At 52.9% G+C, this 57,671-nt stretch carries 59 protein-coding genes (2 of these 59 cut by a window edge); 10 read left to right on the forward strand and 49 right to left on the reverse strand.

Features of this window, described 5'->3' with window-relative positions; translation table 11 throughout:
- The 5 genes from Mag101_RS11705 to Mag101_RS11725 form a co-directional block, all read left to right on the forward strand.
- A protein-coding gene (locus Mag101_RS11705; protein WP_077405140.1) for a ribonucleoside-diphosphate reductase subunit alpha crosses the window boundary here: on the forward strand, positions 1-1,364 show its 3' portion. It extends 1,600 nt beyond the left edge of the window; 1,364 of the gene's 2,964 nt are visible here — the last part of the coding sequence; the start codon falls outside the window, past its left edge; the stop codon is at positions 1,362-1,364.
- Positions 1,365-1,565: 201 nt separating this feature from the next.
- Positions 1,566-2,855, forward strand: a complete 1,290-nt coding sequence (locus tag Mag101_RS11710) for a ribonucleotide-diphosphate reductase subunit beta (RefSeq protein WP_077405143.1) — start codon at positions 1,566-1,568, stop codon at positions 2,853-2,855.
- A 161-nt stretch (positions 2,856-3,016) separates the two neighbouring features.
- On the forward strand, positions 3,017-3,502 hold the full coding sequence (locus Mag101_RS11715; RefSeq protein WP_077405146.1) for a YcxB family protein: 486 nt from the start codon (positions 3,017-3,019) through the stop codon (positions 3,500-3,502).
- Positions 3,503-3,646: 144 nt separating this feature from the next.
- Positions 3,647-4,195, forward strand: a complete 549-nt coding sequence (locus Mag101_RS11720) for an NlpC/P60 family protein (protein WP_077405149.1) — start codon at positions 3,647-3,649, stop codon at positions 4,193-4,195.
- Between the two features lie 109 nt (positions 4,196-4,304).
- Complete coding sequence (locus Mag101_RS11725) at positions 4,305-4,985, forward strand: zinc metallopeptidase (RefSeq protein WP_077405152.1); 681 nt, start codon at positions 4,305-4,307, stop codon at positions 4,983-4,985.
- Between the two features lie 642 nt (positions 4,986-5,627).
- On the opposite strand, the gene Mag101_RS11730 is transcribed toward Mag101_RS11725, so the two are convergent.
- The 5 genes from Mag101_RS11730 to Mag101_RS11750 form a co-directional block, all read right to left on the reverse strand.
- A complete protein-coding gene (locus tag Mag101_RS11730; RefSeq protein ID WP_157520327.1) occupies positions 5,628-6,080 on the reverse strand; it encodes a hypothetical protein in 453 nt (150 codons plus the stop codon).
- A gap of 202 nt (positions 6,081-6,282) precedes the next feature.
- Positions 6,283-6,804 (reverse strand): hypothetical protein, encoded by a 522-nt coding sequence (locus Mag101_RS11735; protein WP_157520330.1) that lies wholly within the window; start codon positions 6,802-6,804, stop codon positions 6,283-6,285.
- Between the two features lie 112 nt (positions 6,805-6,916).
- Positions 6,917-7,516: a hypothetical protein gene (locus Mag101_RS11740; RefSeq protein WP_157520333.1), complete on the reverse strand. Its 600-nt coding sequence runs from the start codon at positions 7,514-7,516 to the stop codon at positions 6,917-6,919.
- A 139-nt stretch (positions 7,517-7,655) separates the two neighbouring features.
- Complete coding sequence (locus Mag101_RS11745; RefSeq protein WP_077405163.1) at positions 7,656-9,416, reverse strand: amidohydrolase; 1,761 nt, start codon at positions 9,414-9,416, stop codon at positions 7,656-7,658.
- A 79-nt stretch (positions 9,417-9,495) separates the two neighbouring features.
- Positions 9,496-10,032 (reverse strand): GNAT family N-acetyltransferase, encoded by a 537-nt coding sequence (locus Mag101_RS11750; RefSeq protein ID WP_077405166.1) that lies wholly within the window; start codon positions 10,030-10,032, stop codon positions 9,496-9,498.
- A gap of 111 nt (positions 10,033-10,143) precedes the next feature.
- On the opposite strand from Mag101_RS11750, the gene Mag101_RS11755 reads away from it, so the two are divergent.
- A complete protein-coding gene (locus Mag101_RS11755; RefSeq protein ID WP_077405169.1) occupies positions 10,144-11,631 on the forward strand; it encodes an amino acid permease in 1,488 nt (495 codons plus the stop codon).
- 18 nt (positions 11,632-11,649) lie between these two features.
- The gene (locus Mag101_RS11760) at positions 11,650-13,023 is read left to right on the forward strand and encodes a glutamate decarboxylase (protein ID WP_077405172.1); all 1,374 of its coding nucleotides are present in this window, start codon (positions 11,650-11,652) and stop codon (positions 13,021-13,023) included.
- 49 nt (positions 13,024-13,072) lie between these two features.
- Here Mag101_RS11760 and Mag101_RS11765 read toward each other — a convergent pair whose 3' ends face one another.
- The 24 genes from Mag101_RS11765 to Mag101_RS11870 form a co-directional block, all read right to left on the reverse strand.
- Positions 13,073-13,501 carry an MAPEG family protein gene (locus Mag101_RS11765; protein ID WP_077405175.1) on the reverse strand — a complete coding sequence of 143 codons (429 nt, stop codon included), beginning with the start codon at positions 13,499-13,501 and terminating at the stop codon, positions 13,073-13,075.
- Between the two features lie 34 nt (positions 13,502-13,535).
- Positions 13,536-13,904: a DUF4870 domain-containing protein gene (locus Mag101_RS11770; RefSeq protein ID WP_077405178.1), complete on the reverse strand. Its 369-nt coding sequence runs from the start codon at positions 13,902-13,904 to the stop codon at positions 13,536-13,538.
- Between the two features lie 311 nt (positions 13,905-14,215).
- On the reverse strand, positions 14,216-16,603 hold the full coding sequence (locus tag Mag101_RS11775; protein ID WP_157520336.1) for a cytochrome-c peroxidase: 2,388 nt from the start codon (positions 16,601-16,603) through the stop codon (positions 14,216-14,218).
- A gap of 681 nt (positions 16,604-17,284) precedes the next feature.
- Positions 17,285-17,530, reverse strand: coding sequence for a VF530 family DNA-binding protein (locus tag Mag101_RS11780; protein ID WP_077405184.1), 246 nt, complete (start codon positions 17,528-17,530; stop codon positions 17,285-17,287).
- 172 nt (positions 17,531-17,702) lie between these two features.
- Entirely contained in the window at positions 17,703-18,014 is a 312-nt protein-coding gene (locus tag Mag101_RS11785; RefSeq protein WP_077405187.1) for a hypothetical protein, read from the reverse strand.
- Positions 18,015-18,164: 150 nt separating this feature from the next.
- Positions 18,165-18,542 (reverse strand): hypothetical protein, encoded by a 378-nt coding sequence (locus Mag101_RS11790; protein ID WP_077405189.1) that lies wholly within the window; start codon positions 18,540-18,542, stop codon positions 18,165-18,167.
- Positions 18,543-19,164: 622 nt separating this feature from the next.
- Positions 19,165-19,413 (reverse strand): hypothetical protein, encoded by a 249-nt coding sequence (locus Mag101_RS11800; RefSeq protein ID WP_077399635.1) that lies wholly within the window; start codon positions 19,411-19,413, stop codon positions 19,165-19,167.
- Between the two features lie 557 nt (positions 19,414-19,970).
- Entirely contained in the window at positions 19,971-20,393 is a 423-nt protein-coding gene (locus Mag101_RS11805) for a hypothetical protein (protein ID WP_077405194.1), read from the reverse strand.
- A gap of 922 nt (positions 20,394-21,315) precedes the next feature.
- Positions 21,316-21,852 carry a hypothetical protein gene (locus Mag101_RS11810; protein WP_077399632.1) on the reverse strand — a complete coding sequence of 179 codons (537 nt, stop codon included), beginning with the start codon at positions 21,850-21,852 and terminating at the stop codon, positions 21,316-21,318.
- A gap of 146 nt (positions 21,853-21,998) precedes the next feature.
- Entirely contained in the window at positions 21,999-22,277 is a 279-nt protein-coding gene (locus tag Mag101_RS17850) for a hypothetical protein (protein WP_157520339.1), read from the reverse strand.
- 152 nt (positions 22,278-22,429) lie between these two features.
- Positions 22,430-22,744, reverse strand: coding sequence for a hypothetical protein (locus Mag101_RS11820; protein WP_077405200.1), 315 nt, complete (start codon positions 22,742-22,744; stop codon positions 22,430-22,432).
- A gap of 150 nt (positions 22,745-22,894) precedes the next feature.
- Positions 22,895-23,248 (reverse strand): hypothetical protein, encoded by a 354-nt coding sequence (locus tag Mag101_RS11825; RefSeq protein ID WP_077405203.1) that lies wholly within the window; start codon positions 23,246-23,248, stop codon positions 22,895-22,897.
- Between the two features lie 92 nt (positions 23,249-23,340).
- Positions 23,341-24,207, reverse strand: a complete 867-nt coding sequence (locus Mag101_RS11830) for an LPO_1073/Vpar_1526 family protein (protein WP_077399638.1) — start codon at positions 24,205-24,207, stop codon at positions 23,341-23,343.
- On the reverse strand, positions 24,204-24,461 hold the full coding sequence (locus tag Mag101_RS17855) for a hypothetical protein (protein WP_157520088.1): 258 nt from the start codon (positions 24,459-24,461) through the stop codon (positions 24,204-24,206). The genes Mag101_RS11830 and Mag101_RS17855 overlap by 4 nt, the downstream gene beginning before the upstream one ends.
- Before the next feature lie 169 nt (positions 24,462-24,630).
- Positions 24,631-24,948 carry a DUF6966 domain-containing protein gene (locus Mag101_RS11835; protein WP_077405206.1) on the reverse strand — a complete coding sequence of 106 codons (318 nt, stop codon included), beginning with the start codon at positions 24,946-24,948 and terminating at the stop codon, positions 24,631-24,633.
- Positions 24,949-25,098: 150 nt separating this feature from the next.
- The gene (locus tag Mag101_RS11840; protein ID WP_077405209.1) at positions 25,099-25,476 is read right to left on the reverse strand and encodes a hypothetical protein; all 378 of its coding nucleotides are present in this window, start codon (positions 25,474-25,476) and stop codon (positions 25,099-25,101) included.
- A 153-nt stretch (positions 25,477-25,629) separates the two neighbouring features.
- Positions 25,630-25,929: a hypothetical protein gene (locus tag Mag101_RS18015; RefSeq protein ID WP_198039982.1), complete on the reverse strand. Its 300-nt coding sequence runs from the start codon at positions 25,927-25,929 to the stop codon at positions 25,630-25,632.
- Between the two features lie 151 nt (positions 25,930-26,080).
- Positions 26,081-26,422 carry a hypothetical protein gene (locus tag Mag101_RS11845; RefSeq protein ID WP_077405212.1) on the reverse strand — a complete coding sequence of 114 codons (342 nt, stop codon included), beginning with the start codon at positions 26,420-26,422 and terminating at the stop codon, positions 26,081-26,083.
- Positions 26,423-26,575: 153 nt separating this feature from the next.
- The gene (locus Mag101_RS11850) at positions 26,576-26,824 is read right to left on the reverse strand and encodes a hypothetical protein (RefSeq protein WP_077405215.1); all 249 of its coding nucleotides are present in this window, start codon (positions 26,822-26,824) and stop codon (positions 26,576-26,578) included.
- 154 nt (positions 26,825-26,978) lie between these two features.
- Positions 26,979-27,320 carry a hypothetical protein gene (locus Mag101_RS11855; protein WP_077405218.1) on the reverse strand — a complete coding sequence of 114 codons (342 nt, stop codon included), beginning with the start codon at positions 27,318-27,320 and terminating at the stop codon, positions 26,979-26,981.
- A 143-nt stretch (positions 27,321-27,463) separates the two neighbouring features.
- Positions 27,464-27,781 (reverse strand): hypothetical protein, encoded by a 318-nt coding sequence (locus Mag101_RS17860; RefSeq protein WP_157520086.1) that lies wholly within the window; start codon positions 27,779-27,781, stop codon positions 27,464-27,466.
- Between the two features lie 523 nt (positions 27,782-28,304).
- On the reverse strand, positions 28,305-28,712 hold the full coding sequence (locus tag Mag101_RS17865; protein WP_157520342.1) for a hypothetical protein: 408 nt from the start codon (positions 28,710-28,712) through the stop codon (positions 28,305-28,307).
- A gap of 539 nt (positions 28,713-29,251) precedes the next feature.
- Entirely contained in the window at positions 29,252-29,620 is a 369-nt protein-coding gene (locus Mag101_RS17870; RefSeq protein ID WP_157520345.1) for a hypothetical protein, read from the reverse strand.
- 77 nt (positions 29,621-29,697) lie between these two features.
- The gene (locus Mag101_RS11870; protein WP_077405226.1) at positions 29,698-30,447 is read right to left on the reverse strand and encodes a hypothetical protein; all 750 of its coding nucleotides are present in this window, start codon (positions 30,445-30,447) and stop codon (positions 29,698-29,700) included.
- 297 nt (positions 30,448-30,744) lie between these two features.
- Between Mag101_RS11870 and Mag101_RS11875 the strand changes: the two genes are divergently transcribed.
- Entirely contained in the window at positions 30,745-31,782 is a 1,038-nt protein-coding gene (locus Mag101_RS11875) for an integron integrase (protein ID WP_077405229.1), read from the forward strand.
- An 80-nt stretch (positions 31,783-31,862) separates the two neighbouring features.
- Here the strand turns inward: Mag101_RS11875 and groL are convergent, their stop codons facing one another.
- From groL to Mag101_RS11900, 5 genes are all read right to left on the reverse strand, one after another.
- Positions 31,863-33,509, reverse strand: coding sequence for a chaperonin GroEL (gene groL, locus Mag101_RS11880; RefSeq protein WP_077405231.1), 1,647 nt, complete (start codon positions 33,507-33,509; stop codon positions 31,863-31,865).
- A 77-nt stretch (positions 33,510-33,586) separates the two neighbouring features.
- A complete protein-coding gene (locus Mag101_RS11885) occupies positions 33,587-33,880 on the reverse strand; it encodes a co-chaperone GroES (protein WP_010133468.1) in 294 nt (97 codons plus the stop codon).
- 233 nt (positions 33,881-34,113) lie between these two features.
- Positions 34,114-34,596 (reverse strand): FxsA family protein, encoded by a 483-nt coding sequence (locus Mag101_RS11890; protein WP_077405234.1) that lies wholly within the window; start codon positions 34,594-34,596, stop codon positions 34,114-34,116.
- A gap of 69 nt (positions 34,597-34,665) precedes the next feature.
- The gene (locus tag Mag101_RS11895; RefSeq protein ID WP_077405237.1) at positions 34,666-35,427 is read right to left on the reverse strand and encodes an SDR family oxidoreductase; all 762 of its coding nucleotides are present in this window, start codon (positions 35,425-35,427) and stop codon (positions 34,666-34,668) included.
- A 63-nt stretch (positions 35,428-35,490) separates the two neighbouring features.
- Positions 35,491-36,474, reverse strand: coding sequence for a DUF481 domain-containing protein (locus Mag101_RS11900; protein WP_232325001.1), 984 nt, complete (start codon positions 36,472-36,474; stop codon positions 35,491-35,493).
- A 214-nt stretch (positions 36,475-36,688) separates the two neighbouring features.
- Here Mag101_RS11900 and Mag101_RS11905 point away from each other — a divergent pair, with 214 nt between their 5' ends.
- Positions 36,689-36,997 (forward strand): MGMT family protein, encoded by a 309-nt coding sequence (locus Mag101_RS11905; protein ID WP_077408269.1) that lies wholly within the window; start codon positions 36,689-36,691, stop codon positions 36,995-36,997.
- 10 nt (positions 36,998-37,007) lie between these two features.
- Here the strand turns inward: Mag101_RS11905 and Mag101_RS11910 are convergent, their stop codons facing one another.
- The 7 genes from Mag101_RS11910 to Mag101_RS11940 form a co-directional block, all read right to left on the reverse strand.
- Positions 37,008-38,363 carry an AmpG family muropeptide MFS transporter gene (locus Mag101_RS11910; protein ID WP_077405243.1) on the reverse strand — a complete coding sequence of 452 codons (1,356 nt, stop codon included), beginning with the start codon at positions 38,361-38,363 and terminating at the stop codon, positions 37,008-37,010.
- 70 nt (positions 38,364-38,433) lie between these two features.
- Positions 38,434-38,997 (reverse strand): YbhB/YbcL family Raf kinase inhibitor-like protein, encoded by a 564-nt coding sequence (locus Mag101_RS11915; protein ID WP_232325002.1) that lies wholly within the window; start codon positions 38,995-38,997, stop codon positions 38,434-38,436.
- Positions 38,998-39,118: 121 nt separating this feature from the next.
- Positions 39,119-40,111 carry a threonine ammonia-lyase gene (locus Mag101_RS11920; RefSeq protein WP_232325003.1) on the reverse strand — a complete coding sequence of 331 codons (993 nt, stop codon included), beginning with the start codon at positions 40,109-40,111 and terminating at the stop codon, positions 39,119-39,121.
- A 97-nt stretch (positions 40,112-40,208) separates the two neighbouring features.
- On the reverse strand, positions 40,209-41,165 hold the full coding sequence (gene ampE / locus Mag101_RS11925; RefSeq protein WP_077405249.1) for a regulatory signaling modulator protein AmpE: 957 nt from the start codon (positions 41,163-41,165) through the stop codon (positions 40,209-40,211).
- Positions 41,166-41,203: 38 nt separating this feature from the next.
- Positions 41,204-41,791, reverse strand: coding sequence for a 1,6-anhydro-N-acetylmuramyl-L-alanine amidase AmpD (gene ampD / locus Mag101_RS11930; RefSeq protein ID WP_077405252.1), 588 nt, complete (start codon positions 41,789-41,791; stop codon positions 41,204-41,206).
- A 221-nt stretch (positions 41,792-42,012) separates the two neighbouring features.
- Positions 42,013-44,355: a DUF1631 domain-containing protein gene (locus tag Mag101_RS11935; protein ID WP_232325004.1), complete on the reverse strand. Its 2,343-nt coding sequence runs from the start codon at positions 44,353-44,355 to the stop codon at positions 42,013-42,015.
- A gap of 566 nt (positions 44,356-44,921) precedes the next feature.
- Positions 44,922-47,264 carry a DUF1631 domain-containing protein gene (locus tag Mag101_RS11940; protein WP_077405255.1) on the reverse strand — a complete coding sequence of 781 codons (2,343 nt, stop codon included), beginning with the start codon at positions 47,262-47,264 and terminating at the stop codon, positions 44,922-44,924.
- 409 nt (positions 47,265-47,673) lie between these two features.
- Between Mag101_RS11940 and nadC the strand changes: the two genes are divergently transcribed.
- Positions 47,674-48,531, forward strand: a complete 858-nt coding sequence (gene nadC / locus Mag101_RS11945; protein WP_077405258.1) for a carboxylating nicotinate-nucleotide diphosphorylase — start codon at positions 47,674-47,676, stop codon at positions 48,529-48,531.
- Between the two features lie 35 nt (positions 48,532-48,566).
- On the opposite strand, the gene Mag101_RS11950 is transcribed toward nadC, so the two are convergent.
- The 8 genes from Mag101_RS11950 to ccoG all read right to left on the reverse strand — a co-directional run.
- Entirely contained in the window at positions 48,567-49,022 is a 456-nt protein-coding gene (locus Mag101_RS11950) for a GtrA family protein (protein ID WP_077405261.1), read from the reverse strand.
- A complete protein-coding gene (locus tag Mag101_RS11955; RefSeq protein ID WP_077405264.1) occupies positions 49,009-50,487 on the reverse strand; it encodes a hypothetical protein in 1,479 nt (492 codons plus the stop codon). Before Mag101_RS11955 ends, Mag101_RS11950 begins: the two co-directional genes overlap by 14 nt.
- Before the next feature lie 20 nt (positions 50,488-50,507).
- A complete protein-coding gene (locus Mag101_RS11960) occupies positions 50,508-51,941 on the reverse strand; it encodes an isoprenylcysteine carboxylmethyltransferase family protein (protein WP_232325005.1) in 1,434 nt (477 codons plus the stop codon).
- 204 nt (positions 51,942-52,145) lie between these two features.
- On the reverse strand, positions 52,146-53,039 hold the full coding sequence (locus Mag101_RS11965; protein ID WP_232325006.1) for a sulfite exporter TauE/SafE family protein: 894 nt from the start codon (positions 53,037-53,039) through the stop codon (positions 52,146-52,148).
- A complete protein-coding gene (ccoS, locus tag Mag101_RS11970; RefSeq protein WP_077405267.1) occupies positions 53,039-53,308 on the reverse strand; it encodes a cbb3-type cytochrome oxidase assembly protein CcoS in 270 nt (89 codons plus the stop codon). Before ccoS ends, Mag101_RS11965 begins: the two co-directional genes overlap by 1 nt.
- A 35-nt stretch (positions 53,309-53,343) precedes the next feature.
- Complete coding sequence (locus Mag101_RS11975) at positions 53,344-55,842, reverse strand: heavy metal translocating P-type ATPase (RefSeq protein ID WP_232325007.1); 2,499 nt, start codon at positions 55,840-55,842, stop codon at positions 53,344-53,346.
- Between the two features lie 16 nt (positions 55,843-55,858).
- Complete coding sequence (locus Mag101_RS11980) at positions 55,859-56,395, reverse strand: FixH family protein (protein ID WP_232325008.1); 537 nt, start codon at positions 56,393-56,395, stop codon at positions 55,859-55,861.
- A 76-nt stretch (positions 56,396-56,471) separates the two neighbouring features.
- Positions 56,472-57,671: the 3' portion of a cytochrome c oxidase accessory protein CcoG gene (gene ccoG, locus Mag101_RS11985; RefSeq protein ID WP_077405273.1), read on the reverse strand. Its footprint extends 216 nt past the window's final position; 1,200 of the gene's 1,416 nt are visible here — the last part of the coding sequence; its start codon lies beyond the right edge, outside the window; its stop codon occupies positions 56,472-56,474.

The raw sequence follows: 57,671 nt of genomic DNA on the forward strand, positions 1-57,671 counted from the left end.
AGTTTGAAGAGCGTTACAACCATTACGAGCAACTGGCTGCGGAAGGCAAGCTGAAGCTGCACAAGAAAGTGCGCGCACTCGACCTGTGGCGCAAGATGCTGGGCATGCTGTTTGAAACTGGCCACCCGTGGATCACTTTCAAGGACGCCTGTAACCTGCGTAGCCCGCAGCAGCACGCCGGTGTGGTACACAGCTCCAACCTGTGCACCGAGATCACCCTGAACACCAAAGCGAACGACGAGATCGCCGTATGTAATCTGGGCTCGGTAAACCTGTCCCAGCACATCAATGATGCCGGCGAGCTCGACATCAGCAAGCTGGAAGGCACCGTCAAGACTGCCGTGCGCATGCTCGATAACGTGATCGACATTAACTACTACTCCGTGGAAACCGCGCGTCAGTCCAACATGCGCCACCGCCCTGTGGGCCTGGGCCTGATGGGCTTCCAGGACGCGCTGTACAAAGCCGGCATCTCCTACTCCAGCGATGAAGCCGTCAAGTTCGCCGACACCACCATGGAAGCGATCAGCTACTACGCCATCTCCACCTCCAGTGATCTGGCGGCAGAACGCGGCAGCTACACCAGCTACGAAGGTTCTCTGTGGAGCCAGGGCATTCTGCCAATCGACTCCATCGAAATTCTGGCCAAGAACCGCGGCGAGCAGTTCATCGACCAGGACACCAGCACCACCCTCGAGTGGGACGTAGTACGCGAGAAGGTTGCCAGCCAGGGCATGCGTAACTCCAACGTCATGGCTATCGCACCGACTGCGACCATCGCCAACATCACCGGTGTTTCTCAGTCCATCGAGCCGACGTACCAGAACCTGTACGTGAAATCGAACCTGTCCGGCGAATTCACCGTGGTGAACCCGTACTTGGTACACGACCTGAAATCCCGCGGCCTGTGGGACAAGGTGATGGTCAACGACCTCAAGTACTACGAAGGTTCCGTGCAGAAGATCGACCGTATCCCGGCGGACCTGAAAGCCAAATACGCCACCGCGTTTGAAGTAGAACCGCGCTGGATCGTAGACGCCGCCAGCCGTCGTCAGAAGTGGATCGATCAGGCGCAGTCCCTGAACCTCTACATCGCCGGCGCCAACGGCAAGAAGCTGGACCTGACCTACCGCATGGCCTGGTACCGCGGTCTGAAGACCACCTACTACTTGCGTGCACTGGCTGCCACCACCACGGAGAAATCCACCGTGAACACTGGCTCCCTCAACGCAGTAAGTGCCGGCGGCGCACCCGCGGCCAGCGCCGCTCCGGCAGCGCAGTCCAGCACTCAGGAAATGGGCGCACCGGCCGCCGTGCCGCAGGCCTGTTCTCTGGACGATCCGGACTGTGAAGCCTGCCAGTAATTGGCCGGCCCTAGATTAAAAGACTCTCGGGGGAGAGCGACCGCAGACACTCGTTTTCAAACGAAGCGCCTGCAACCAAGACCATAAGCGCCGCCCCGGTACCGGATCCAACAAGAGGTCCGGGCCGGGCGCCGACCGCACACCACACACTTGCGCGAGCTGTTATTCAACAGCTCGCCACCCACAGAAGGGGAAGAAGTCATGCTGAGCTGGGACGATATCGATTCCAAACCCGAACAGAAAGCGAAAGAACCGCAACCGGTGCCGGGCGCACTGCAATCCGAGCAGCAGGCAGTCACCGAACCCAGCGCTAACTACCAGGTAGAGAGCGCGAGCAGTGCCCCGGCATCGACCGCGGCCCAGGAAGAAGGCGCAACCGCGAGCAGCGCATCAGCCTCCTCCGCCGTGGAAGCCGCCCGTGCCGCCGTAAACGATCTGGACCCGGCTCCCGGCCTCGAAGAACTGGAAATGGGCGCAGCCCGTATCGAGGTGGACGAGAAGCGCATCATCAACTGCCGCGCCGACCTCAACCAGCTGGTGCCGTTCAAATACGACTGGGCTTGGCAGAAATACCTCGACGGCTGTGCCAACCACTGGATGCCGCAAGAAGTAAACATGAACAAAGACGTGTCCATGTGGAAAGACCCCGACGGTCTGACCGAGGACGAGCGTCGCATCGTGGAATACTCCCTGGGTTACTTCTCCACCGCAGACTCCCTGGTAGCCAACAACCTGGTGCTGGCCATCTACCGCCACATCACCAACCCGGAGTGCCGCCAGTACATCCTGCGTCAGTCCTTTGAAGAAGCCATCCACACCCACGCCTACCAGTACTGTGTAGAGTCTCTGGGCATGGACGAAGGCGAAGTCTTCAACATGTACCGCGAAGTACCGAGCGTGGCCAAGAAAGCGGCGTGGAGCCTGTCCCACACCCAGTCCATCGGCGACCCCAACTTCAAAACCGGCACCCCGGAAGCGGACCAGGAACTGCTGCGCAATCTGATCGCCTTCTATGCGGTAACCGAGGGTATCTTCTTCTACTGCGGCTTCACCCAGATCCTGTCCATGGGCCGCCGCAACAAGATGACCGGTGTTGCCGAACAGTTCCAGTACATCCTGCGCGATGAGTCCATGCACCTGAACTTCGGCATCGACGTCATCAACCAGATCAAACTGGAAAACCCGCACCTGTGGACCGATGCGTTCCAGCAGGAAGTAACCCAGATGATCCTGGAAGGTATGGAACTGGAAGTGGCCTACGCCCGCGACACCATGCCCCGCGGCGTACTCGGCATGAATGCCGCCATGATGGAAGAGTACCTGCACTTCATCGCCAACCGCCGCCTGAGCCAGCTTGGTCTGAAAGAACAGTTCCCGGGCGCGCAGAACCCGTTCCCATGGATGTCTGAAATCATGGACCTGCGCAAAGAGAAGAACTTCTTCGAAACGCGCGTAATTGAATATCAAACCGGTGGTGCACTGCAGTGGTAACTGCGTAGCACACCGACAGTAATAAACGGAATTATTACAAGAAGTAGTCGCTCACAGGAAGAGAGGTAATTAAGCGGGCATAATGCCCGCTTTTTTTATTTAAGAAATTCCATTTAGCGTCAGAATTTCTGATAGACCAAAGAAAATAACGAGTGGTGCGAATGCAACCTTTTAAAACTCAATTCACCTTGTCACGGGATTACCTTGCAGAGTGTTATGACCAGTCTTCACTCTACGGAAAAAGCATCAAGCCAAATTATCTGTTTCCCCTCTTGATGCTAGTCGCAGGTACCGGGACATTGTTTTTTACCGAACAACCCAAAGTTTTGGGCTACATACTGGTTGCTTTCGCACTTCTGGAACTACTCCATATTCGGTTTCGACGTGCCTGGTGGCTAGCTCGGCAGATGTTGGGCAGAAGCGCCAATAGTGAGGTGACTCTGACTATCGACGAAGAGCGAGTAACCACACAAAGTGATCATGCACACACAACACTGCCCTGGTCGGATATCGAACAAGTCGTTGATACCGAGTTAGGTTTGATTCTTATCACCAAGTCCAGTGGCCAGCACTATTTGTCAAAATCGTTATTTCCGGATGGTCTAGTCGAACAGATCAAAGACCGAGCAGCAAGTGCTCGCGCTTAGGTGAAAATGCGCGAGCGCAAAATACCGGCAGATCATGTGGTTCAGCCCACATTCAGTTAAAGCCGGTACGATGGTGTCACCCTAAAACCAAACTCGGCCGTCGCTCTACGGGCGCTGTTTGCTGCGTTGGCACTGATGTAACCGATGAAAAGAAGACTGCTGCTACCCTGCTCCCTCGCGATCCTGACAACGGCCGGTTGCAGCATGGCCCCGTATCAGCATTCACCGGAAGACACCGCCAATCTCTCCAACAGCCCCGCAAAAAAATATCCCAAGGCAGCACAGCCATCCCTCTCACCCAACGAGCTGGTTAAGGCCAGCCTGTATAAGCAGCATCAAGAGTGGAAAGGCATCCCGTATCGACTGGGGGGCATGAGCAAACGCGGTATCGACTGCTCGGCGCTGGTCTACCTGATCTACCGCGATCACATGGGGATCGAGCTACCCCGCACCACTCAGTATCAGGTGCTGGCCGGAGAGTCCATCAAGCGAGCACAACTTCGCCCGGGAGATCTGGTCTTCTTTAAGACCGGCCGCCGGGGCCGGCACGTGGGAATCTACCTTGAAGAAGGTAAGTTCCTACACGCGTCTGTGTCCAAAGGCGTCACCATCTCCCATATGGCGGATCACTACTGGAAAAGCCGTTATTGGCGGGCACGCAGACTGGAACTAGAGCCTATTAAAGGGTCCTGATTCCACCGGTTCCAACAGCACTAATATCCCTTTATGCTGGAATAATCGCCGGGGCACGCGTAGAGTTTTGGCGTCTGCCACAACTAGTAATTGAGCACGATAACCAAAGATGCCTTACGTACTGATTACCCTGGCCATAGTCGCCCTTATCGTCGGCCCACAACTGTGGGTGCGCTACGTGCTGTGGCGCCACTCCACCGAGATCGGCGATATGCCGGGGTCCGGAGCGGAACTGGCCGAGCACCTGGTTGAGCGCTACGAGCTCGACGGGGTAAAGGTTATCAAGGCGGGAAAGGACCAGAACTACTACTCGCCTTCGGAAAAGATCGTGGCACTGAGCCCGGATGTTTACCACGGCAAGTCGGTCACCGCGGTGGCGGTAGCGGCCCATGAAGTAGGCCACGCGATCCAGTTCTGCCGCGAAGAGCCCGTCTCCAGGCTGCGTGACAAGTATCTGGGTAAAGCCGGCCAGATCCAAAAAATCGGCGGCTACATTCTGGTCGCCGCACCAATTCTCACTTTGCTGATCAAGTCACCAGTGATCTTCCTGTGGATCGGGATTGTGGCGGTAATCACCATGCTCGCATCCGCGCTCATGTACGTAGCAATACTGCCGGAAGAGTACGATGCGAGCTTCAACAAGGCCCTGCCCATACTCAGGGAGGGATACCTTCCGGAACACCTGTTAGGCTCGGCACACAGCGTTCTGAAGGCCTGTGCGCTCACCTACGTGGCGGGAGCTCTGCTGGATGTGCTGCGCCTGTGGCGCTGGATACGGTTTATCCGCTAGTCATTGATGAAGCCGTTTTCGTGCCGACATAGAATCGTCAGAGCAGAATCAAGACCGGGGCAGCGGACGCAACCCTCACAACATGGAATGGTCTCGCCAACCCTAACCAACCCCCGCACAGATTGGCACTCAGATCAGACTAAAATAGCCAACACCGAGTTTCTATTTTCGGGCCGGTGCAATCGCCACCTACGAAGGCTAGCGATCTGAGCATGGGTGCCCGCGAGATGGAGAGAACTTCCTATTCATCACCAACCACTAAGTAAGTCAACTTGGCTTGAAAGAACATTTCCAGGAAGTGAGAAACTTACGCCACTGGATACCTAAGCTCATGAGCCGCCGTAAAAAGGCGAACATCTTCAAAATGTACATAGACGAGCGTCTAACCAGCGGATATTCACAGAGATAAGACACCAAGTAAGCAGAACATTAAAAATGCACTTCGACGTACACCATCAAGCACAGGAAAATAAGAAATTAAGCGGGAACAATACCCGCTTAATTATTTTTTGAAAACCACAGAAATAAAAAATAACGCCGCTATCGCACCCAAAACTGTTTGAAATCAGCGCCCAGATTCCTCCGAGAAAAATATAAACGTCGGCTTAATAAACCATTTCAACACTAACAAACCAGACGATCCTATTCACCCGACACCAATATAGGTGTTCCATTTTCAATGTAAACTAAATGCGGCCCACCAGAAGCTGCTTGCTTCAGTTCGGCAACCAATGAGTTAACACCGTCAGCATTCAGTATATTCGCAGGAAGTCTAACCTTTCTGCTTGGGCCGCACTCAGCCTGAAAATTATTGAGAAGTCCAACTAACGCATCCTGACTATAGGCCTCTCCAACCTGGATCCTAATTATGGAACTCCAGGGAATCCCCTTAATAACATCATCCTTTGGAGAGACTATCTCATAAGAGACATAGATGCCCGCACGCTCCAATGTTTTTTTAAGGTTAACTAATTCATGTTCACAACTTTGATCATACGAATAAATATACTCATTTGTAATTTCTTGACTACACGCAACCATTTGCGTAAGCAAAAAAATTACCAAAGCAAATCTACAAAATCTACCTAGATTCAAAATACATACCTCCATCCCCAAAGTATCGAATGGATCGATCCTGAAAACCAAGTAGATTTTTAAAAGACAAGGCCTTAACGCTTTCAGCTCGAACTACAACCTTATTCAAAATTCAAAATTTCCCATCGCGGGCCCGACGGGAAGCCTCGAACAACCTCGCTCGACATGTCACCTCCAGACCTGAGAAAAGTTAATTTTATTCTTACTTGTTTCCAATAACTGCAGAGTTGTCAACCCACTCTTCCATTAAATTCTTCAGCAAGAGCTCATTTACAACACCATGCTTCTTCAGTTTTTCCATAAGTACAACAGTTCTTTTGTGCCCAAACCTTAGCAGTACAGAAAAAACTTTATTTGCGTAATCAACATCCTGGCTTACTCCAATTCCCGAGTAAGCCATCAAAGCCATAAAGTAGGAAGAATCCAAATGGCCTAATTGTGCACCTGTATGAAACTCGCTATATGCCAACACTAGATCTTCAGGGATACAAATTCCCTTATAGTAGGCAATTCCTCTATAGAAATGCGCATGCGAATACCCATCTAGCTCATCTGAAAATATAACGTCAATGAGATCGCAATCATATTCCCTTCGTTCGAAATTAAATAGCGCATTCTCGAGAATTGATCTCCTAAAATCATTCTTTACCACCTCAGAATCCAGAGTTTTCTTTTCAGTATATTCAGCCCTTGATGCAGCCTCATTCTTACTCACCTTAAACATGGATGATGCTTCCGACGCACGCGCAAGAGCGACACAAAATACAAACAATATGATGAGAAAAAAGTTTATATTCAAGCGATTGCCAGAGTTAACCAATGAAGTCAAATACATCTTATTCAGACATCCCCTGCAAATTCTGTTTAGCATTCATTATTCCGCATATAAATACGCCTTCCATGTCCACACATAAGGTTTTACGGCGTTCACTGTCCCTTGCGCGGTAACGGCTGCATTTCCAACCCCCTGTCAATTGCGCACCTACCCCTCCGTCCGTCGTCATAATGGCTGCACCGTCTAATTGTGCAACACCGATATCAATTTCTTTTCCAAGGGCAATCGTTCCCTGCCCATTAGAATCTACTGCCACACTCAACGGAGACAAGTTTTGAGCAGCAAGCTTTGTAATATCCACGCCAATGTCAAGATCGTCGTTGATTACTAGCGGTCCTTTGTTGAGCTCCAGATTAACTTCACTATCTACCAAGTCTTTCAGCTGTAGATCTCTTGGCCTTTCCAGCAACCCACCTTCTCCATGGACCTCATGGTTAAAAGCGCGGGAGAAAGAGCCCGAAATCGCACCATTTGAAAATTTTCCGCCGGAAACCGTCGAGGCTGTCCCGCCCACTACAGCAGCGGCCATCACCCGCGACACACTGAAACCTGTGTTACCCGCATCAATATGCTTGATTCCCCCAGAAGATGCTTGGGTCACACCAGCACTGGAGAAACCCTTTTTTGCCTCTACGGAATCGCCTGAGCACAATCAAAACCGAAGCTGCCTCACATACTTAAATACCAAACCCGCGTGACGATACACTACACGTCGACCAAAGCATGGCCACGCTAATAGCCTAAGGAGAGCCCTTAGCACTCTCATCATGGGTAAACTTGCCGTTCATCATAGTTGCCACGACCTTGGTATCACCAATCTTGTACGGGTCGATATCGCGGATATCCGACTGCAGGAGAACAAGGTCAGCCAGCTTGCCTACCTCGATGGAGCCTACCTTGTCATCCATACGCAGCAGGTAAGCACCGGCCAGGGTATGGGCCCGAATCGCCTGTTCAAGGGACAGCTTTGCACCCTCACCACCCAGCGCAGGCTGCTTGCGCGTAGTCTCACCAAACCCCTGGCGGGTTACCGCCCCCTGCAGGGTTTTCAACGGTTCATAGGTCGGCGCATAGGCTGCCACAGGCCAATCGGAACTTAAGGTCAGCCGTGCACCGGCATCTAACACCGGTTTCGCAGGCTGGAGACGGGTCATCCGCTCGTCGCCGATACGCGACCTTGCTATGTTGTTCGTCAGCGGATCGAGGCCCGCCCACGACAACTGCATATCCGCAGAAATATCGAACTGTTTTAATCGTTCCAGATCGTCCGGGTGGATAAGCCAGGCGTGGGACACCGCATTCCTGCGGTCGCGCTCGGGGTTGGCGGCAATCACCTTCTCCACCGAATCAATCATGCGGCGTACCGCCAGGTCCCCCAGGCAGTGGCAGAACACATCGAAGCCTTTTTCATCCGCGCGCTTGGCAGTATCGGTTACTACTTCGTAATCAATGATGGGCTTTGGGCTCGCTGCCGGATCATCCGCATAGGGTTCGACCAACAGAGCTGTACGCGTAACCTCATCGCCGTCCATATTGATTTTGAGTTTTTGTATTTGCAGCAATTCGGAATTGTATTTATCCCGATACTCCTCCAAAAGCGGGATCGGGTCGATCTCACCATTGTTCCAGTAATAGGTAGCAACGATGCGAAAAGGAAGCTTTCCTTCATCCTCATACTCGCGAATAAGCGAAAATGCATCGTCGTGCTCGATGCCCTGGATACCTGCATCCAATACCGTGGTCACACCAGCGGCGGAGAACTTGGGCATCCACTCATCCATACCGGAGCGGGTGTAATCCACGCCCAGATCGAGCAGCTTTTCCAGCGTGGAGATTTGCGCGGGCACCTCGATAATGTATCCCGTGGGAGTGCCATCTTCATCGCGTTTGAAGTAGCTGAACCCCGGAGCTGGGTCTTCGGTGTTTTTGTCGATACCGGCTACTTCCAGGGCTTTGGAATTCACCCACGCTTTGTGCCCATCTACCGCCCATAAAAAAATCGGTCTCGTGGAATCGATCGCATCCAGATCCGCGGCTGTGGGATCGCGATCATCCCAGACATTAAAGCGCCAACCGTATCCGGTGATTACCTCAAGCTCCGGGTTTTGCTCGGCGTACTCCCGGATTCGACGAAACAGTTCTTTCCTGTCATCCGTCAGCAGATCGACCCCGCGGGCAATCAAAGTGCCCGCAGCCAAATGAATATGCGAGTCAACAAAACCGGGGAGCAACATACCACCCTGCATATCCACCACCCGGGTATCTTTGCCGACCCATGCTTTGACGCCCTCCGCGGAACCTACATAGCTGATCTTGTTACCCGAGACCGCCACCGCCTGCGCTTCCGGTTGTTCCGGATTGACGGTAAATACAGTGCCATTGGTAAACACGACATCAGCAGACTGGCTATCCCGCTCGCAACCGGCGACAAAACAGAGACATACCAAGGTGACAACTAAGAAAGTCGCCAAGCGAGTGAACGGAGTTGAGAAAAAGCGCATCGGATACAACCTTCCATGGTGTACTGCGAATCGGACAGGAAAAGCATAGTGCCGAATCAATGGGGAAACAGAGGGCCTGTCACCAATGGTCTGGATTGGCGAACGCCTCGACACACTCGGTTACCCCGCGCATTGCCGGAATCGGGCTTCCATCCAGCGACTGCCCCAACCACCCAATGGGTTGGCTCAGGGGATAAGGTGCCGCAACAATACTTTCGTCAATTTGCGCAAAGCCGGTCTTCGAATAAAAGGCTGGGTCGCCATAGGTAAATACCAGATCAGTGCCCTGTGATCGCAACTGGTCGAGCCCGAAGGTAATCAGCGCCTGCCCTATCCCGGTCCCATGTACCTCGGTGGCAACGGCAACCGGGGAAAGAAGAAATGCCCGCTGACCGCTGGGAACCTTCAGGCGACTGAAAAATATGGCGCCGACAATACGCGTCCCGTCTTTGGCAACACAGCCAATGAGAGAATCCGCTGGCGTTGTTGTGATCAGGCTGGAAACCAAAAATCCGATACTTTGCCCTTCGGCCGCACCTTCTGACGCCGAAAAAACGCGAGTAAAGAGTTCGACGACTTCGTCGGTCGCCGTGGATTCGAATAATGAAAATTCCATAGATCTGACTTCTTACAATCCATTTTGCTGGTAGCTATCACTATGGCAGCTACAACCTGAAGTTACTGACTAAACTCCTATTTTCCGTAATGGCGCCCGGAGTGAAGCCAGGTGAATTCCGCCGACAACCCCACAAAGTCCGCAACGAAGAAAACCCTGACAGCCACCACACTCGGCCTGCTAACTGCTGCCACCGTGGTTACCAGCCTGCGTGGCCTGCCGATGATGGCGCAGGAAGAGCTGACGATGTTTATCTACATCGGTTTCGCCACCCTGCTGTTCCTTATTCCCGCCGGACTCGTTGCCGCTGAACTGGGTGGCGCTTTCGGGGACCGGTCTGGCGGCGTCTACACCTGGGTCGGCGAGGCGTTTAGCCCGCGCCTGGGGTTTACCGCCATCTGGCTGCAGTGGATCCAGAATGTCGTCTGGTACCCAACCGGGCTCAGCTTTGCTGCGGCCGGCATCGCCTATGGTATTGGCCTGCCTCACCTCGCCGACAACAACATCTTCGTCGGCCTGTTCTGCATCCTCTCCTACTGGGCGGCAACCGCAGTGGCGCTCACCGGTACAGACCTGCTCGCCAAGGTCACCAAATTCGGATTCTTGCTCGGCACCGTATTACCCGGCCTGATTCTGATGGTACTGGCCATCGCCTGGGCTACCGCCGGCCATGATATTGGCTGGGAAACCGCGACCAACCCCGCTGTGACCACCGAAGAGGATGGCCACCACCACCCGCGCTGGTTCCCACATGTGGCCGGACTCGGCTCCCTGGCCTTTCTGGGTGGCATTCTATTGAACTTCGCCGGCGTAGAGGCACAAGCCACCCACGCCACCGAAATGCGCAACGCCAAGCGGGACTACCCGATCGCCATCTTTATCGCTGCCGCGGTTTCTTTTGCCATCTTCACCGTGGGCGCACTGGCTGTGGCCGCAATCCTGCCCTACGACAACATCAGCCTGCAGACAGGAGTATTCACTACCTTCGAGCAAGCCTTCGACAAACTGCTGGGAATGAAATGGCCGGTACAGGTACTCGCACTACTGGTGTGCTATGGGGCCCTCGGTGGCGCACTGGCCTGGCTCGCCGGCCCCAGCCGCGGCCTGCTGGCCACCGCGCGTGACGGCACCCTGCCCCCCTGGCTGCAGAAGACCAACAAGCAGGGCATGCAGAAGAGTATCCTGCTGGTTCAGGGCATTATCGCCACGCTCATCTCCAGCATCTACTTTCTGTTCAAGGACGTGGCCACGGCATTCTTCCTGATATCAGCAATGACCATCACCCTCTACATCATCATGTACATGATGATGTACGCCGCCGCCATTCGCTTGCGCCACACCCGTCCCGACCTGCCCCGCAGTTTCGAAATTCCAGGCGGAATGACCGGCATGCTACTGGTCGCGGGCATCGGGTTCCTCGCGGTGGCGTTTGCCTTCGTGGTCTCGTTCTTTCCTCCCGACCAGTTACCCGTCGGCAGCCCCAGTACCTATGTGATTCTAGTGGCTGCTGGCGCCGTGGTGTTTACCGCAATTCCTCTGCTGATTTACCAATTCCGTAAGCCAGGCTGGAAGCAGCAACAGCCCACTACCGAGCAGTAATAGATCAAGGTAACGACGATGAAGACACAATCCCCATTCGACGAATTCTTTGATCAACTGAATGAAGACATCCCCGATCACACCTTCCCGCGCACCACCATGTCGGCCTTTGCCGCAGAGGCCACGGTAAACAGTGAAGCCTGGGCAGATGCGAAACCGGTGATGAACCTGTCATCCTTTGTCACTACCTTTACCGAGCCTGAAGCCTTCGAGGTACTGAAAAAACACTACCTGAAGAACTACATCGACCACGACATGTACCCCCAGCTATTCGAGATGGAGGGACGCATGGTGCGCTGGCTACATGACTTGTGGAATGGCCCGAAAGACGCGGAGCCGTTCGGTACCGCCACCATCGGCTCCTCGGAAGCCTGTATGCTGGCGGGACTGGCGCATAAATGGAATTGGCGAAAAGCACGGCAAGCTGCCGGGCTGGATGCGAGTCGCCCCAACATCGTCACCGGTGGCAACGTCCAAATCGTGTGGAAAAAATTTATGCGTTACTTCGATGTTGAGCCACGCATCGCAGAACTCGCCCCGAACCAGTACCGGCTCACCACAGAGCACCTCGAGCAACTCGTCGATGAGAACACCACCGCAGTTGTGGCCATTGCCGGGCAGACATTTACCGGTGAAGACGATGACTTCCGGGCGATTCACGATTGGCTGGACGATTACGAGAAGCGCACCGGACACAATATCCCGATGCATATCGATGGCGCCTCCGGCGGATTCGTCAATCCGTTCCTCTATCCGGACTACCAGTGGGACTTCCGCTTACCGCGGGTACAATCGATCAATGCCTCCGGGCATAAATTCGGGCTGGTACCGCCGGGACTAGGGTGGCTTGTATTTAAAGACCGCAAAGTATTCGACGAGGACCTTATGTTCTACGTCAACTACCTAGGTGGCGAGATGCCCACCGCCACATTGAACTTCAGTCGTAATGCAGCGCCCGTCGCCTACCAGTACTACGTATTCCTGCGGCTAGGCTTCGAGGGGTTCCGCAAAATCATGCAGTGCACCCTCGATAACTCCCACTATCTGCGACAGCGATTGCTCGATAGCGGCTACTTTGACGTCCTCAACGCCACCCAAAGAATACCGGTGGTGGCACTCACCTTGAAAGAAGAGTTCACCAACTTCAACGAGTTCGACGTATCGTTCAAAGTACGGGAAAAAGGATGGGTGCTTTCGGCCTACTCGATGCCGCCGAAAGCGCAAAGCGTAAACTCTTTGAGAATCGTGGTACGGCCTCACCTAAACCACAACGTGATCAAGTTTCTTGCTGAAGACATTATCCACGCCTGTAACTGGCTCAAGGAACACGGCGGCAATGCAACCCCGCCCAAGCTACATAATGCGCACCAGAGTTCGGTGAGTAAATGCTAACGCGGCAGCAGCCACTCAACGATCTTGCAGGGCCTTCATCACACAGTGATTAGAAGAACGCCGCTCGGGCTGCCAAAAATACCAACAACAATAGTGGGACATTAGATGCGACGAAGACCGCAAAACGCACCTCAATCTTATTTCCCAGTACCTGCACAAGACTGTGGATAATACGCAAAGCCACATAGGTCCAGGCCGCATACAAGGCAAGCCCACTAGACACGCCCATAACGGCGAGCGCAAGGACAACCGCATAGAACAGCGTAGGCTGCTCCATCAGATGGTTATAATTATCCGCCTTCCAGCGCACGCTCGCAGGGAGCTTCGCCATCTGCTCACCTCTTGGCGCCATCGGGTCCATCTCCAACTTCATGGAGATAATCGCCGGCAACCGGGTAGCGTACATCCACAGCCACATCACCATTGACCATACAATCAGCGCGACGACTGGCTGAATTAGCTGATTCGTTGAATCCATATCACTTCTCGTTCCTGGCTATATCGATTAATGGTTATGCTTCTTCCACTTTGAAGAACTGAATACTGAGTGGGTATTTCCAGAGTTTCCCCTCGCTCGCGTTTATTGCTCCGACCACAACAAAAATGATATCCAGGAGCAGTAATATCAGGAATCCAAAAACCCCGATAACAATAATCATCAAGAAAATTAAAATGACCGAATAAATAAGAGCGCTAATCATCCAGTTAAGGATAACTTTCCCATGTCGATCGATCTCAGGTGAATTATCCTTATTCACAGCCCACATAATAATGGGCAATATCAAGCCAGCACCCGGAACACAAAAACCCACTAACTGGCTCAGGTGCATGAGCATTAAATACGTGTTTTTTTCAAGCCCCCAGGGCTTAAACTCATCCATGATGTTCTCCTAGATTGCTGGCGTGCGAAGCCATGGCCCGGCGAGGGGATTCTTTTCTGCATTTACTGGATCTGTAAAACCAAAGTCGCCAGCCAGACAACAACTCATTATCCAGCTGGCTATGATTTTGGCAATTCCCTGAGCAAACCCCAAATAAAACTCAATAATTACAACAACTTATGGAACCAAAACCATTCAGCTAGCAAATTAAATCGGAACTTATAAATGAGTCTCTGCTGCAAAGCTGGCAATACCGGGCTTGCGCTAATAGTGCAACAATCTCTACACACGCGCTGTCAGTTCGACATTCCTCATTCTATCAATCCACTTTCCACCGGCAGGCCACTGGGTACACTTTCCGGAATCAACGATCTTAAGTTCTCGGGCTCCGCAGCAGGATCCGTCTGCGCCCTTAGAAAAGCTACCAGTATCTCGATTTCAGAGGTGAGATTGCCAGCCCCAAAAACCTTACCCTCCTCCTGCGACAACGTGTCATGGTCATCCAAAAGGCCAATGATGATTTGCCGATACTCATCGGTTCTGATTAAACCTTCAGGGTTGAACTGTGTAAACAAAGCCTGCTCTGAAGCGCTGACTTGACTCACATAGTCAGGAGTTTGATCAAATGCCGCTGTAGCCGTGTTGTAACCCATGTAGTTAGCAATCCAGAATTGGCGAGGGGTAGCATAAATTTGTACGTGACTGCTCAGATCGGAAAACTGCCCCAAATGCCCATAGGGAGCCGTTAACTCCACATTAAATAAAGGCTGGGTTCTAAATTGGTAGCGGTGGGCCAACTGTCCGGTGACTCGCTCACGCCCAAAGTCCAGCCTACCGTCTGTTCCGAGACCGAACTCGCCGTTCGCACCATCCCCTTTACCAGGGCCAAACTGAGCCAGCGGGAGATTGTGAAAATCAAAATCTGACATAACAGAGCCGGCATGACATACATCACAGCCAGTATCGTAAAAGAAGTGCGCGCCCCGGATTTGCGCTTCGGTCAGAACATCAGGGTCATTCAATACACCATCTGCAGAGATATCACGGATAAATCTCTGCCAAGGGTTGTCACGCTTATCAAACCCCCGAATTTCAAAAGCAGCAATGGCATTGGCAGCATGCGCAAACGTCATCTCATCAAACCCGACATCGGGGTAAGCGGCTTCGAATAGAGTGACATACTCCGGAATCGCCCCAAGCCGACCCATCAGCGCGTTCCAGATACCCGCAAAATCACCGTCCTCGAACGCTGCAAGCTCATTATCCGCAGTGACTTCTCCCCGCATCTCCGCCCGGTTGGCGACTGGGAACATTGCTTGCGCCGCCACGAGCCCATACCCCTGGAAACCATCGACCTCCGGCCTGGCAAAGAATACATCAAGCATTCTCTGATCAATGTCACCACTCTGGTCCGCTGGAGTACGCAGCGCTCCGTTCTCGTCCATCTGTATACGTCCATCCCAGAACATATTCTCAAACAGATCTAGATTAAATAGTGGCATCGCATGTCTGGCCACCACCTTGCCACCCACACGGTCCCGACCAAGATTGGAACCGCCAGTACCCAAAGGGAGCGAGCGAGCATCTCCGCTTCCGAGAAGCGGGTGATGGCAGCTCAGGCAAGAAATGTCTCTATTGCCACTGAGAATTTTGTCAAAAGCAAGAGCTTGGCCAAGCATGTACATCGTATCGCTGACATTTGGGGCCGGCGCGACCGGCTGTAAATTTTTACTAATTACAAAATCAACAAGTTCAGCGTTTGTCTGGGAGAACGGCTGATCGATTGAATCCGTCGTATCGACGTTCGTCTCCGGCACAATGAGCTCTGCCCGCTGTACTAGGTTCAGTAGCAAATCCTCGATAATGTCCCGCTGCGTAAAGCTCAGCCACGCGCTCAGATCTGTATAGGTTAGTGTCGCCGCCCCCAGCTCCTCACGGATAGACGCGGAAAACAAAGTATTGCCGTCTTCCAATTCGGCCGCCAGGCCCGCTGCCAGCAGCTCTAGCAGCTCGTCGAGCCCTATCTCTCGATCATTCTCATTACTCGCCGATATAACAGCCAATACAAAGGCATACTCAGCACTGTCATCGATCTCTGAAGGCTCCAGTAATAAGTCTCTTGGCACCAGCGTCGTTACATCGACATCAGCTTGAAGCCCAAACGCGGCAGCAACCTTCGCATTGAATCCGGACTCTCCGACTGCAGTATCCAGACTACCCGTTGCTTGTGCCAGTTGCGTCGCAATCTCAGTGAGTGGTGTCACGACAAAATGGAAGCTGCTGCCACTCTCGGGCTCTATGCTGACGACCGAGCGCATCGGCGGTGTTGGATCGGTAGATTCCCTGTCCGTTGCCTCGTCAAAATAGACACCACCAGAGCATTCGATCAATGCGATACCATCGTAATCAATTGCCTCACCGAAATGCGCAACTCCGAGATCTCCTGTTAAGGAGCTCGTTACCGGATCGGCCTTTTCGCCGTCATTCACACTAAATAACACACAGTCTGCCCCTTTGACGGGGCCCTTGAAGAAAGTGGTCGATATATTTAGTGCATAGATCGGCGGATTGCTATCCCCGCCACTAGGACTACCGTTGTCCAGGTCGCTATCTGGCACCGCAGAGACAGCGTCAGAACTGCTGCTTCCCCCTCCACACGCTGTTAAAAAATAGAGAACAATGAATAACGCCGTTTTCACTGACCGACCGTACGCCGCAAAATCAAATCTACCACTCAAAAATCTATATTGTTCCGCATGTTTTAAATGTCAGTACTATTCGGATGGACTTCAGAACAGCGCCGCATGGAACACATATGTTCTTTGTACAGAAATCACACAAATCCAGAAAGTGACACGCGATCCCATGCAGTCAAAATTTCGGCATTCAAACTTCTAGCCCTTCCCGCCCCACTCACAAACAGCACAATTGGTCTGCTCAACACGAGCAAATCCTGATATCTAGCGTTTGAGCTTTAGATTGGTTGACATGCAATCAGAAAAAATTAAGAAAATTCACAGGAAAGAATTCACATACATGGCCAACTCGATCTGGACGATCAGTAATCGATCAATACCTGAGTACTGTACGTTGCAGAAAAACGTGCTGGAAAATGGAGAAGATAGGTAAAGTAATCGGTCGGATTAGTGAAACAACGCCAGAAGTCGTCAACCAGTGAAAATAGCAGATAATGCCGCCGGCTAGGGCAGCTTACCTTGTGCGAATTTTACGCAAAAATGGGACTAAAACGACCTGCGGAAAAGGTACACAAGGTAAGCTGTCCCGCAGAGGAGCCCAGGCCGGGAGCTACGTTCCCCGCCTTGTTATACGATTGATGTTGCTTCAATTCTAATGATTTCCATGGAATATCTAAGTAGAGACTATTTGTAATCGCCCCATGGAGATTTCTTCTCGAATGTCGAGACATAAAGTTTCTCGACCTTGTCTCGTGCCCATTGATTTTTTCGTAGAAATTTTAGCGATGACTTAATTGATGCATCACTCTTAAAACAATTTATGCTAATTCTATCTGCCAAACCGTCCCAGCCATAATGCTCCTGTAATCGCGTTACTACTCTTTCGAGCGTAACACCATGTAGTGGATTGTTCGGTTGCTCTTTACTCATTTTTCAATCGATACTCTAGATCTGAAACCGCATAACGCCGCCGGCAGGGGCAGCTTACCTTGTGCGCATTTTGCGCGAAAATGGGAGCACAGCGACCTGCGCAAAAGGTGCACAAGGTAAGCTGTCCCGCGGAGGGCCCCAGGCCCGGAGCAAATTGCCCGGCCTTGTTATGCTAAATATCCGCCTTTGCATATTCAGGCTCACTATAACCGAGCCTCACCATGTAATCACCTAAAGCAACATGCTCAGGCCTGTTGACACCTGTACTCTGGACTATGAGTATTTTTTTGAATTTTTTTGGATCTCTTTCTATCAAATACGTAGAAATCTGATCTCTTGTTTTTATTTCAATCCCATTCACGACAAAGTGTTTATCGTATACCTTAATTAGTAAATCATATTTTTGACCCCAAAATGAGTAGTCATCTGCAATCACATATTGGGTGGTTAGTAGAAAACAAAGCGCTACTAGAATATTTCTCATTACTGATCTCGAGCATAACGCCCGCAACAGGGGCGACCAATGCTAGGCACGTGTTGTGCGAAACTGGGAGCGCAGCGACCCGCACAACACGTGCCTAGCGTTGGGCGTCCCGCGGAGGCCCGAAGGGCCGGAGCATTTTGCTTGCGCTTGTTATGCATATTTCTTGCGACTAGCCATAAAAGCAGCAAGGGCGCCACAACCAACAAGAACAACGAAATGTGGAACATAAATAGTGTATTGACTGGTATATGTGACAAATAACAATGCTTCACAAGAAATCAGTGCCGCTATTGCAGTAACCCATGGATTGAGCCGCAAAATTTTTATCGAGAAATATACAAGTAGAAACGCTATGACTCCATAACCCAGGAATTGGGTTACTGCAATTTCCCAGATTAGAAAACTTTTACCAGATAGCACTTCAGCCACTTCTTGTGGAACCGCAATTGCTGCAGAGAATCCCGTGAAATACACGCCCAAATACGCTATCGCAATGCCGATCGCTAATCCAATTACTACGTTTTTCAACTATCTCTCCTTGAATGCATAACGCCCGCAACAGGGGCGACCAATACTATGCACATTTTGTGCGAAATTAGGCGCGCAGCGACTCGCACAAAATGTGCATAGTGTTGGGCGTCCCACGGAGGCCCGCAGGGCCGGAGTCAACTGCTTGCGCTTGTTATGAGTACCTCCAGGAGTAGCAGCGCAACGAAGAGAAAAAAGAATATGAATGATGTTTCATACCTTCTTTTTACTCGTCTTTTAGACGCTAACACTTCCTTTGGTAGATCCTCTCGCTCAAGTTCCGCATTGCCAAATATCAGCCCCCAATAATAGTAGGAACGGTTGAAAAGCGAAAAATACTTTTTGTGAAGATCCGGACGTTCGTTCTTTACAGCCTTTAAGAGGCTCCTGCCTGAAACCGTGGCAAACAGAAACAACCCAAACCCCAAAGCAAAACAAATTATTCCAATAACTAGCATGCCGTCAGTACGTACTCATAACGCCCACGGCAGGGGCGGATTACCTTATGCGCGTTTTGCGCGAAAATGGGAGCAAAGCGACAGCGCAAAACGTGCATAAGGTAAGCCGTCCCGCGGAGGCCCGAAGGGCCGGAGCTTCATTGCCCGTGCTTGTTAAGTGGGGACTAGCATCCGCCATCGCCCCCACCCCCGCCGTCACCTCCACCACCATAACCGCCATCGCCCCCGAAATACCCGCCGCTACTGGTACGTTGATTGACACCAAATTTCACAATAAACCAGAGAATGCTAGATATGAGAAAGCCAGTAAAGATGATTGGTGCAAAGACTGAATTGAATGAATAGCTAGAGGACAGTTCTATAAAGTGCCAAGAACCTAAAAGGCCCACCAGATTGAACAAAAATGACTTCATTGGTATTCCTTTATTCACTTAACGCCGCTAGCAGGGGCAGCCGGAGCGCTTGGCGGGCGAAGCGCGCCGCGTAGGCTGTCCAGCCGAGCCCCGGAGGGGCTGGGCGGTCCTGCCTAGCCTCGTTATTGCGGCCGCACTCTGAACTACCTACTAGCACTTTGCCAGCCACGGCTTGGCTGGCGACTGCCTAAATTTACGAGGAAAGAATACCGCACTTCCCCCACCTATTTATTATCTTACTGGCACTCCAAGAAAACACTCAGGATTGCCCTCTTCTGCCGAACCTGAGCGAACGCTCTAGGAACGAACATACTGGAATAGCAACCAGCCAGACTAGATCAATATTGGATGCTATTTTGTGGCACTGAAACTTCAGCAGCCTCGAATAGACGAAAAAAACCTACCGGCACCAATAACGCCGCCAGCAGGGGCAGCTTACCTTGTGCGCGATTTGCGCGAAAATAGGAGCGCAGCGACCCGCGCAAAACGTGCACAAGGTAAGCTGTCCCGCGGAGGGCCGAAGGCCCGAAGCTTCATTGCCTGGCTTTGTTATGTGTTTACCTAACTAGGGCCACATGTTCTCCACTCTCAATTTCATGTATTGAAATTTTTATGGGCACGTCAACTGATTTATCAAAGCCAAAAATTTGAACTGTTAGGTAACGCGGTTTAACGGAGCCAAGGCAATTTTGGCATTCGTAAACTTTATCTACTGTAAATATCCCACCTTTTGGAAAAATCTTTCTAGATATAATCTCAGGCGACTCATGCTGGACTGAATACAGCCTACCTAGCCTATAAATATCTACATCAGCTCCGTACCCGGGAGGCAAGTTGATCCCAGTAATTTCCATATCATGTGTCGTTACATATTTCTTCCCAACGTAAAAAGAAACAGCAGGATCATCGCTAATTTCTACATAGTTGGCTTTGCAGGCCGCCAGAAAAGCGATAGAGACTATTACGAAAATTCGATTCATCTTTCTCTACACATAACGCCCGCAACAGGGGCGACCAGTCCTATGCACCTTTTGTGCAAAAATGGGAGTGAAACGACCAGCACAAAAGATGCATAGGGTTGGACGTCCCGCGGAGGCCCAAAGGGCCGTAGCAAACTGCTTGCGCTTGTTATATTTACCTTGAGGGAGGTACCGAATCTGGCCACCGCCTCATACGTTCATTTTCCTTTTCCTGCTCACGCTTATCATCCTCACGCTTTTTGTAAATCTGACACGCAAGCTCACTGAACCAGTCGCGATTATTCTCTTTGCCGTGGATATCAACAGAAGAAGAACTGCAACAACCAGTAAGAACAAATACTAACATTGACACTAAAGCTTTTTCGTACATTCATTGCTCGGAAATATAACGCCCGCAACAGGGGCGACCAATGTTGTGCGCTTTTTGCGCAATACTGGGAGCGAAGCGACCGCGCAAAAAGTGCACAGCATTGGGCGTCTTGCGAAGGCCCGACGGGCCGTAGCGTATTGCTTGCGCTTGTTATGTTTTAACCCATGAACGAGATTGCTAAGAATATTGCCGCAATAACGGCTGCAAAAGCGAACATTGAACCCAACTGTCGACGCCCCTGAAAATTTCTCTCCCTTTCATGAAATAGAGATTTCAACCCTGAGTCATCTAGATGAGAGCAATGGGAGCACTCACCTTTCCTAGTATCGTATTGGTAAAAGCAGCGCTGGCACTTTCGAAAGTACTTACGATGTTCAAGTAATTCTTTGAACTTATATAGTGCTGTGCCAAATGCCATACGATCCTCGAGAAACATAACGCCCAGCGCAGGCGCAGCCAGCGCTGGGCGCATTTTGTGTTAATGTTTGAGCGGCAGCGAGCAACACAAAAGGTGCGTAGCGTTGGCTGTCGCTCTGCCGCTGCTTGTTAGGGCTACTTTGGTTTCCTTGCCACGACAAAGCCTTTTGTAGGTGCACAACTTTCCCAGCATGAAGTACCAACCACAATATCCGGATACTCATAAAAATAGAGTGCCAACTCCTTATTTTCATTTGTAGTAGCTGAAAGCTCCCAAATTTTAGGCTTAGCCTTTGGGACATCCTGCCCAATAGATCCGAATATATTTTTCTGGTGCAAGCCGTGCAGGAATTCATTTGCACTTCCACTAAGCTCATCAACTGATATAGAGGTGAAATAGTATTCATCTGGCCCCAAACTCGGCTTCTCGTTAGAGACTAATTGGGCTGGATAAATTATTGGCCTGCGTTCCGGGATGAGGACGAACCCATAGTTTTCCGTAAAAGTAATAATGTGACCATATTTTGAACATTCAACTTTTGCCCATTGCTCTATAGGGGCTCCCGTGATTTCGGTAACGGAAGACTTCGGTGCATTATCACACGTTCCCGCGAACGCTTGCGCAGCCGATAACAGCAAGCCAGTTAAACTCAGTTTTATAATTTTTTTCATACTCTAAATCCAATTATCCCTCGATCAGAGCGTAGCCCTAACGCCGCGCTCAGGGACGGCTTACTTTGTGTGCATTTTGCGCAAAAATAGGAGCGCAGCGACTGTGCAAAAGGTGCACAAAGTAAGACGTCCCCTGCAGCGCCTTGTTATGCATCTTTTTCTTGAGGTTTTGCTTCGACTACAAGCATTACAAAACCAAGGAATAGAATGAAGTTTAAGGCCAGGTCGAACAAACTGTTGGCATTAGCTGCGGTATTCGCAAAAATATTTAGTACCAAGAACGGGAAAAAATATATTGCAACTAGCTTCCAATTGAACCCTATCGAGAACTTTGCACCACATTTAGGGCATGACTTACTTTTTGCCATTGAGTTCGCTTCTTTGGAAAGCAAACCGATTTTGTAGGAGCAACTTGGACACTTCATTATTATCTCCTGATGCATAACGCCCACGGCAGGGGCGGCTTACTTTATGCGCGTTTTGCGCAAAAATGGGAGCGTAGCGACCGCGCAAAACGTGCATAAGGTAAGCCGTCCCGCGAAGGCCCGAAGGGCCGTAGCTTCACTGCCCGTGATTGTTATGTTTCTCGGACTAGCTTCTTTAGCACAAATGTAATACCCAATGCAGCAAGGACAAACACCACCATAACCTCGTGATTTCCAGTGTTATCTGCCCACCTTTGAGCCCTCTTCTTACTCCCCAAAATGCTAACAAGTACGAGCGGCAACCAGATTACGCCCAAAATTAAGCCAACTGCCAGCGCTGCCTGGCTGTCTGCTCCCTCTCTATAGAAGACGGCAATCGAGACAGCCAAGAGAGATATACCAATAATGAACAGTAGAACTCTTGAAGATAATTCATCAAATTCTTCTCTTTTCCTTCTACTACTCACGATTACTCCTGAAACATAACGCCGCCGGCAGGGGCAGCTTACCTTGTGCGCGTTTTGCGCAAAAATGGGAGCAAAGCGACCTGCGCAAAAGGTGCGTAAGGTAAGCTGTCCCGCGGAGGGCCCAGGCCCGGAGCAAGTTGCCCGGCCTTGTTAGTGCATTGGTATTACTACCCTCTTGGCCTCGGGAAAAACAACTCCAGCCTCTTGCGCAATTTCTTTTGAGTTAATGCCGCTGAAGTACAAGTCTATAACACCTTTGTTTTTCAAAAAAAGGCTAATTACAGCAGCTTCCTGGATCAACTCAACACTCTCTCTCCTAATCCGAATGGTTTTAGGACCAAACGGCCAAGTACCTAGCGAAGTAGTAATTTCAATTCGATCTCCAAGATCACGAAAAATCCTTTTTTCAATATCGTGAAATTTTCTATTCGTATATTCTTGAGTTATGTATGGAGCCAAAAAGGCGATAAGAAATGAACTTATTCCAGTTATCAAATATTCCAAGATACAACCTTAGTAACACTAACGCTTTGCTCACCGGAAAATTGGGAGCGCAGCGAGTAATTTTTCCGCGTGCAGCAACTTGTTATACGCTTTTACTTTAACCATATGGAGTAGTCCAACTTTCCTAAGGTTGTGGAAAGGTTGGCGATAGCTATAGCTTGCCCAACACTTGTTAGAGTAACTTGACCACCTTTAGCGTCTTTGTCAAAGGTATCCAAAAGGATTTTTGATGATGGAGAGAATGCTGCGAGATCTGTTTTAAATTTTTCTAGATCGGTGTATCCAAAATATTTATAGAGTTGCGTCATCCAGCCATTATAAATATCGACGCTCATCATCGAAGCAATTGAACAAGTACCCGCATATTGAATATGTCTTTTTTGAGAATCTGACAAATTAAACCCCATTGATACAGCTGCCAACGCTCTCTGCGAATATGGTTCCAAATGCGATAAATGTGGAAGACCTTGGACGCCAACGTGAGTCATATAGTGGATAAATGACAAGTAGGCAATTTGTGCCTTGGTTATTTTCGGAACCACTGTAACAGCTTCAGATATGACTATATCTTTAAAGTCATTAGCGGAGGCGGAGGCTCGCTCTGCTATTAAATCGACCAATACCGACGGATTGGCCTTTTCACCTTTGCGAGCACTAGCTTGTACAGCATCATTTATAGCTGCCTGTACATCAGGATCGGTGAATTTCTCAAGAACAATTTCCCCTGATTTTTCTACTATTTTTTGCTCTAACGAAGCAGCGAATTGTTGTACATTCCCTTCTGCTGCTCGAATAGCCTCATCTCTCAAGGATGGAAAATTATCGCGTAAAAACAGCAGGCATAATTCCTTCACTTCTGCAACGGATAGCCCCATATTTTGGGTAACCGTAACATTACCTCCCGCCTGAATGGCAGTGCCTTCAGCTTCTACCTTTTGATTTTGTTTGTCACCTATCACGAATTATCCTTTTTATCCGTTGATCCGATATTTATGCTCACGTCACCACCGGCTTGTATACCTGTAGCATGTTTACCTATGCGCTGAGACTGACCTGAAGCTTCTTCTGACTTTTTATCGAAGAAAAAAGTCGATATCAATGCAGATAGTGATACAACTGTAGTCAGGGCTGGTTCAAAGCTACGTTCAAAGTAAAGCCAGGCACATGAGATACATAGTGCAACAAAAGCCAATATTCTAATTATGATTCTCATGATTCTCATGATTCCTCGCTAGCGTATAACGCCGCCAGCAGGGGCAGCTTACCTTGTGCGCGTTTTGCGCAAAAATGGGAGCGTAGCGACCTGCGCGAAACGTGCACAAGGTAAGCTGTCCCGCGGAGGGACGAAGGCCCGGAGCATTTTGCCTGGCCTTGTTATGTTTTTACTCAAAACTTGTGTTTCTCTCAATATCTTGAATCAAATGGTAGATATTGCTGCATAGCGTACAAAGCCTTGAGTTTATCTGATCCAGTTCCTGCTCTGAGACTTGATGCCCGTTCGCGGGATGAATTACAAGGTCATTGAGAGTACCAATAGTGCCGAACCATGTTTTTGCTTCTTCGATACCTCGATAATTTGAGACAGACAGAAATGAGCGAGCTTTCTTAACTGCACTGCTCCAGCCGTCTTCGCCAACATGCTCGAGAAGGCTGGATAGCTGATCCATTTCCCTGATCATTTTTTCAGTTAATGGCCCCATAACTCTCCTGAAACATAACGCCGCCGGCAGGGGCAGCTTACCTTGTGCGCGTTTTGCGCAAAAATGGGAGCGCAGCGACCTGCGCAAAGCGTGCACAAGGTAAGCTGTCCCGCGGAGGGCCGCAGGCCCGGAGAAAATTGCCCGGCCTTGTTAGAGCGATTGACCACATCGCTCCACCAATTTTGAATTATATGCCTCGGCTTGTAATACATACCTAGTTGAACTTTTCATGCCCTCAACCTTCCCTCGATCGCTAAGCCCATAAGAGTCCAAGTCAATAGCGCCAGAAGAGATAGATTTTTGCCTACGATATTCATCGCAGACATATCCCTCTAACTGGCTAGCGATGGTTGACTCATGATCTCGCGCCGACTCCGAAAGAAGATCCGCGATTGCCACCATTGCTTTTCCTCGATCGGTGAGCGAAGCAACATCATGGTGCACCGCCCACTGTTTAGATACAAAGAAATACGAGACTGCGAGCCCCATTATCATTCCAGCTATGAAAATCGATATTTTTACTTTCATCGCTCTAACGCCGCCAGCAGGGGCAGCTTACCTTGTGCGCGTTTTGCGCAAAAATGGGAGCATAGCGACCAGCGCAAAACGTGCACAAGGTAAGCTGTCCCGCGGAAGGCCGCAGGCCTGGAGCTATTTGCCTGGCCTTGTTATACGTTTCACTCAAGACCAAGCACCATACTTGGCTATTGATGGAAATGACAACGTGACTATGACAAAAACAACAAACACTAGAAGCTTTATCGCTAATACTACCAAAGAGCTGTGCCACACACTTTTGTCACCCTCTGGGTTACTCCATTCACCCGGCATGTCATCATCAAGTGTAATCAAGTGGCCGACGGCGATCAAAGCCGCGAGCCCACATAAGGTATAGGCATAAGCAACGCCTGCGAAAAACGACAAGCCAATTGTTACGGCCACAATAAATAGCGTGGAATATATAGCATTATTAAGGGTCAAAATTCTGACCTACGTATAACGCCGCCGGCAGGGGCAGCTTACCTTGTGCACGTTTTGTGCGAAAATGGGAGCGAAGCGACCCGCACAAGTTGTGCACAAGGTAAGCTGTCCCGCGGAGGGCCGTAGGCCCGTAGCTAATTGCCCGGCTTTGTTAAGTGTTTTTCCATGCCTTGGACCATGGGTTCCAACTGTCTTCATTGCGCAAATATACCAAAAGAGGCAAATGTTCCATTTTCTGGGGGAATGGAACTGCCATCATTTGCTCTTTGAAACTCCGATGACTCTCTGAGTAGTTGGCCAATAAATTAGTTAACGCAACACTAGCAACTTCTCTAGCCTCTTCGCTTGCTTCTCCATCAAATATAAAGCGAGCAACTAAATTTCTACCGTCCGGAGACAACTTAAAAGATATCGCCCTAAAAGATGGGGCAATTTCGCCCAGAAGTGCTCCTTGAGCATATTGCATCAATTTTATTTCTTGCTCGGTTCTCATAGACACTTAACGCCCACGGCAGGGGCGGATTACCTTATGCGCGTTTTGCGCGAAAATGGGAGCAAAGCGACAGCGCAAAACGTGCATAAGGTAAGCCGTCCCGCGGAGGCCCGAAGGGCCGGAGCTTCATTGCCCGTGCTTGTTAAGTGGGGACTAGCATCCGCCATCGCCCCCACCCCCGCCGTCACCTCCACCACCATAACCGCCATCGCCCCCGAAAAACCCGCCGCTACTGGTACGTTGATTGACACCAAATTTCACAATAAACCAGAGAATGCTAGATATGAGAAAGCCAGTAAAGATGATTGGTGCAAAGACTGAATTGAGTGAATAGCTAGAGGACAGATCTATAAAGTGCCAAGAACCTAAAAGGCCCACCAGATTGAACAAAAATGACTTCATTGGTATTCCTTTACTCACTTAACGCCGCCGGCAGGGGCAGCTTACCTTGTGCACGCCTTGTGCGAAAATGGGAGCGAAGCGACCCGCACAAGTTGTGTACAAGGTAAGCTGTCCCGCGAAGGGCCTCAGGCCCGTAGCAAATTGCCCGGCTTTGTTAAGTGTTTTTCCATGCCTTGGACCATGGGTTCCAACTGTCTTCATTGCGCAGATATACCAAAAGAGGTAAATGTTCCATTTTCTGGGGGAATGGAACTGCCATCATTTGCTCTTTGAAACTCCGATGATTCTCTGAGTAGTTGGCCAATAAATTAGTCAACGCAACACTAGCAACTTCTCTAGCCTCTTCGCTTGGTTCTCCATCAAATATAAAGCGAGCAACTAAATCTTCACCGTCCGGAGACAACTTAAAAGATATCGCCCTAAAAGATGGGGCAATTTCCCCCAGAAGTGCTCCTTGAGCATATTGCATCAATTTTATTTCGTGCTCGGTTCTCATAGACACTTAACGCCCACGGCAGGGGCGGCTTACATTATGCACGATTTGCGCGAAAATGAGAGCGAAGCGAACCGCGCAAAACGTGCATAAGGTAAGCCGTCCCGCGGAGGCCCGAAGGGCCGGAGCTTCACTGCCCGTGATTGTTAAGTGTGGCATTTCTCAATGCTCAGCTCATACACACCATCTTTAGGCTGAAACATTTCTACGTGTTGAATCCTACGTTTTTCATGCCAACCACAGAAATTGAAGTCTTTTTCTGTTTGGTGGCAGATGGATAGTGCTGCCTGGATATTTTTTGCTTTCACATTGGTGCAATTCAATTTTGTGCAAGAACCGCTACTTTCAATTTTTACTTCAACTGAACGGTGCGCAGAAGCTTCAGATATACAATTACCTTGAGCGAGCGTAGTGGCTGAAAAAACAAGCAGAGCTACGTTTATTATTGTTCCAAGTGATTTCATGGTACTGACACTTAACGCCGCTAGCAGGGGCAGCCGGAGCGCAGCGTAGGTTGTCCCAGCCGAGCCCCGAAGGGGCTGGGCGATCCTGCCTAGCCTCGTTATTGCGGCCGCACTCTGAACTACCTACTAGCACTTTGCCAGCCACGGCTTGGCTGGCCACTGCCTAAATTTACGAGGAAAGAATACCGCACTTCCCCCAACTATTTTTTATCTTACTGGCATTCCAGGGGAATACTCTGGATAGCCCTCCTCTACCGAGCCTGAGCGAACACTCTAGGAACGAACATGCTTGCATAGCAACCAGCCAAACTAGCTCAATGGTGGATGCTATTTTGAAGCACTGAAACTTCAGCAACCTCGGATAAACAAAAAAACCTACCGGCACCAATAACGCCGCCGGCAGGGGCAGCTTACCTTGTGCGCATTTTGCGCGAAAATAGGAGCGTAGCGACCTGCGCAAAAGGTGCACAAGGTAAGCTGTCCCGCGGAGGGCCGTAGGCCCAGAGCAAATTGCCCGGCCTTGTTATGTACACTTGGCACCAGGCTCGGGCGGATGCTCCTTTAACCACTGCTTATCATTTGCTTTAGTTGTGTAGTTCCACTGCGTTTCAAGAGTAACACTACTGTCCACGAGTAAATTAAGTGCCGATTCTCTTTTACATTTTATTCGATAGACGCTGAGCACATGAACTACATTGTCCAGGTGCCCTTTATCTAGCAACTCCGGGGCAGGTTTGATTCCAACATTTGGCTCGTATACCAGCGGCATATATTGACGCATTGCTTGAGCATGAGCTGTTGCTGAAAATACTAGAACTAGAGAAAGTGCCAAAAATTTCATTTCAGTACATAACGCCGCCGGCAGGGGCAGCTTACCTTGTGCGCGTTTTGCGCGAAAATGGGAGCGCAGCGACCCGCGCAAAAGGTGCACAAGGTGAGCTGTCCCGCGGAGGGCCCTAGGCCCGTAGCAAATTGCCCGGCCTTGTTATGAATTACGATCTACTCCCAACCCTAAAAACGTCCAGTATAAGATACAGAATACTCCCGGGGCTGGCGCAAAGACGAATAACATTATTCCACTCACTTCACCCCCTCCCTGCTGTGTCATCCAATAGTAGAACGAGAGAAGTAAAAAAATGGCAATTAGTAAGAATATGTAAGCTGAGGCTCTGTATCCCTTTTTAGTAAAATTTTTCCAGTTGCAAAAATCGTAGACACCCTTAATCACCCCAAATGGGATAGTTATCAACACAACGAGAAAAAATGTTACCGCAAAAAAACGAAGCATTTCTTCCATGATATAACCTTCTCAGACGAAAAATCCCTTACGATTCATAACGCCGCCGGCAGGGGCAGCTTACCTTGTGCGCATTATGCGCGAGAATGGGAGCACAGCGACCTGCGCAAAAGGTGCACAAGGTAAGCTGTCCCGCGGAGGGCCGCAGGCCCGGAGCAAATTGCCCGGCCTTGTTATGCACGAGCTTGCTCTGCTGCTGCGCGTACCCCGAGAATAAATAGCGTTACGGCGACAATACTCGTTATTGAGTAAACTAGGTCTTCAGCTTCACCGACCCACTCTACACCTACACTCGCACCCACAAGATGAGCCACCGGGCCGATTGTATAGTTGAACAAGTTTGTCAAAAAATACACTAAGAATGCTCCGGAAAAATATGCCAAATGTTTGAGTCCAGATGACTCTTTCGATTTCTTTAGTGATAGAAAACAATATAGATAGGCTGCGGTACACACCAATCCAACTATCACTGATATAACAAAAACAACTGACACTGAGCTACCCTCTTCCATCATTCCTAAATTTTTTATTAATAGTTGCATAACGCCCTAATAACCGGCAGCCGAAGCGCAGCGTAGGCTGTCCGGCGCGCAACGTGCGCGCGAAGTTCATTAGTTTGTTAAACCTTTCTTCCACTGATGTATCGGATAAGCTCCTCCCCAAACATTGTAAGCCTCATGTTAATAAAGTTTGGTCCACCAGAACTAGCGCTGGCACCTTCTGGTAAGGCCACTACTCTTTCGTTCATAAGATCATTCATGAGACGATAAACAAGCTCTCTTGATTTTAAGTCATTATCATAGCCTGCCAAATTCTTAAAGAATTCTAACTGTCTTTCCTGGGTTAGTTGAATACTTTTGTCTACCTCAGACAGAGATGCCAAATATTCAAGAAGCTTTAGGTGCAGCGAGGTCAGCCTAGCAATGGAGTTGAGATAAATACAAACCAGTGATTCTTCGAGGGTTTGATCTAATGCAACTGAAATAAGGCCATTGGATAAGGCGTTAATTACATCTTCACTTGAGGTTCTAACAGCAATATCGCTTGATCTTAGAATGGCTGATAAAAGTGCTTTATTTTCTCTAAGCTCACTTTCAGTCTTCGAATGATTGTCAATCAAGTCATTGATCGTATCACTTAGGTTATACAACCAATTATTTACTCTCGTTTCATAGGGAGGGGCAATAATCGTATTCAAGGATTCTGTAAGCGCGCCCCCCACTGCGGGTACAGCTGATAAAATACTTCTTGCTATTCGATGTACTTTATCAGTTGTGGGCTCCACCACTGGATCAAACTCTTCTTTTTCAATTTTGTTCACGGGAAACCTATGAGTCGGATTATTACCGGGTTTAACAGTTTTATTCATTGGCCCTGGTCTTTTGTTGTAATTGACTTTTGTTCCTGGGATGCTTTGGATGTCAGAAGAATTAAATTCTTTAATATCAAATAGTTAGCAAACTAACTACATTGAACAAAAATACCAAAAGAAGACCGAGTCTATTGTTCCTGATTTTAATATGGCTCTTTGCTTGTTATCCAAGGCCTTATCAATCAAGCACTTAGCCTACTGCAATCCGGGAACACACGCCATAGGCTGCTGTTCCCGGAATTGACAGGACCGAAACCCTAGAATACTGTATGTATAAACAGCTGGGAGTTTGTTATGGATGACATTCGGCCAAGGGTGCCCGCTAGGCCTGTTCGCTTTTTCGACAAGTTGCGTCTGCATATGCGAGATGCCGGCTTGGCGTATACGACGGAGCGGACTTATTTACATTGGATTCGCCGCTTTATTCTCTTTCACCGCAAGCGACACCCGTCCGAAATGGGGGCGGTAGACGTTGAGCATTTTTTAAATCATCTGTCTGAACAACGGGATTGCTCGGCTGGAACACAACGAATTGCTCTGAATGCACTGGTTTATCTCTACCGGCGGTTCCTGGACGTACCGCTCGATGGCCTCTCCTTTACCCATGCGAAACGACCACGTCGGCTACCCGTTGTGTATAGCCGCAAAGAGATCGCGGCGATACTTTCTCATCTTAAAGGAGCCGGGCGGCTGCGGATAGAACTACTCTACGGTGCGGGGCTGCGTTCCGCGGAGTTGCTGTCACTACGTATTAAAGATATCGATTTCGGTAGCAGTAATATTTATGTGCGCAGTGGAAAGGGTAATAAAGATCGTACAACGATCTTGCCTAGCGCGCTGGTTCCAGAATTGAAACGACAGATCGAACGCGTGCGAATTTTGCATGCACAGGATATTGCCGATGGATACGGCGATGTTTATTTGCCGGACGCGCTCGCGCGTAAATACCCAAAAGCGGCCCGTGAAACGGCCTGGCAGTTTCTATTCCCCTCCTCTCGTGTCGGCCCATGTCCTCGAACAGGCGAAGTCAGACGGCACCATTTACACCCGTCAGCCCTTGCAAAGCAGATTCGCCGTGCTGTCGTCGCGGCCGGGATTCACAAGCCGGCTCGAGCACATGCATTTCGTCACAGCTTTGCGACGCATCTGCTCGAGTCCGGGTATGACTTGCGTACGATTCAGGAGCTTCTCGGGCATTCTGACATCAGCATTACGGAAATCTATACCCATGTGGTAAATCGTGGCAGTAAGGGCGTACTCAGCCCGATGGACTGCCTTTCGAACAACGGCGAAATTCAGGAAGAGCCTGCGCTGTATGCAATTGCGGTTTAATGAGATTCCACAAAGATTCTCCAGGCATAAAAAAAGCCCCGCAATTGCGGGGCTTTTTTGGATAGGTCGGTAAGGCTGACTTACATCATGCCGCCCATACCACCCATACCGCCCATGCCACCCATGTCAGGTGCTGCGGCAGCCGGCTTGTCTTCCGGCAATTCAGCAACCATGGCTTCGGTGGTGATCATCAGGCCAGCGATAGAGGCTGCCGCCTGCAGTGCAGAGCGGGTTACCTTGGCCGGGTCCAGGATACCCATGCCCAGCATGTCGCCGTACTCGCCGGTACCAGCGTTATAGCCGAAGTTGCCTTCGCCTTGCTTAACCTTGTCCACAACCACGGAGGCTTCGTCACCAGCGTTGCTAACGATCTGACGCAGAGGCATTTCCATAGCGCGCAGGGCTGCTGCGATACCGTGGTTCTGGTCTTCGTTGTCACCAGTTACAGAGATCGCCTGAGTTGCGCGAACCAGTGCGGTACCACCGCCAGGTACAACGCCCTCTTCTACCGCAGCGCGGGTAGCGTGCAGTGCGTCTTCAACGCGGGCTTTCTTCTCTTTCATTTCAACTTCGGTGGCTGCGCCAACCTTGATCACGGCAACACCGCCAGCCAGCTTGGCTACGCGCTCTTGCAGCTTCTCTTTGTCGTAGTCGGAAGAAGATTCTTCGATCTGGGCACGGATCTGCTTAACGCGCGCTTCGATGTCAGCTACGTCGCCAGCACCGTCAACAATTACGGTGTTTTCTTTGGACAGGGTTACGCGCTTGGCGGTACCCAGGTGTTCCAGAGTGGTAGCTTCCAGCTCCAGGCCAACTTCTTCAGAGATTACGGTACCACCGGTCAGGATGGCGATGTCCTGCAGCATGGCTTTACGACGGTCGCCGAAGCCAGGTGCTTTAACCGCAGCAACCTTCACGATACCGCGCATGCTGTTAACAACCAGAGTGGCCAGCGCTTCGCCTTCTACGTCTTCAGCGATGATCAGCAGCGGCTTGGAGGCCTTGGCTACTTGCTCCAGCAGCGGCAGCAGGTCACGGATGTTGGAGATTTTCTTGTCGACCAGCAGGATGAACGGGCTTTCCAGCTCAGCGGTCATGTTTTCCTGGTTGGTGATGAAGTATGGAGACAGGTAGCCGCGGTCGAACTGCATACCTTCAACCACGTCCAGCTCGTTCTCGAGACCGGAACCTTCTTCAACAGTGATAACACCTTCTTTGCCAACCTTTTCCATCGCTTCAGCGATGATGGTGCCAACGCTCTCGTCGCTGTTCGCGGAGATGGTACCAACCTGGGCAATGGACTTGCTGTCTTCACAAGGGGTGGACAGGCCAGCGAGGTGGTCAACGGCTGCAGCAACAGCTTTGTCGATACCGCGCTTCAGGTCCATCGGGTTGAAACCGGCTGCTACGGACTTCAGGCCTTCAACTACGATTGCCTGCGCCAGTACAGTCGCGGTGGTGGTGCCGTCACCGGCAGCGTCATTGGCTTTAGAAGCAACTTCTTTCACCATCTGCGCACCCATGTTCTCGAACTTGTCTTTCAGTTCGATCTCTTTGGCTACAGATACACCGTCTTTGGTTACGGTCGGCGCGCCGAAGGCTTTGTCCAGAACCACGTTACGGCCTTTCGGGCCCAGGGTGGTTTTTACTGCGTCGGCCAGGATGTTTACACCGCTCAGCATTTTCTGGCGAGCGTCGTCACCAAATTTTACGTCTTTTGCTGCCATGATCTTTATTCCTCAATTCTGTTCGTGGTTGCCTATTACTGGAAATAGTTGGAGCTAGCTGAAGCTAGACTCGGGCCTTAGCCTTCCAGTACGCCGTAGATGTCGCCTTCGCTCATGATGATCAGCTCTTCGCCGTCCACCTTGAGGGTGTTGCTGTCGGCGTAGCGACCGAATACAACGGTGTCACCCACTTTTACGGACAGTGCACGAACGTCGCCATTGTCCAGCTGCTTACCTTCGCCCACGGCAACCACTTCGCCCTGGTTTGGTTTTTCTTTCGCTGCGCCAGGCAGAACGATGCCACCGGCAGTTTTCTGTTCTTCTTCCTTACGGCGTACGACTACACGGTCGTGTAAAGGACGAATTTTCATGGATTGCTCTCCAATGAGTCGTTTTAGGGTTGCATTTACTTGCGGGCCAGCCCCATTGGCGAGGCGGGCTCCATTCCTGCGCGCGAGCTTCGGGCGCAGGGAAAATCTAGGTGGAAGCTATATGCGGGAGGGAAAGTGGGATTTCAACGGCGGCGGAGAAAAAAACCCGGAGAAATTTTCAGGATAGCGGCCATACGGGTCTGGCTGAGAGAGAATCGTTCAAAAAACCAGCATTAGCGCTGGTTTTTGTCGTCGTCTTCGCGTTTGAAATCACCCTCGATAACATCGTGGGGACGCTTTTCCCCGGACTGGGATTGGGGGCCGTGCGCGTGATCGCCTCCCGGTGGGTAACCGGGGCCACGTACTACCACCACGTGACTCAATAATTTGCCCAGGAACAGGTGCCGAATACCCGGGATAAGACAGGCAAAACCAATGGCATCGGTAATAAAGCCGGGAGTAAGCAGCAAGGCGCCACCGACCGCCAGGAATATACCCTCAGCCATTTCCTGTGCAGGCAACTCGCCCACCGCCATTTTCTGCTGGGCACGCATAATGGTGGAAAGCCCCTGCCGCTTCAGCAACGCCAGCCCCACCACGGCGGTCAGCAGCACCAGCCCAATGGTCGGAAGCGCCCCGATTTCCTCGCCCACGCGGATCAGTACCCACATCTCCAAGATGGGCATGATGATAAACAGCAGTAGGAATGGGCGCATGGCTTGAGTCTCTGAAGAAGCGCTTGCAAGTCACACTGGCAAGCGCTGCGAAATTGTTACAGGAGGGAATTAGATGCGGGCGCCGCCATCAATTTCAATGACTCGACCAGAGAGATAGTCATTCTCAATGATAAATGCCACGGTGCTGGCCACTTCGTCCGGCTCGCCGATGCGGCGCAGAGGAACCTGCTTGATCAGTCCCTCGAGGATTTCCGGGCGCATCTGTGCAACCATCTCGGTACCGATAAACCCAGGGGCAATGGCCGCAACACGCACCCCGTAGCGTCCCAGTTCCCGGGCCCAACTCACGCTCATGGTCGCAACACCCGCTTTGGAGGCGGAGTAGTTGGTCTGCCCCATGTTTCCGGCGCGGGAGACACTGGAAATATTGATGATAACGCCGCCATTGCCTCGCTCAGCCATAATCCCGGCTGCGGCACGGCCGCACAGGAAGACACCGGTCAGGTTGACGTCGATTACCGATTGCCACTGGGATAGCGACATACGATCGGTCACCTTGCCATCCTTCACCTTCAGCAACATACCGTCGCGCATGATCCCGGCGTTGTTCACCAGAACATCCAACGCGCCAAAGTCTGCGGTGATCGCGGCGAAGCACTGGTCAACCGCCTCCTCACTGGTGACATCCACCTTGTAGCTGCGGGCCTCAGCGCCCAGGGCCTCACAAACGGCAACACTCTGGTCTAGCGCCTCCTGATTCACATCCAACAGGGCAAGGCGCGCGCCTTGCTTTGCCAGATGTTCGGCCATGGCGCGGCCCAGTCCCTGACCACCACCGGTGATCACCACAACGCTATTTTCAATCTTCATAAACTCTCAGCACTCTCGTCGATTGCCCGGTATGTCGAGCTTGTTATGTTTTTGCGATCGGTTTTACCAGGAATAGCCCACACCGACCGTCACTTTTGTGTCCTGCTTTTCACTGTCGATGGAGGGAGTGTTGTCATACTGCCACGCATATTTCACTTCCATCAGAATGCCCTTAACCAGTGGCGTCCGCACACCAATTTCCGCATTGCTCTGGTAGTCCTCACTGCCCTCGAAGGACTGGAGAACTTCCTGGTTGTAATAAACCTCAGGCCCCAAGTCGAACTTGTAGCGAAAATCCCAGGCCGACCGGCCCGCAGCATAGCGCTTGCCAGAGTTCTCATTGAGGCTCGGGTCAATGTACTCATCCTGCAGGCTACTCACACCACCCTGGATAGAGAGTGCTGCTTTATCCGTATCGAAAAACAGGTAACCCAAACCGAGACCCAGCGTGGTACTGAGGTCGAGATTACGTGCTTCTTCATGCAATAACGCGCTGTTGCCAGCGGCAAACCATTTCTCGGCGAAGATCCAGCGCAAGTCATAACTCAGACGATACTTTTCGAGGTCATCAATTTCTGGGTTGTTCTGATTCTGATATTGGGTGCCAATAATGTGGTGGAAGTCACCGTGGCGTACGTCAAAATTCACATTGACGTCCCAATCTTGCCTCTCACGGTTACCATCTTCGAACACCCCTGCGGCAGACACGTTGCCGTGCAACACGATGGGATTACCGACAAAATTTACATAGGGTTCCGCGCGGTCGATGGCGGGAAAATCCATCACCCAGCCCGCGCCTTCGTCACAGTAGAGCTCCCACTGCTGACGGCGGTGACCAGCGAGTGCACATGGTTCATCTCGCCCCGCAATTTTCAGGTCTTTATCGGTTTCCAGCGACAGAATCTTGGCTTTCTCCACCGTGATATCGCCGAAGTTTTCTGATCGCCAGATCACTTGCTCCTTCTCGACCAATACCAGATCGCCATAGATACGATCGCCATTAGTCAGGCTCAGCACACCAGCGTGCGCACCGGAGGTGGCAAGCACAAATACAGCAAGAGAGACTGGCGCAACTTTCAGCCAATTTTTTGAAAAAGAGGAGAAAAATTTCGCGGTAAATGCGGGAAAACGAGGTACAACAGACAGCACGAAACAACCTTCCGATAGCTTGACATTATTAATTGCGAGAAACTAATAATTCAGGAGTTCGGCAACAAGAAAAAACTTCCAAACATCCAGATAACACATGGTGCAGAAACCAATGTCAGCAAACAATGATGCCACAAGTCGCATCTGCCTTGCACTTGCGCAGGTGCCGACGGGACGAGTGGTGACCTATGGAGGATTAGCCGAGATGGCTGGGCTGCCCAGAGCAGCGAGACTGGTGGGGCAAACCCTGCGAAAGTTACCGCGGGATACTACTCTGCCGTGGCACCGGGTGCTCAACGCCCAGGGTCGCATTTCAATTCCAGAACCAGGGTATCAGAGGCAGAAAAGCAGATTAGAGGCCGAGGGCATAGTCCTGATACACGGGAAAGTCGATCTTGAACGATTCCTCTGGCAGCCGTAACGCGGTACTACTAACTGGTCGTCGGTGTATCCACTTCAGCCTTGCGATTGTCTCGCCACCAGACGTAAACCGCCAATAGGACCGCAGGTATCCCGAGGATCGCGGCATAAGTGAAAAACACGGAGTACCCCATAGAGTCCACCACGATCCCGGAAAAACCGCTGATAAATTTGCCCGGTAAAGTCATCAACGAGCTGAACAGGGCGTATTGAGTCGCTGTGTACTCCTGGTTGACCAGGCTCGACAGGTAGGCGATGAACACCGTATTGGAGATACCCGCACTGACATTGTCAGCGCTAATCAGGATCGCCAGCCAGTTCTTATCTGGCCCGATCTGTGCCATGTGCGCAAATAGAAGGTTGGTCGCGGCAACCATCACTGCACCCAGAATCAGCGGGCGCATAATACCGTAGTGCACAACAAGCAACCCACCGAGGTACGCCCCGAGAATTGAAAAGAAGAAACCAAAGACTTTCACGATCTGGAAAATATCTGTTTTCGAAAACCCCAGATCCAAATAAAACGGGTTAGCCATAACACCCATGGCAAGGTCACTGATACGATAAATACCGATTAGCAGCAAAAGAATCAATGCAAAGCGCCCGTTGCGCTTGAAGAAATCAATTACTGGGCAGATAACCGCTTTTACAAACCATTCTTTTAATCCGCTGTGCTCCCCGGAACCCCAGATTCGCTCTATCCAAGCACGCTCAAACGGTTTGGCCAATTCCGCCGCCTTGGTATGATCGGGCTCGGCAACTATTAGGGTGGTAATAATACCCACACCCATCAGTCCCGCCATACTCAGATAGGAAGTCGACCAGTCCGCAATGTCGGCAATGTACAATGCACCACCACCGGCTACCAATAACGCCACTCGATAGCCAAATACATAATTGGCAGCCATGGCGCCTTGAAGTTCTTCACTGGCGGATTCGATACGAAAAGCGTCAATTACGACATCCTGAGACGCTGCACAAAATGCAACAGCCACGGCGATCAGTGCAATTTTCGTCAGGGCCAGCTGTGGATTGAGATTGGCGAGAAAAAACAGACAAAGGGCAATGCCCAGTTGCGATAGAAGCAACCAGCTGCGGCGTTTTCCCAACAAACCATTAAAGAAAGGAATGCGCAGATGATCGATCACCGGCGCCCAGGCAAATTTGATGGAATAAGTAAGGCCAACCAAACCAAAGAAACCAATCGTGGTTCGGCTCACTCCATAATCCGTGAGCCACGCCGCCAGTGTTGAAAACACCAACAGGAACGGTAGTCCGGCAGAAAAGCCGAGAAAAAACATCGCCAGCACTTTGGGTTTCAGGTAAACCCGCAGTGCCTGTCCCCAGGTCATTTTTGATTCTTGCATGGGCAGGCTCTTCTTCCTTTTATCGGCTTGCCTGAAGTTTCTGCACTAGGTCCGTAACAGCACTAAACGCCTAGCGTCCAAATTTTACTTCTAATTGTGCTTCAGCCAACTTGTTGACCTCAATCTCGGCAGCCACTGCGGCGGCGGGAATTTCATCATCCAGTGCCAACTGCTCTACCTTAAGTGCATAAACACGAATTTGATAGCGATGCGCACCCTGGCCTTTTGGCGGGCAGGCTCCAGCATAACCGGGATCACCCAAGCTGGAGCGGCTTTGTATCGCCTCAGGTACCAGTCCGGCTTTAGGATCACCACTGCCTGCCGGCAACTCGGTAACCTCTGCGGGAATGTTGAACACGACCCAGTGCCAGGCATCAATCGCCGCAGGCGCATCGACATCCTCCATCACCACGGCAAAACTACGTGTCCCCGCCGGCGCACCAGACCAGACCAACTGGGGCGAAAGATTCTCACCGTTACAACCCAACCCATAGTAGAGCTGCGATTCGCGCAAGGTATCACCTTCAGCGTAATCAGTAGACGTCAGCACAAAGGTTTCTGCCCGTACCGCTAAGGACAAAGCCACACCGAAAAGCCCGATCATTGCGCGCAAAAAAATTATTACAGGCGCCATGCAGTATCGCCCTCCCAGTGTAGCAGCCCACGGTTGCTAATCAGCTTGCCCGTGAACCCAGTGCCATTGCAACTATTCGTCGTACGCATAAAAACGCCCAGTAATTGCTGATGCAAAGAATTCACGGCGCTTCCGTTAACAACGTAGAGATAGCTGCCAGGTCCATATTACCCCCGGTAAGTACCACAGCGACCTTCTTGCCACGGAAGCGAGCGCGGTGCTCCAGCAGCGCCGCCACCCCTGTTGCAGCGGAGGGCTCCACCAGCTGTTTGGTACGGGTCCACAACAATTCCAGTGCCTGCCGAATACCCACCTCGGAAACAGTCACGATGTCGTTAACGGTTTCCCGAATTACACTAAAGTTACGCAACCCAAGCGTTGTGCGCAGCCCGTCAGCAATGGTGTCGGCAGTCTGCTCGGTAATACGCACACCACCGCGCAACGAGCGCTGAGCATCATCCGCCCCCTGAGGCTCTGCACCAAGCACCTTAATTTGTGGGGCTAACGCCGAGACCGCCAATCCAACACCAGCCAGCAGGCCTCCACCACCAACGGGAGCCACAAGTAAATCGGGCTCAAACCCCAGTTCACGGCATTGCCCAATAACTTCCTGCGCAACCGTCCCCTGGCCGGCAATAATCCGCGCATCATCAAATGGCGGCACGACGTGCGCGCCAGTCTCCGCGACCACCTGCGCCAGAGTGGATTCCCGCGCGGCAAGGGTCGGAGCGCACAGCACAATTTTTGCACCATAGCCCGCAACCGCGGTTCTTTTTGCCGCGGGTGCGTTTTCCGGCATTACCACGGTGCACTGGATTCCCCGCTGCGACGCCGCCCAGGCAAGCGCCGCGCCATGGTTGCCGGAGGAGTGCGTTGCCACCATGGAAGTGCCCGCCGGTAATTGGAACAGGGCATTCGCTGCACCACGGGCCTTGAAGGCACCCACCTTTTGCAAATGTTCGCACTTGAAGTACACCTCAGCGCCCAGTATGTCGTTCAGCGCAGAGGATGTGATCAACGGTGTTCGGTGCACGAGACCGCAGAGCCGCTCGGCGGCGGTAAAGATATCCGCGGCCAACGGCAAATCAATGGATTCGACAGGAGAATCAGACACAAAGTTACCCATCAAAAAACCGCCCTAATGAGGGCGGTACGGAGAGCTCGGAAAAAAATACCAAATAAAACACAGTTCTGGGCAGCAAACGAACCCGTTAGCCCCAAAGCACATACAATGCCATCAGCGTTATCCACATCAGTAGCGCGCGGGACAACAAACTCTGCATTGCCTCGACTTCGGCGCCGCACAACCGCTGACCTTCATTCACCGCAACACCAGCACTGCACTCGCTGCTGTCGATGCCGCCAAGGGCACCTTCCATATAGCGCTCGAGTACGTCTGCCGTCGTGGTTTCCTTACAGGTCAGGCGTTCACGCCAGGCACGATAGCAACCGGCAAAGTTACCCACAATCGCCAGCGAGAAGCCCAAAGCGCGTACCGGTAGCCATTCGATAAGCCACAACCAGCGCGCTGCCAGCGCAGCCTCTTCCGTCTGTGAATTTTCCGCATCACCTTCAGCGTCAGCATCGTCGCCCGCAACAGCATCGGTTTCTGTCTCTTCGCGGGCAAATGCGGACAGGGCCATCTGGCTCATACGGTACAGCAATGCACCGGGTACACCGAGTAACAAAAACCAGAAGAGCACCGCGAACAGCCGCTCGAACGCGCGGTAGACCGCAGAGTGGAAAACCAGCCGATGCAGAGACTGCGCGTCGGAGGCCTGCGCAACTTCTCGCTCGGCATCCGGGCCCAGCAGTGGGGCCGCTGCGGCTTTGGCCGCATCCAGGTCGCCCTGATACCAGGCGCGCAGGTAACTGGCGACCGCATCGTTAAAGTTGCCCCGCCCAAAGCAATACAGCAGTGCGGGCACGCTTACCACTATTACGCCCAGCCAACCCAGCATGGACTCGGCCAGTGCCAATAACAGTGCCACTGCCATCACCGGTGCCAACACCAGAATGCCGAACCCAAGGCTGTAACGCTGCTTGAGAGCCGGCCAATTCAACACAAAATCCTTCCAGCGGCCAAACCAGGCATCCCGGTGTAGCGGGCCACCTGAGCCCCAAATCTGTACCAATGCCAACGCCAGCAGCACAATCAAAAGTGCCATAATTCCCCCATTATCATCTGTGGCTAACCCACCCCACGCTAGGCCTTGGGCAGATCGCCTTTGTTATTTCCGGCGAGCGCATCCAGCTCGTGAAAATATTCACTCCAATGGAACCCGGGCCCCGGGTCCAACTTCCTACCGGGTGCAATATCCGAGTGCCCGGTAATTCTCGATCGATCGATACCAGGGTATTCCTCGACAATCGCCTCTGTGACCTCCGCCAGCGAGGTGTATTGCTCCGCGGTAAAGGTATCGGTGTCGAGCCCCTCGAGCTCGATACCAATGGAAAAATCGTTACAGTTATCCCGCCCGCAAAAGGTGGACTGCCCCGCATGCCAGGCACGTGCGGTGAACGGCACATATTGAGTTACCCGCCCATTCCGATCGATCAATAAATGTGCAGAGACACGCAAGGTGGCTATCTCCGCAAAATACGGATGCGCATCGATATCCAGATGGCCGAGAAAAAATTCGTCGATAAAGGCGCCACCGTACTGACCGGGAGGGAGACTGATACTGTGAATGACCAACAGATCCACATCGGTATTCTCAGGACGCGCATTGCAGTGCGGACTCGCGACCCGGCGTACACCGGAAAGCCACCCTGACTGGATCTGATATTTCAAAACATGACTCCGCTGAAACTGGGCACGAAGTTATTTTATGGAAGCGACGAAGAGTCTGCCAATAGGCGCTGATACGAGTTACGGGAGGAATATAGCTTTTTTGCGAAAAACGGGCACTTTCTGAACAGAAAACACCCTTATAGACATACAAATGGAATTAGAAGCGCGCAGAGACCAGCGGGTCACAAGACTATACGCGCTCAGCAGGACACAGCAGAAAGCTAAACGCTGATCGCGATTTTACTTTCGCCACAGTTGCCGACTACATACTCCAGCGCTCGCTCAAACAGAGGCCCCTGCTCCAGCGGCAACAGTTCCTCGTTGCGCAAGGCATGTGCCAGCTCCAGGCGCGAGTAAACACCAACTTTCGCACCCTGGCGGTTTACAAACATAAACTGGTCCAGGTCGCTGATGATTGCAGCCAGTCGACAGCGCACCGGAAGCTTTTCCGCCCGGCGCAGTAAGAACCAGCTGTCTTTGAGGTGGTAAGTCTGTTGCCAGTGATTGTCATCGCTGGGCAACGGCTTCAGGTCCTCTGAATTCGCCGCAGCAGCCTCGGTGACCACTTGCTGAATCTCTTCCACCTCCGGCAGCGCCTTCTGCTCCGCCGGCAACTCACGGGATTCATCCAGTACCTGTGTTTCAGCCACTTGCTCTTCGATGACTGCAGCGTTAGTCGCTTCCTCTACCGGAATGGACACCACGCTATCGGCCTCGCGACGCAACTCTTGTACCAGACGCTCTCGGGTACGCCGTTCACGCTCTGACTCGACGCGCTCGCCCAATTTCTGGCGTTCACGGTAGAGCATATCCAAGCCGCCCATCAGACGCTGACGATCACCCGGGCTCAACGAAAGCGATTGCGCACCGGCCTCAAGACGCTTTTTCAGCACCGGCAACAGGCGACGCATTTTCACACTGCTTTCTGGCATGGGTGCAACCACACTCCATATCAGATCACGTGCGGTCAGAACATGCTGACGCCAGGCACTGCTATCGGTACCTTCCTTGAGACAGGCGCGGAACAGGACGCTGCTCCAAACCCGGTTTAGCCACTCATGCACAATTTTCGGCAACTTGCGCTCGGCGGTCAGGGCGTCAAATACAGCGGCGACACGAGCCTTGGAGGCCTCAACACGCGCAGTACCCTGGGCTTCGTCTACGGTGCGGCGCTCCATCACTTCCGCACGTTTGCGCTCGCGCGCAGAGAACTGACGGAAAGATTCGAGCAGGCGCACAAAGATTTGTTCGTCTCGGTCGTACTCAGCCAGTACCGCCTCGACAATAGTGCAGACTTCCCGGTACAGCGGATCATTCAGATAATTTTCGCCTGGCTGCCAGCCAATGGCGGCGTCAGCAAGCTCGTTTAACAGGCGACGTGCGGGGTGCCCACCCTTGCTGAAAAATGCCTTGTCCCCGACAGCCAGCTTCAACATAGGCAGCTGCATGCGGATCAATTGCACTTTGATTGGTTCGGCTAGGTTGCGGTCCTCGAGCATAAACGAGAACAACATATCCACAAGGCGGATAACTTCACTGTCCAGCTCGTGCAACGAAGCGCTTTTCTCGGATTGAACCAGGCTTTGCTGTAGCAACTCGGTAACATTTACCAGCTGACCGGTCGCACCGGTATGCGCAGGCATGGACATCTGGAAATGACCCAACTGCTGCAACAGCGTGGGTGTTGCCATGGCTGGAACGCCCGCTCCGGCTGGAGCCAAACCAGGTCCACCAGAATAGCTTGCGGCAGAACCCGCGCCCGCACTGGGGTAGCCAGTGGCCCCGGGCTGACCCGCACCAGCAGCAAAACCAGCGGGCATACCCGCGGCAGGAATATCTGCAGCGCCAGGTATTTGCACCCCTGGCTCACCGGCCAACGGCGGCTCTACTAGTGCAGTCGGCGCGCCAGGTATCGGCGGTTTCTCACCTCCGTGGCGGCTCCGCTCACGCAGCGGGTCTTGAATATGCGGCAAAACCCCCTGCTCGATCAGCAGACTGTTACAGTCCTCGTACAATTCACCCAACCGATTGGCGAGTTGCAATTCAAACTTCTTCAGCACCGTCATCCGCGCGCGCAGGGAAATTTCCACATCATCGAGCGCATCCGCGAAGGCCGCGCAGATCGCTGCGGGGCCTAACGGCAGGTTTTCATCGTAAATTTTCTCTGGCAGCAAGGTGTCAAGGCGCAGAGAAAGTGCCGCGATAGGCTCGGCATGATCCCGACGAATATTGGCTACCATGGAACGGATAGCGACCTGCTGCTCCAGGTCGTCATTATTGACAAGCGACAGACCGTTAGAGGCTGCACGCAAATCAAGCTCGGCATCCTCGCCGGGGGAATCGTTGCGGGGGTGGTGAAAACGTTCTTCGACACCGTCACAGAAGCTATCAACAAGGTTGCTGTGCTCTACACGGATCGCACGAATAGCCTGGAACAGCTGGTCTTGCTCGTCCTGTTGATGTGCTTTTTCCGCCATCGTAAACAGGGAGTCGTCGACCTGGGCAAAGACTTCCTCCACCCGGGACTGGATCCACTGAATGGCCTTTTGATTGACTAGGCTCACGGTTTTACTTAGTTGTCGGGTGGCAGACTTAACCCCAGAGGCACCACCTCGCCCCGACTTCCCGCCACCACTGATTACAAAAAGCTCGTTATTACTTCTTTCCATATCGTCCATGCTCACCCCAGTATGCCCTTCCTGGCATCGGTTTGACGCGCACCTGCTCGGGTACCTATCTCAAAAACCAACGATCCGAACAGAATGCATCTGGTCATCAGTGCGAATTTTTGGCGCACTCATAATGGTTTGCGCGCCAAAACCGCAGAAATCTATGACTCATGATTATAAAAGCTGTGACATCAAGAGGCAAAAGGCGACCGATGTCTCAAAACATGCCCTCAATATCCTGCAAAGCACAATGACACGCAAGTGCCAAAAGGGACCAATCTGCGTGAATCTCTTTGAAAATTGTACGGATGTACCACAAAGGCATGATATTCAGGAGGGATGGCAGCCAAATTGTGCATTTAGATGCCACGACTGCTTGGAGACAAATCGTTACATTTAGTGGATAGGATGGCAACCCCCGGGCACCCCAGCAACCATGAGAGCACCCCAAAAAGGAGGAATCAGTGCATCTCCCCCCGGGACTTACGCACGGTACCAATAACCGATTGCAGAGCGCGCTCGAATAGCATGCCGTCATCCATAGACATCAACTCGCCCTTGCGCAGCGCAATTGCCAGCTCCGCGCGGGTGAACTCCGCCACTTTGGCACCGTTGCGATTAACAAAGATAAACTGATCAATATCTTTGATAACCGCGGCCAGGCGGCAGCGGAACTGCTCTTCCTCGCCACGCTTGAGCTCGAACCAGCTACCTTGTGCCAGACGGAACGTCTGCTGCCAGTGGGTATCGGTTTCGGGAATATCTTCACCCTCGAGAGATTCTGGCTGCAATTCAACTTCGGCAACGGCCTGCTCCAACGCTTCCATCTCTGGAAGCTCTGCCACAACCTCCTGCACGGCCTCGCTCGCAGTCGCCTTCTCAACTTCATGAGCCTCTGTTTCAGCAACTGCCACAGGTTCTTGCTCTACCACCTCAGACTGACTGGCGGCTTCTGCCATCGCACGCGCTTCCTGCTCAACCTGCTGGCTGCGCTCTTGTATCAGGCGCTGAGCCAAGGCAAAGCGCTCGCGGTAAATCTCCTTGAGACCCGCGAACAAACGACGCGCTTCAAAAGTATTCAGGGAAACCGCTTCCACGCCGGCCTTAAGGCGATCCTGCAGCGCAGGCAACAGCCCGAGCAATTGTTTACGGCTTTCCGGCATTGGAGCATGCACACTCCACACCAGATCGCGGGCGGTACGCACATCCCGACTCCAGGTTTCGCTGTCGGTACCCTCTTTGATACAGGTCAGGAACAGCATATTGCTCCAGACCTTCTGTAACCAATCGGCAACCACCGGCGACAAGTCGCGCTCGGCCATCAAAGCGTCCATCACCGCCGCAACCCGGGCACGTGCAGCCTGCGTCTTGGCCTTGCCGTCGGCCTCATCCACGATCCGCCGTTCCAGGCGCTCAGCGCGCTTGCGCTCACGCAGGATAAACTCGCGGAAAGACTCCAACAGGGTGGAGAAAATATTAATATCCTGGTCGAACTCTGCGAGCACACGGGCAACCACTTCGCTGATTTTTTTGTACAGCGGGTCTTTCTCGTAGTTGTCTTTTGCCTGCCAGCCGGTACACGCATCGGCCAGTTCATTCAGAAGCTTACGGGCCGGGTGACCACCCTTGCTGAAGAACGACTTATCGGCAATCGCAACCTTCAACAGCGGCAACTGCAGGCGACCCAGCTGCGACTTGATTGGCTCAGCCAGATTCCGGTCTTCAAGAATAAAGGAGAACAGCATCTCCACCAGCTTGATGATATCGCTATCCATCTTTGCCAGTGAGGCAGATTCACGCGCTTCAACCAGACGCCCCTGGAGCAGACTGTTGACGTTGAGCAGCTCAACCTGACCATCGCCATAGTTCTGCGGCAAGTGAGACTGCAGCGCACCAAGATGGGAAAGCAGATCTTGCGGGGCCATCGGCGCGACACCACTTCCCAGTGGGATAAGGCCGTGTCCATAGCCCCCTCCAACAGGAGAACCTGAGTACGCCGCACCCTGCTGTGGAACCCCAGCACCCTGCTCCGGAGCAACCTGCCCGTCAACCGGTGCACCTTGCTGCCTTTGCGGACGGGATGCCTGACGCTGCGGACGCGCACTCCGCTGCTGCTTCAGAGCTGGCAAAACCCCCTGCTCAACAAACAGGTTGTTGCACTCATCGTAGACTTTGCCAAGGTTCGCCATCACTACCTGCTCAAACTTCTTCAGCAGGGTCAGGCGGGCACGAATGTGCAGATCCAGCGTGCGCACTGCCTCTACAAAAGCATCGCAAATTGCGTCGGGGCCGAGAGGGTTGTTCTTGTCGTAGATCTTGACGGAAAGAAGGGTATCGAGGCGCAAAGAAATTGCGGACAGGGATTCAGCGAAATCACGCTTGGCATTCGCGACCATCGTGTCGACAGCAACGAGCTGCTCGAGATCGTCGTTATGCACCAGGGAGAGATTATCTGCCGCGTAAGGGTCTTCGTCTTCGGAGGCAGCCTCCTGCACATAAAATGCTTGCGCACATTTGTCGGCAAACAGCTCTACAACGCGGCGACGCTCTACACGCAACAGACGCAGCGCCTGAAAAAGCCCATCCTGCTCATCCTGCCCGTGCGCCTTCTCGGCCATCGCAAACAGCGAATCATCGACCTTGGCGAAGACTTGTTTGGCCAGCTCCACAAGCTGCTGTTGCGCCTTGTCGCGCACCACTTCAACTGCCGCTGGCAGGCTCGCATCCGTATGAGATTCACGTTTGCCACGTGTGCCACCCTGCAGGGAGACCACATTGGAAGGTGAACGTTCGCTGTCTTTCATGCCATCTAGCCTCGTCCGGTCTTCCGCTGGGGAAGATTCCGGTGATGCATCACAGCAGCCCTGGGAAGCCACCGTGCTCGAATTATTGGATTTCTTGCGCTCTCGCTTATCGGCCCGAAACACCACCTTTGAGCCAAAGGAAGCAGAGAGCAAGGCAACCTATTTTGGTCGACCGTTGATTCTAAAGACAGTTCGTGTCAACAAACAACCTCAGACAGAATCGCTAGACCGTTTTTGCGACTTCATTCACAGGTACCCACACCGGTAAGCCCCAAAGCAGCCCGCTCAGCTCGCTGCCGACACCTTATACGCGTTCTTCTTGCGAGCAGATTTGCTAGTATTGGCGCCCCACAATGCCCCTGCTTTCGGATTTCGTCTTTATTTAGGCGAGTACTATTGAGGTTCGAGTATGACGCCCGCCACTGCCAACATCCCCAACCTTGTCCCGGACATCCAGCGCTCAGTACGCGATGCACTGACAGAGGACGTGGGCGATGGGGACATCACGGCACAGCTAATTCCGGCCGAGCGCCAAGCCCGCGCCAGGGTGATCACCCGTGAGGAGTGTGTATTTTGTGGTCGCGCCTGGGTAGACGAGGTGTTTCGACAGCTCGATCCTGCGCTGAATGTCATTTGGCACGTGGAAGACGGCCAACGCGTCGAAGCAAACAGTACATTATTTGAACTGGACGGCAACGCCCGCTCCATTCTGACCGGCGAACGCTGTGCACTGAACTTTGTACAGACGCTTTCCGGTACTGCTAGCACCGCAGCAACCTATGCAGCGCTGACCTCTGGCACCCAGATAAAAATCCTGGATACCCGCAAAACCATTCCCGGCCTGCGTACCGCGCAGAAGTACGCCGTACTTTGCGGGGGCTGCGAGAACCATCGCATTGGTCTCTACGATGCATTTTTAATCAAGGAAAACCATATCGCCGCAGCCGGCGGCATCCGCAATGCGGTCCAGCAGGCCCATCAGATTAAACCCGGTGCGCTGGTGGAAGTGGAAGTGGAAAGTCTGGAAGAACTTCAGCAGGCACTCGATGCCGGCGCCGACGTGATCATGCTGGATGAGTTTACCGATGACATGACAGAGCAGGCACTGAAACTGGCCAAGGGCCGGGCCAAGATTGAAATTTCCGGCAGTGTGAATGAAGCCCGCCTGCAACAACTGGCGAACCTGGAAGTCGATTACATTTCCTCAGGCAGCCTGACCAAGCACCTGCGTGCCATCGACCTGTCTTTGCGCCTGTACTCGGAGTAAATAAAGCCCCGTATAAACAGCGCTAGGTGTAGGGATTATGCAGAGGGCCGATATATCCAGTACTGGTGCAGCAAGTAGTTACTCACCAACGTCACCAGCGTTGCCCCTACCTGCGCAAACACGTAAGGCAAAAACAACAGTAGCAGAGCAAAGCTCAGCGTATTCACCCCCAGGCCAATAGCCACCACAACAATAAATCTTGGCAGCGCCTGCCGGTGCCCGGCGCGGCCATGAAACGTCACGTGAAAGTTCAGCAGGTAGCTGACCACCGCGGCACCACCGTAGGCGACCGCCGATGCAGTCACCGCAAACACGCCAAACAGCTCCACCAGCACGATCAACAACAGGTACTGGACCGCCGTTGCTACCCCGCCGACCAGAATAAAACTCCCGAGCCTGCGCGCAAGGCCATACAGTGGCCGCAACAGCCACGCGGTGCTTTGCCGGTCGGACGAGGAGTACTCGGCGGATGTGGGGTCAGACTGGGGCATGATGTTGCGGTTTGGACTCAACTGGTTCAAGGGCCTGTGAAATAAGTGAAGGTTCGACCACCACGGTGCCCTCCTGTTCCACCGACTCAGGCGATACGGTATCTGCGGCTGCGGCATCATCGGCACGACGCCGCCGCATTGCCCCCGCTAGCACCACCGCCTGCACCAGCAGCAACCCTTCTACGGGCTTGCGATAGCGGCCTTCATTCACAGAAATCGGCAGCAATCCCTGCACCAGAACCCAGGTAAACAGGAGTACACTCAATAACCGCGTACCGCCGAGTCGGCGCCAGTACAACAGGGCAGCCAGCATTAACAGCAGGGTAATGGGCGCCCACACCCAGCGCGTATGATGGTTCACGGCCTCCAGCCAGCGAGCCTGGTTATTATCCGGCCAGGAAGAACCAAAAAACAAATTCACCAGATTGTCGCCGGTCAGCTGCAGGTAGCGCGCGAACGTCAGCGGATATTCGGCCATCACCGCATCCCAATCTTCGGAACCATTGGTGATATCGATATCAGCCTTTACCACACCTTCCCGGTTTGCGCTCCAGTCGCTAAGCGGTGCCAGGGGTTTCGCATCCATCGCCGGCGAGGCAAACCAGTACACCCAGCGCGCACCATTGCGATCGTAGCTAATATGAATGTCGCGCTTGCCGGAGCGCGCATACAGTTCATTCAACTTGCCAATACCGTGAGGCGCGACCAGGTGCATGGCGGAATAGCTGCGGTACACCAGTGGCCCCATGATCAGGCCAAGTACCAACAGGCTATAGCCGGCCTTGGCAATCTTTTGCGGCTGCACCAGCCACAGCCAGGTGGTAACGACGGCGGCAAACGGAATCGCGATACCCCGCGTCAATCCGGCGGCCGCCCAGAGCACAACCATCAACAGGAAGCTTGCGAGTGTTTGCTTACGTCGACAGCGCCAACTGGCATAGAGCGCAGCCCCCAGCAACGGCAACAACAGGGTCTCCTGCATGAAGTAGCCGTATATTGCGATCCACGAAGGCAGTAGCGAAATTCCGGCCCACACGGCCGTTGCCATCAGGCGCGACGACAATAACTCGCGCGCAAACCGATACCAGATCCACGGGGTAACACAGGCGAGTAGCACCGTGTAAAACGCGATTAGCAGTGGCTCACCCAGTGTCAGCTTGGCAAGCATCCCGATATACAGCTGGTACATCACCGGGTCGGTGAGCGTCATGGGGTCGGTGCGCAGGGTTTCCGTGCCCTGCTCCCAATGCCGCTGCGGATCACTCCAGATAAAGTCAATTGGGTTGTACGTAAGGATATGGTCGATGCGCAGCCAGATACCCAGCGCGATCAACAGATACAGTCCCGCATACAACAACCAACGGCGGTCAATATGCAGTGTTCCCTGGGGCAGAACGATCAAGGCCAGATCGCCCCCCCTGCTCAGGAGCGCACCTTGGTCACGCTTGAAAAAATCGAATTTCATCGTTGCGGCCGGCTCCGGGACTACACGGGTTTAGCGGCGGGTTTAGCCGATGTTGAGGCGCCAGATACCAGCGGCTCGACAGCCGGAGCATCTTTGCCACGGTAAAAGAGCCGGCCGTGTCCAAAGCGCAGTATGGGGAACCAGCGCCCCAAAAATGCAAAAGCCCCACGCTCGCCAATGTAATGTGCGTAAGCGACGTAAGTCGGATCCCAGGACAGGTGACGCTCTTCGGTGCGCGCGCGCATGAAGTAGATAAAGTTCACCATCAATAACAGCAGAGACTGACGCAGGGCCTCGGTCCCACTCGCACTGACCATAAACGGCATGGAGATCATCCACCAGGAAATGTTTTTACTGATGTATGCCGGGTGCTTGGTAAACCGATAAGGGCCGTTGGTGAGAATGCCGCGATGGGTCAGGTTGGAAAAACGGATTCCAAACGGAATACTGGCCCATACGTAAACGGCAATGAGCAGCAAAATAATAGAACCCCAGAGGCTGTAGGCCCAGGGGGTATCCCAGAACCAGTATCCCCACGCCGGCGCATCGTCATATTTGAGATAGGTGCCGGAAAAGAGGCTCCAGAATGGCTGGTATCCGATCAGTGCCACCCCCCAACCAAGGAAGCTGGGTTCCACGGTGCGGATATGTGAATCGAACAGGCGCAGGGTGCACACATAACCCACGGTGACAAACAGCAGATCAATGTAGAAAAGGAAATTGAACGTGAAATCAAAGACCGATTTGAAATTGACCAGCAGACTGGAAAAATCAAAATTCAGCAGGTTCGTGAGATTATTGCCGAGATAAACAAACATCAGCGGCAGGAAGAACAGCTTCACCAGCCAGCCGAGGTACAACTGGCCAACGGCTTTGCCCGATACCTCTTTGGTATTCCCCATCACCCAGCTTCCGAGCTGCCAGTAGCCATCTTTCGGTGACTGCATGGCACCATCTACCAGGTAAAAATAGGGGACCGCCAGCGCCATCCACCAGGGCAACACCGCTTTTACCACCGCGTAATAATTATCGTAAAAGGAACCGTGATACTCGGGGAATAGCCAGTACACAAACGCCACCGAGCCAATCGTGAGATAAAAACCCACCAGCTTCAGGGCGGTGCGGCCCCAATTGAAATTCACCCGGCGAAAGTCGAGACCGGCGGACGGATTGCGCCACGGCTTAATGAAGACCCATTCCAGCAGGATGATTGGCAATGCCAATGCGACAGCAACCAGCACCAGTGACTGGGTTTTGACATGCAGATCCTGACCGTATTCCCGCAACCAGAAAACCGCAGCGAGCGACACGCCGAGGGCAAACAGGTTGATCCACATATTGGTGGGGGCATCCGGACAGGACGGGACAGCATCCGCCCCACCCTTCCGAGACGGAGAGGCGCGCTGCGCGGCTGGCTTTTTGGAGGCCGGATTTTTACTTTTTATTTTCTTCATGCTCGGTCCAACTTGTACAGCCGAACCAAGTTTTGGCATCACGAAAAATACCAGATGGGGCGGCCAGACCACAGGTCATATTTGCACCAGTTTACCGCCATACCCGGAGCACCGCCAGAATCCTCAGGACATCACTGGATAAGGGGAGAACCAATAGTCAGTTAAGTCGCCCAACTAGTCACCCGACGGGTCACCTGACTGCTCTCAGTGATGGTGCTCATGCTCCGCTGGAGCTTCTTCCTGCTCGGCCGGCTCAGTTTGCGGCACCGTGTCGGTAGCTTCAGTGCCGTGGCCCTTGTGGTTGGCATGCATCGAGTGCTCGCCGTGGACCTCAGTGACACCCAGAGTTACACCCTGCTCGCTGGGGGTATTGTGAGTACCGTGGATATTGTGAGTACTGTGAGCATCGTGGCCAGTGTGAGCGCCATGAGCGCCATGCCCCAGGGTTCCCCAAAGTGTCCACACCCCGAACACCAGCACCAGGGACGCCATGGATAAACGCACCCCTGGCTTTTGCACAATCTTGCGCAAGCGCGCGGCCGCCATGCCGGTCGCCAGCACCGCAGGGGCAGTGCCCAGACCGAAGGCGAACATGGCGAGCGCTGCCTGCTTACCGCTCCCCTGGGCAAGCGCGAAGGTCAGCGCGCTGTATACCAGCCCACAGGGCAGCCAACCCCAAACCGCACCCAGCGCTACCGCCTGCGGGGTCGACTTTACCGGCAACAGGCGTCGCGACAAGGGCTGCACTGCGCGCCACAAAACCGCACCGCCGCGCTCCAGCCATACCAGCCCGCGCCACCAATCCGCCAGGTACAGCGCCATGGCGATAAGCATCACTCCCGCGACAATACGCAGTGGCGCCAGGCCAGCGGCCAAATCTGCAGCCAGGAAGGCACCGAGGCTGCCCACAAGCAGTCCCATCAACGCGTAACTGGCGATGCGTCCGGCCGAGTATCCGAGCAACTTGGGCCACTGGGGCTTCTCCCCCGGTACCGCCAACCCAAGTGCACCGGAGATTCCGCCGCACATACCAATGCAGTGACTGCTGCCCAAAAAACCGATCGCCAGCGCAGCGGCGAGAAAAGTCCAATCCGTCATCAGTCCGGCTTCCGCTCGTCACTAGCACTCGACGCTTTGCTTGCGGATGCCCCCGGTGGTACCTCAGCACGCACTGTCTCAGCCTGCTCCGTATCTGTCTGCTCCGTATCAGCCTGTTTTAGAGGCTTGCGGTCGTCTTCAAACAAGATCCGGCGGCTTTCCGTTTCCAAGTCATCGTACTGGCCATTGTTCACCGCCCAGAAGAAAAACTTCACCGCGCAGGCGACAAAGACGATCACGATGGGCACGAGAAGAAAAATACTGTCCACTTAAACCTCGAAATAGGATTTCGGCATCATCGGATTTATGCCGCGGGCTGCCAGCGCGACAAACGCAGCGCGTTAACCACCACCAGCAGAGAGCTCAACGACATGCCGATGGCGGCGGCCCAAGGTGGCACCAGCCCGAGGAAAGCCAGAGGCAGCGCCAGCAGATTGTACAAAATGGCCCACCGCAAGTTTTGCCGGATAATTTTGCGGCTACTCGCCGCCAGGGCAAACGCGCGCGGCAAGGCGCAGAGATCGCCCTTCAATAGGATTGCATCCGCCCTGGATTGCGCGAGGTCCGCCGCCGACATCATCGCCACGGATACGTCGGCACCGGACAGCACCGGCACGTCGTTGATGCCGTCGCCAATCATCAATACGCGCTGACCGTCACTCTGCAGTCGTCGCAACTGCTGCAGCTTCTGCTCGGGAGAGGCTCCTGCCTGATAGTTGCGGATACCCGCAAGGCCTGCCAGGCGCGGCACTTCTGCAGACTGATCGCCACTCAGTAACTCAACCGCGACGCCCTGCTCACCCAGCATGTGCACCGCACCGGTTGCACTGGGACGCATATCATCGCCCAGCCCAAGCCAGGCTACCGGCCCCGAACCATCACCCAGTAACAACCACTGCCCGGGCTCTGCGGGGGTAGATATCTCAAACCCGGAAGCACAGATTTCACCGACAAAGCGTGGCGCACCCAGACGGTATTCGACACCGTCACATACGCCTGCCACACCCTGCCCGGTCACCGCACGCAGGTTGCTGGCCGAACGATTGCCAAACCAGGGGCGAAACGCGCGCGCCAGCGGGTGATTGTTTTCCACCTCCAGGGCGGCAGCGATATCGCGCGCCGACTCTTGAGAAACGCCGTCCCTGAGCGGTGTCACCACGCGCAATTGCGGTGCACCCTCGGTAAGGGTCCCGGTTTTATCGAAGATCACGCGATCGACCGTGGGCAAGGTTTCCAATACATGCCCCTTGGCAACCAAAAGTCCCAGCTGCTGCAAACGGAGCGTCGCCGCCGCCAGCGCTGCGGGCGTCGCCAGTGACAGTGCACAGGGACAGGTAACCACAAGTACCGACAGGGCGACCCAGAACGCGCGCCCCGGGTCCTGCTGCCACCAGAATACAAAAGCGGCCACCGCAATACACAGTACTGCGGCAATAAACCGCCCGGCAATCCGGTCGGCGAGCGCCGCCTGCTCCGGCTTGTCCAGCTGCGCCTGCTCCACCAGCTTTTCGATTGCGGATAGGCGTGTGCCACTGCCGGCGGCGGAAATCCGCACGGTGAGCGACGAATCGCTGTTCACACTACCGGCAAATACACGGCTGCCGCTGACCTTCTGCTGCAACTCAGACTCGCCGGTAAGAATGGATTCATCAACCCCACTCGCACCCTCGGTAACCACACCATCCACCGGCACGGTATCCCCCGGGCGCAACAGGATGTGCTCGCCAACCGCAAGCGCCGCCACCGGCACGGATTCAAGCTCACCATCCTCTCCGCGACGCAGGGCGGCTAACGGCAGCAGCTGCGCAAGCCCGCCACTGGCCAGCCCCGCCCGATGACGCGCGCGCATCTCGACAAAGCGCCCCAACAGCAGGAAAAAGGTGAACATGGAGACGGACTCGAAATACACCTCGCCGGTGTCGAAAACCGTGGCATAAACACTGGCACCATAGGCCAGCCCGATGGCCAGCGAGACCGGTACATCCATTATCAGGTGGCCGCTGCGCAGGGCGCGCCAGGCCGCCGCAAAAAACGGCTGCGCCGCATAACACACCACCGGTGTTGCGACGATGAGAGACACCCAGCGGAAGAACTGCTCGAATTGAACATCGATGCCTTTGTTACCGCCAAAGTAGAGGGCAATGGCAAACATCATCACCTGCATGGTGCCCAGACCAGCCACCCCCAGGCGCCGCATAGCGGTGCGACGCTCCTGCTGGATCAGCTGTTCATTGTTGGCCGCGGTTGCCGGAGAAGGACGGTAGCCAATGCGGGTGAGCGCAGCAAACAACTCGCTCAATTTGACCTGTGACAGGTCAAGCACGATCTGCGCACGATGGGTACTGGCATTGACCGAAACGCGGTGCACGCCAGGCATCGCCTTCAGCTGCTTTTCGATTAACCACACACAGGCGGCACATGTGATACCGCCCACCAGCAGGCTGGCAACCTTCAGAGGTTCAGCAGTATCGACTCCGTGGAGGGAACCCGAGAAATCGCGCACGAACTCTGCCTGCACCTGCGGCAGATCATACGCTTGCCAGCGCTGGTCCTGCGACGATGTTTCGGGGCGTTCGCTGCTGTTTTCACGAAACCGATAGAAGTTATCCAGGCCACCGGCGACGATCGCCCCGGCAACAGCTTCGCAGCCTGGGCAGCACATGGGGCGGGCAACCCCATCAATGGTGACGGAATACTGGCTGCCCTCAGCCACGGGCAAACCACAGTGGAAGCAATCGCTGGGCTCGGCAGCGACACGGGAAGGATCAACAGCAGAAGAATCCGGCGCGAGAGAATCGCTCATCGAATCACCCATGGATTCATTGCTCCGCAGGCTTCAGGGGCACTCCATTGCCAATATTGAAATTAATCTCCCCTTTCAGCCGCCACTCCGCCTGGTCGAAGTTCTCCGGGTTCAGTTCCGGCATCAGCTGCAAATACCAGCGGTGGCGCATGGGTGCGGCGACTTCTCCGCGATAGCGGCCGATGGAAACCTGCTCGAGCACCACATGCTCATCCAGGTCCGCTTCCACCGGGTGGCTGAGGATCAGCAACAGCTTTTCCGGGTACTCAAGGCTCCCACGCAAATCGAGGGACACGGACTTTTCCTCCGGAGAAAACAACAGCATGCCCGCCAGACCGAGCGCTTTCGCCTGCTGGTCCTGCTCAGCACGGTAGTGATACAGGCGACTGTCCTTGTAATAGGTATCGCTCACCACGTCATCGCCATGCCGCACAGCAATGGACAGCAAAGAAAAAGACACGATCACCACCACCACCAGTGGCGCCATCACCACCCAGAACCAGGGCTCGCGGTACCAGACACCTGGCGATTGGGAATTTTTTTTCTGAGGCACGAACTTATTGAACCCGAACTCTAAATCTACGAATTAATTGGAATAAATGCCTGCTCGGGGGCAAAGCCCCCGCTGGCTACTTGGGACCGATAAACACGGTCTTGTGACGATCCTTGAGCTCGGGCGCATCTTTGGCCTGAATCTCAATATAGATGTCGTGCTTGGTATCCTTCAGCTGTTCCTTGGGCACACTAACCCGAATCGGCACAGAGTATATCTCGCCGGGAACGACATAGGGATTCCCCTGCATACGCAAGGAATAATCGTACCCCTCTTTGCCGTCTATGCGCACGGTAAACTCGTGCGGGCGCTGATCCATATTATTGATTTTGACCGTGTAGACATTCTGCACCATACCCTGTGACACCCGATACATGCGGGCACCGCGGTCACGCTGCACTTCCGCCTGCACCGGCGAGCGCGTCACTACCTGATGGGCGAAGGCGCCGATAAGGATGAGAAGCACCAGCCCATAGCCCAGCAGACGCGGGCGCAAATACTGGGTTTTGCCCGTCTCCAGCTCATCCTCAGAGGTGAAGCGGATAAGCCCACGCGGGTACTCCATCTTGTCCATCACACTGTTGCACGCATCCACGCACAATCCACAGTTGATGCACTCGTACTGCATGCCATCACGAATATCGATATCTACCGGGCACACCTGTACACACCAGTAACAGTCGATGCAGTCGCCCATGCCCTGGGATTTATAATCCACATTTTTCTTGCGCGGGCCACGGGCTTCGCCACGACGGGCGTCGTAGTAGACAGCAAGGGTATCCTGGTCGTACATGACCGACTGAAAACGTGCGTAGGGGCACATGTATTTGCACACCTGCTCACGCATAAAACCGGCATTCATGTAGGTGGCAAAGGTAAAGAACGCTACCCAGAATACCCCTTGGGGATGGGCCTGGAAGGTGGCCAAATCCACCACAAGATCGCGAATGCCGTAAAAATAGCCGACAAATGCCAGTGCTGTCGCGAGGGAAATAAACAACCAGATCGCGTGCGTGCCGCTTTTACGCAACACTTTTTCTGCCCCCCAGGGTGCCGCATCCAGCTTCATGCGCTTGGCGCGATCGCCTTCACACACCCGCTCCGCCCAGATGAACATCAGGGTCCACACCGTCTGCGGACAGGTAAAGCCACACCACACGCGACCGAGCCAGGTGGTAATCGCAAACAGAGCGAAAGCAGAAATGATCAACAGCCCCGCAAGCAGAATGCCATCTTGCGGACCGAAGGTAGCCCACAAGATATGAAACTGCCGCGC

This window comes from Microbulbifer agarilyticus (assembly GCF_001999945.1).
Classification (GTDB): domain Bacteria; phylum Pseudomonadota; class Gammaproteobacteria; order Pseudomonadales; family Cellvibrionaceae; genus Microbulbifer; species Microbulbifer agarilyticus_A.

Excerpts from the sequence above, each read along its gene's own strand:
- Mag101_RS11745 (WP_077405163.1), bottom strand. The coding sequence starts at position 9,416 with ATGCGCTTTTTCTCAACTCCGTTCACTCGCTTGGCGACTTTCTTAGTT.
- Mag101_RS11950 (WP_077405261.1), bottom strand. The coding sequence starts at position 49,022 with ATGCCCCAGTCTGACCCCACATCCGCCGAGTACTCCTCGTCCGACCGG.
- Mag101_RS11750 (WP_077405166.1), bottom strand. The coding sequence starts at position 10,032 with ATGGAATTTTCATTATTCGAATCCACGGCGACCGACGAAGTCGTCGAA.
- Mag101_RS11800 (WP_077399635.1), bottom strand. The coding sequence starts at position 19,413 with ATGAAGTCATTTTTGTTCAATCTGGTGGGCCTTTTAGGTTCTTGGCAC.
- Mag101_RS11735 (WP_157520330.1), bottom strand. The coding sequence starts at position 6,804 with ATGTTTAAGGTGAGTAAGAATGAGGCTGCATCAAGGGCTGAATATACT.
- Mag101_RS11805 (WP_077405194.1), bottom strand. The coding sequence starts at position 20,393 with ATGAATCGAATTTTCGTAATAGTCTCTATCGCTTTTCTGGCGGCCTGC.
- Mag101_RS11910 (WP_077405243.1), bottom strand. The coding sequence starts at position 38,363 with ATGCAAGAATCAAAAATGACCTGGGGACAGGCACTGCGGGTTTACCTG.
- Mag101_RS11905 (WP_077408269.1), top strand. The coding sequence starts at position 36,689 with ATGTCAGCAAACAATGATGCCACAAGTCGCATCTGCCTTGCACTTGCG.
- Mag101_RS17850 (WP_157520339.1), bottom strand. The coding sequence starts at position 22,277 with ATGAAGTGTCCAAGTTGCTCCTACAAAATCGGTTTGCTTTCCAAAGAA.
- Mag101_RS11710 (WP_077405143.1), top strand. The coding sequence starts at position 1,566 with ATGCTGAGCTGGGACGATATCGATTCCAAACCCGAACAGAAAGCGAAA.
- Mag101_RS11840 (WP_077405209.1), bottom strand. The coding sequence starts at position 25,476 with ATGAAAGTAAAAATATCGATTTTCATAGCTGGAATGATAATGGGGCTC.
- Mag101_RS11835 (WP_077405206.1), bottom strand. The coding sequence starts at position 24,948 with ATGGGGCCATTAACTGAAAAAATGATCAGGGAAATGGATCAGCTATCC.
- groL (WP_077405231.1), bottom strand. The coding sequence starts at position 33,509 with ATGGCAGCAAAAGACGTAAAATTTGGTGACGACGCTCGCCAGAAAATG.
- Mag101_RS11850 (WP_077405215.1), bottom strand. The coding sequence starts at position 26,824 with ATGAAGTCATTTTTGTTCAATCTGGTGGGCCTTTTAGGTTCTTGGCAC.
- Mag101_RS11780 (WP_077405184.1), bottom strand. The coding sequence starts at position 17,530 with ATGAGTAAAGAGCAACCGAACAATCCACTACATGGTGTTACGCTCGAA.
- Mag101_RS11855 (WP_077405218.1), bottom strand. The coding sequence starts at position 27,320 with ATGAGAACCGAGCACGAAATAAAATTGATGCAATATGCTCAAGGAGCA.
- Mag101_RS11955 (WP_077405264.1), bottom strand. The coding sequence starts at position 50,487 with ATGAAATTCGATTTTTTCAAGCGTGACCAAGGTGCGCTCCTGAGCAGG.
- Mag101_RS11940 (WP_077405255.1), bottom strand. The coding sequence starts at position 47,264 with ATGAAAGACAGCGAACGTTCACCTTCCAATGTGGTCTCCCTGCAGGGT.
- Mag101_RS17855 (WP_157520088.1), bottom strand. The coding sequence starts at position 24,461 with ATGAGAATCATAATTAGAATATTGGCTTTTGTTGCACTATGTATCTCA.
- Mag101_RS11885 (WP_010133468.1), bottom strand. The coding sequence starts at position 33,880 with ATGAAAATTCGTCCTTTACACGACCGTGTAGTCGTACGCCGTAAGGAA.
- ampE (WP_077405249.1), bottom strand. The coding sequence starts at position 41,165 with ATGGCACTTTTGATTGTGCTGCTGGCGTTGGCATTGGTACAGATTTGG.
- Mag101_RS17870 (WP_157520345.1), bottom strand. The coding sequence starts at position 29,620 with ATGCAACTATTAATAAAAAATTTAGGAATGATGGAAGAGGGTAGCTCA.
- Mag101_RS11765 (WP_077405175.1), bottom strand. The coding sequence starts at position 13,501 with ATGGATTCAACGAATCAGCTAATTCAGCCAGTCGTCGCGCTGATTGTA.
- Mag101_RS11725 (WP_077405152.1), top strand. The coding sequence starts at position 4,305 with ATGCCTTACGTACTGATTACCCTGGCCATAGTCGCCCTTATCGTCGGC.
- Mag101_RS11875 (WP_077405229.1), top strand. The coding sequence starts at position 30,745 with ATGGATGACATTCGGCCAAGGGTGCCCGCTAGGCCTGTTCGCTTTTTC.
- Mag101_RS11845 (WP_077405212.1), bottom strand. The coding sequence starts at position 26,422 with ATGAGAACCGAGCAAGAAATAAAATTGATGCAATATGCTCAAGGAGCA.
- Mag101_RS11770 (WP_077405178.1), bottom strand. The coding sequence starts at position 13,904 with ATGGATGAGTTTAAGCCCTGGGGGCTTGAAAAAAACACGTATTTAATG.
- Mag101_RS11810 (WP_077399632.1), bottom strand. The coding sequence starts at position 21,852 with ATGAAAAAAATTATAAAACTGAGTTTAACTGGCTTGCTGTTATCGGCT.
- Mag101_RS11915 (WP_232325002.1), bottom strand. The coding sequence starts at position 38,997 with ATGGCGCCTGTAATAATTTTTTTGCGCGCAATGATCGGGCTTTTCGGT.
- Mag101_RS11965 (WP_232325006.1), bottom strand. The coding sequence starts at position 53,039 with ATGACGGATTGGACTTTTCTCGCCGCTGCGCTGGCGATCGGTTTTTTG.
- Mag101_RS17860 (WP_157520086.1), bottom strand. The coding sequence starts at position 27,781 with ATGAAATCACTTGGAACAATAATAAACGTAGCTCTGCTTGTTTTTTCA.
- Mag101_RS11870 (WP_077405226.1), bottom strand. The coding sequence starts at position 30,447 with ATGAATAAAACTGTTAAACCCGGTAATAATCCGACTCATAGGTTTCCC.
- nadC (WP_077405258.1), top strand. The coding sequence starts at position 47,674 with ATGACGCCCGCCACTGCCAACATCCCCAACCTTGTCCCGGACATCCAG.
- Mag101_RS11895 (WP_077405237.1), bottom strand. The coding sequence starts at position 35,427 with ATGAAGATTGAAAATAGCGTTGTGGTGATCACCGGTGGTGGTCAGGGA.
- Mag101_RS11720 (WP_077405149.1), top strand. The coding sequence starts at position 3,647 with ATGAAAAGAAGACTGCTGCTACCCTGCTCCCTCGCGATCCTGACAACG.
- Mag101_RS11890 (WP_077405234.1), bottom strand. The coding sequence starts at position 34,596 with ATGCGCCCATTCCTACTGCTGTTTATCATCATGCCCATCTTGGAGATG.
- Mag101_RS11975 (WP_232325007.1), bottom strand. The coding sequence starts at position 55,842 with ATGAGCGATTCTCTCGCGCCGGATTCTTCTGCTGTTGATCCTTCCCGT.
- Mag101_RS11785 (WP_077405187.1), bottom strand. The coding sequence starts at position 18,014 with ATGAGAAATATTCTAGTAGCGCTTTGTTTTCTACTAACCACCCAATAT.
- Mag101_RS11960 (WP_232325005.1), bottom strand. The coding sequence starts at position 51,941 with ATGAAGAAAATAAAAAGTAAAAATCCGGCCTCCAAAAAGCCAGCCGCG.
- Mag101_RS11715 (WP_077405146.1), top strand. The coding sequence starts at position 3,017 with ATGCAACCTTTTAAAACTCAATTCACCTTGTCACGGGATTACCTTGCA.
- Mag101_RS11760 (WP_077405172.1), top strand. The coding sequence starts at position 11,650 with ATGAAGACACAATCCCCATTCGACGAATTCTTTGATCAACTGAATGAA.